This is a genomic window from Pseudomonas sp. CROZ-RG-20F-R04-15 (genome assembly GCF_022662375.1).
In the GTDB taxonomy this organism is placed as follows: domain Bacteria; phylum Pseudomonadota; class Gammaproteobacteria; order Pseudomonadales; family Pseudomonadaceae; genus Aquipseudomonas.
On sequence record NZ_JAKNQL010000007.1, the window covers coordinates 230687 to 274015 of the forward strand.

General features: G+C 59.0%; 45 protein-coding genes and 1 pseudogene (1 of these 46 running past the window's edge). 21 read left to right on the top strand and 25 right to left on the bottom strand.

Going from position 1 to position 43329, the window contains the following annotated elements; all coding sequences use genetic code 11:
• Positions 1-408 carry the 5' portion of a short chain dehydrogenase gene (locus L8H52_RS13380; protein WP_242207441.1) on the bottom strand. Its footprint begins 69 nt before the window's first position, so the window shows 408 of its 477 coding nt (coding positions 1-408); the start codon lies at positions 406-408; its stop codon lies beyond the left edge, outside the window.
• Between the two features lie 105 nt (positions 409-513).
• Positions 514-1863 (bottom strand): PBS lyase, encoded by a 1350-nt coding sequence (locus L8H52_RS13385; RefSeq protein WP_242207442.1) that lies wholly within the window; start codon positions 1861-1863, stop codon positions 514-516.
• Between the two features lie 322 nt (positions 1864-2185).
• Between L8H52_RS13385 and L8H52_RS13390 the strand changes: the two genes are divergently transcribed.
• The 4 genes from L8H52_RS13390 (at position 2186) to L8H52_RS13405 (ending at position 6111) form a co-directional block, all read left to right on the top strand.
• Positions 2186-2668 carry an HIT family protein gene (locus tag L8H52_RS13390; RefSeq protein ID WP_242207443.1) on the top strand — a complete coding sequence of 161 codons (483 nt, stop codon included), beginning with the start codon at positions 2186-2188 and terminating at the stop codon, positions 2666-2668.
• Positions 2669-2983: 315 nt separating this feature from the next.
• Positions 2984-4384, top strand: a complete 1401-nt coding sequence (gene gabP / locus L8H52_RS13395; protein WP_242207444.1) for a GABA permease — start codon at positions 2984-2986, stop codon at positions 4382-4384.
• Positions 4385-4472: 88 nt separating this feature from the next.
• The gene (locus L8H52_RS13400) at positions 4473-5573 is read left to right on the top strand and encodes a GlxA family transcriptional regulator (RefSeq protein WP_242207445.1); all 1101 of its coding nucleotides are present in this window, start codon (positions 4473-4475) and stop codon (positions 5571-5573) included.
• A gap of 124 nt (positions 5574-5697) precedes the next feature.
• A complete protein-coding gene (locus L8H52_RS13405; protein ID WP_242207446.1) occupies positions 5698-6111 on the top strand; it encodes a PaaI family thioesterase in 414 nt (137 codons plus the stop codon).
• Positions 6112-6205: 94 nt separating this feature from the next.
• On the opposite strand, the gene L8H52_RS13410 is transcribed toward L8H52_RS13405, so the two are convergent.
• From L8H52_RS13410 to L8H52_RS13425, 4 genes are all read right to left on the bottom strand, one after another.
• The gene (locus L8H52_RS13410; RefSeq protein ID WP_242207447.1) at positions 6206-6412 is read right to left on the bottom strand and encodes a hypothetical protein; all 207 of its coding nucleotides are present in this window, start codon (positions 6410-6412) and stop codon (positions 6206-6208) included.
• Between the two features lie 179 nt (positions 6413-6591).
• Positions 6592-7278: a tetratricopeptide repeat protein gene (locus L8H52_RS13415; protein ID WP_242207448.1), complete on the bottom strand. Its 687-nt coding sequence runs from the start codon at positions 7276-7278 to the stop codon at positions 6592-6594.
• A 14-nt stretch (positions 7279-7292) separates the two neighbouring features.
• Positions 7293-7964 carry a hypothetical protein gene (locus tag L8H52_RS13420; RefSeq protein WP_242207449.1) on the bottom strand — a complete coding sequence of 224 codons (672 nt, stop codon included), beginning with the start codon at positions 7962-7964 and terminating at the stop codon, positions 7293-7295.
• Positions 7965-8065: 101 nt separating this feature from the next.
• Complete coding sequence (locus tag L8H52_RS13425; protein WP_242207450.1) at positions 8066-9925, bottom strand: ABC transporter ATP-binding protein; 1860 nt, start codon at positions 9923-9925, stop codon at positions 8066-8068.
• A gap of 157 nt (positions 9926-10082) precedes the next feature.
• Here L8H52_RS13425 and L8H52_RS13430 point away from each other — a divergent pair, with 157 nt between their 5' ends.
• From L8H52_RS13430 to L8H52_RS13440, 3 genes are all read left to right on the top strand, one after another.
• A complete protein-coding gene (locus L8H52_RS13430; RefSeq protein ID WP_242207451.1) occupies positions 10083-10277 on the top strand; it encodes a hypothetical protein in 195 nt (64 codons plus the stop codon).
• Positions 10278-10452: 175 nt separating this feature from the next.
• On the top strand, positions 10453-11013 hold the full coding sequence (locus L8H52_RS13435; protein ID WP_242207452.1) for a fasciclin domain-containing protein: 561 nt from the start codon (positions 10453-10455) through the stop codon (positions 11011-11013).
• A gap of 254 nt (positions 11014-11267) precedes the next feature.
• Positions 11268-11525: a DUF2790 domain-containing protein gene (locus L8H52_RS13440; RefSeq protein ID WP_242207453.1), complete on the top strand. Its 258-nt coding sequence runs from the start codon at positions 11268-11270 to the stop codon at positions 11523-11525.
• 44 nt (positions 11526-11569) lie between these two features.
• Here L8H52_RS13440 and L8H52_RS13445 read toward each other — a convergent pair whose 3' ends face one another.
• From L8H52_RS13445 to L8H52_RS13465, 5 genes are all read right to left on the bottom strand, one after another.
• Entirely contained in the window at positions 11570-12505 is a 936-nt protein-coding gene (locus tag L8H52_RS13445) for a LysR family transcriptional regulator (RefSeq protein ID WP_242207454.1), read from the bottom strand.
• Between the two features lie 345 nt (positions 12506-12850).
• A complete protein-coding gene (locus L8H52_RS13450) occupies positions 12851-13804 on the bottom strand; it encodes an aldo/keto reductase (RefSeq protein ID WP_242207455.1) in 954 nt (317 codons plus the stop codon).
• 22 nt (positions 13805-13826) lie between these two features.
• The gene (locus L8H52_RS13455; RefSeq protein WP_242207456.1) at positions 13827-15293 is read right to left on the bottom strand and encodes an efflux transporter outer membrane subunit; all 1467 of its coding nucleotides are present in this window, start codon (positions 15291-15293) and stop codon (positions 13827-13829) included.
• A gap of 19 nt (positions 15294-15312) precedes the next feature.
• A complete protein-coding gene (locus L8H52_RS13460) occupies positions 15313-16776 on the bottom strand; it encodes a DHA2 family efflux MFS transporter permease subunit (RefSeq protein ID WP_242207457.1) in 1464 nt (487 codons plus the stop codon).
• Between the two features lie 6 nt (positions 16777-16782).
• Positions 16783-17913, bottom strand: a complete 1131-nt coding sequence (locus L8H52_RS13465; protein ID WP_242207458.1) for an HlyD family secretion protein — start codon at positions 17911-17913, stop codon at positions 16783-16785.
• 269 nt (positions 17914-18182) lie between these two features.
• On the opposite strand from L8H52_RS13465, the gene L8H52_RS13470 reads away from it, so the two are divergent.
• Positions 18183-18806 (top strand): TetR/AcrR family transcriptional regulator, encoded by a 624-nt coding sequence (locus L8H52_RS13470; RefSeq protein ID WP_242207459.1) that lies wholly within the window; start codon positions 18183-18185, stop codon positions 18804-18806.
• 8 nt (positions 18807-18814) lie between these two features.
• A complete protein-coding gene (gene mug / locus L8H52_RS13475; RefSeq protein WP_242207460.1) occupies positions 18815-19330 on the top strand; it encodes a G/U mismatch-specific DNA glycosylase in 516 nt (171 codons plus the stop codon).
• Here the strand turns inward: mug and L8H52_RS13480 are convergent.
• Both L8H52_RS13480 and L8H52_RS13485 read right to left on the bottom strand, forming a co-directional pair.
• Positions 19318-20295, bottom strand: a complete 978-nt coding sequence (locus L8H52_RS13480) for an alpha/beta hydrolase (protein ID WP_242207461.1) — start codon at positions 20293-20295, stop codon at positions 19318-19320. The genes mug and L8H52_RS13480 overlap by 13 nt on opposite strands.
• The gene (locus L8H52_RS13485) at positions 20295-20735 is read right to left on the bottom strand and encodes a TspO/MBR family protein (protein WP_242207462.1); all 441 of its coding nucleotides are present in this window, start codon (positions 20733-20735) and stop codon (positions 20295-20297) included. Before L8H52_RS13485 ends, L8H52_RS13480 begins: the two co-directional genes overlap by 1 nt.
• A gap of 143 nt (positions 20736-20878) precedes the next feature.
• Here L8H52_RS13485 and L8H52_RS13490 point away from each other — a divergent pair, with 143 nt between their 5' ends.
• Both L8H52_RS13490 and L8H52_RS13495 read left to right on the top strand, forming a co-directional pair.
• Complete coding sequence (locus tag L8H52_RS13490) at positions 20879-21145, top strand: hypothetical protein (RefSeq protein WP_242207463.1); 267 nt, start codon at positions 20879-20881, stop codon at positions 21143-21145.
• A gap of 80 nt (positions 21146-21225) precedes the next feature.
• Positions 21226-21621 carry a hypothetical protein gene (locus tag L8H52_RS13495; protein ID WP_242207464.1) on the top strand — a complete coding sequence of 132 codons (396 nt, stop codon included), beginning with the start codon at positions 21226-21228 and terminating at the stop codon, positions 21619-21621.
• Here L8H52_RS13495 and L8H52_RS13500 read toward each other — a convergent pair whose 3' ends face one another.
• A complete protein-coding gene (locus tag L8H52_RS13500) occupies positions 21622-23130 on the bottom strand; it encodes an EAL domain-containing protein (RefSeq protein ID WP_242207465.1) in 1509 nt (502 codons plus the stop codon).
• A gap of 514 nt (positions 23131-23644) precedes the next feature.
• On the opposite strand from L8H52_RS13500, the gene L8H52_RS13505 reads away from it, so the two are divergent.
• Positions 23645-25564, top strand: coding sequence for a tyrosine-protein phosphatase (locus tag L8H52_RS13505; RefSeq protein WP_242207466.1), 1920 nt, complete (start codon positions 23645-23647; stop codon positions 25562-25564).
• Positions 25565-26068: 504 nt separating this feature from the next.
• Here L8H52_RS13505 and L8H52_RS13510 read toward each other — a convergent pair.
• The gene (locus tag L8H52_RS13510) at positions 26069-27040 is read right to left on the bottom strand and encodes an AraC family transcriptional regulator (protein ID WP_242207467.1); all 972 of its coding nucleotides are present in this window, start codon (positions 27038-27040) and stop codon (positions 26069-26071) included.
• A gap of 266 nt (positions 27041-27306) precedes the next feature.
• Here L8H52_RS13510 and L8H52_RS13515 point away from each other — a divergent pair, with 266 nt between their 5' ends.
• The 4 genes and pseudogenes from L8H52_RS13515 to L8H52_RS13530 all read left to right on the top strand — a co-directional run bounded on the left by L8H52_RS13515 (position 27307) and on the right by L8H52_RS13530 (position 29503).
• On the top strand, positions 27307-28110 hold the full coding sequence (locus tag L8H52_RS13515; protein WP_242207468.1) for a 2OG-Fe(II) oxygenase: 804 nt from the start codon (positions 27307-27309) through the stop codon (positions 28108-28110).
• Between the two features lie 200 nt (positions 28111-28310).
• Complete coding sequence (locus tag L8H52_RS13520; protein ID WP_242207469.1) at positions 28311-28751, top strand: hypothetical protein; 441 nt, start codon at positions 28311-28313, stop codon at positions 28749-28751.
• Between the two features lie 129 nt (positions 28752-28880).
• Positions 28881-29162, top strand: a pseudogene (locus L8H52_RS13525) (hypothetical protein); the annotation flags it as partial.
• Positions 29147-29503, top strand: a complete 357-nt coding sequence (locus tag L8H52_RS13530; protein WP_242207470.1) for a hypothetical protein — start codon at positions 29147-29149, stop codon at positions 29501-29503. The pseudogene L8H52_RS13525 and the gene L8H52_RS13530, both read left to right, overlap by 16 nt.
• Positions 29504-29602: 99 nt before the next feature.
• Here L8H52_RS13530 and L8H52_RS13535 read toward each other — a convergent pair whose 3' ends face one another.
• The 7 genes from L8H52_RS13535 to L8H52_RS13565 all read right to left on the bottom strand — a co-directional run bounded on the left by L8H52_RS13535 (position 29603) and on the right by L8H52_RS13565 (position 37221).
• The gene (locus L8H52_RS13535) at positions 29603-29920 is read right to left on the bottom strand and encodes a hypothetical protein (RefSeq protein ID WP_347340737.1); all 318 of its coding nucleotides are present in this window, start codon (positions 29918-29920) and stop codon (positions 29603-29605) included.
• A gap of 67 nt (positions 29921-29987) precedes the next feature.
• The gene (locus L8H52_RS13540) at positions 29988-30350 is read right to left on the bottom strand and encodes a hypothetical protein (protein ID WP_242207471.1); all 363 of its coding nucleotides are present in this window, start codon (positions 30348-30350) and stop codon (positions 29988-29990) included.
• Positions 30351-30769: 419 nt separating this feature from the next.
• Positions 30770-33274, bottom strand: coding sequence for a fimbria/pilus outer membrane usher protein (locus L8H52_RS13545; protein WP_242207472.1), 2505 nt, complete (start codon positions 33272-33274; stop codon positions 30770-30772).
• 75 nt (positions 33275-33349) lie between these two features.
• Positions 33350-34090, bottom strand: coding sequence for a molecular chaperone (locus tag L8H52_RS13550; protein ID WP_242207473.1), 741 nt, complete (start codon positions 34088-34090; stop codon positions 33350-33352).
• Between the two features lie 91 nt (positions 34091-34181).
• The gene (locus tag L8H52_RS13555) at positions 34182-34730 is read right to left on the bottom strand and encodes a fimbrial protein (RefSeq protein ID WP_093433268.1); all 549 of its coding nucleotides are present in this window, start codon (positions 34728-34730) and stop codon (positions 34182-34184) included.
• A gap of 284 nt (positions 34731-35014) precedes the next feature.
• Positions 35015-36076 carry a fimbrial protein gene (locus tag L8H52_RS13560; RefSeq protein WP_242207474.1) on the bottom strand — a complete coding sequence of 354 codons (1062 nt, stop codon included), beginning with the start codon at positions 36074-36076 and terminating at the stop codon, positions 35015-35017.
• A 335-nt stretch (positions 36077-36411) separates the two neighbouring features.
• Positions 36412-37221, bottom strand: coding sequence for an enhanced serine sensitivity protein SseB C-terminal domain-containing protein (locus L8H52_RS13565; protein WP_242207475.1), 810 nt, complete (start codon positions 37219-37221; stop codon positions 36412-36414).
• Positions 37222-37621: 400 nt separating this feature from the next.
• Between L8H52_RS13565 and L8H52_RS13570 the strand changes: the two genes are divergently transcribed.
• Both L8H52_RS13570 and L8H52_RS13575 read left to right on the top strand, forming a co-directional pair.
• Positions 37622-38011, top strand: coding sequence for a hypothetical protein (locus L8H52_RS13570; RefSeq protein ID WP_242207487.1), 390 nt, complete (start codon positions 37622-37624; stop codon positions 38009-38011).
• A 70-nt stretch (positions 38012-38081) separates the two neighbouring features.
• A complete protein-coding gene (locus L8H52_RS13575; protein ID WP_242207476.1) occupies positions 38082-38339 on the top strand; it encodes a hypothetical protein in 258 nt (85 codons plus the stop codon).
• Here L8H52_RS13575 and L8H52_RS13580 read toward each other — a convergent pair.
• Positions 38336-39079, bottom strand: a complete 744-nt coding sequence (locus L8H52_RS13580) for an anti-sigma factor (RefSeq protein WP_242207477.1) — start codon at positions 39077-39079, stop codon at positions 38336-38338. The genes L8H52_RS13575 and L8H52_RS13580 overlap by 4 nt on opposite strands.
• The gene (locus L8H52_RS13585) at positions 39072-39584 is read right to left on the bottom strand and encodes a sigma-70 family RNA polymerase sigma factor (RefSeq protein ID WP_242207478.1); all 513 of its coding nucleotides are present in this window, start codon (positions 39582-39584) and stop codon (positions 39072-39074) included. Before L8H52_RS13585 ends, L8H52_RS13580 begins: the two co-directional genes overlap by 8 nt.
• Before the next feature lie 153 nt (positions 39585-39737).
• Here L8H52_RS13585 and L8H52_RS13590 point away from each other — a divergent pair, with 153 nt between their 5' ends.
• Together L8H52_RS13590 and L8H52_RS13595 are read left to right on the top strand one after the other, a co-directional pair.
• On the top strand, positions 39738-40706 hold the full coding sequence (locus L8H52_RS13590; RefSeq protein WP_347340739.1) for a metallophosphoesterase: 969 nt from the start codon (positions 39738-39740) through the stop codon (positions 40704-40706).
• Between the two features lie 15 nt (positions 40707-40721).
• Positions 40722-41030 carry a cupredoxin family copper-binding protein gene (locus L8H52_RS13595; RefSeq protein WP_242207480.1) on the top strand — a complete coding sequence of 103 codons (309 nt, stop codon included), beginning with the start codon at positions 40722-40724 and terminating at the stop codon, positions 41028-41030.
• Between the two features lie 61 nt (positions 41031-41091).
• Here L8H52_RS13595 and L8H52_RS13600 read toward each other — a convergent pair whose 3' ends face one another.
• The gene (locus L8H52_RS13600) at positions 41092-41718 is read right to left on the bottom strand and encodes a TetR/AcrR family transcriptional regulator (protein ID WP_242207481.1); all 627 of its coding nucleotides are present in this window, start codon (positions 41716-41718) and stop codon (positions 41092-41094) included.
• Between the two features lie 131 nt (positions 41719-41849).
• On the opposite strand from L8H52_RS13600, the gene L8H52_RS13605 reads away from it, so the two are divergent.
• Complete coding sequence (locus L8H52_RS13605) at positions 41850-43067, top strand: MFS transporter (RefSeq protein ID WP_242207482.1); 1218 nt, start codon at positions 41850-41852, stop codon at positions 43065-43067.
• The last annotated feature ends 262 nt before the right edge of the window (positions 43068-43329 follow it).

Consider the following 43329-nt stretch of genomic DNA (forward strand, 5'->3'; position numbering starts at 1 on the left):
AACCAGGAGCGCCGAAGGTTGCATCGGTTGGCGCAAGCCTGCTGCTGTATGCCGCTGCGATATCGTCAGTGGTCGGGTTTCAATAGCTATATCGTCAAGCGTCTGCAATGGCGTAATGACCTCTGCCTGAAACGGCATTTCCTCGATGCTCAGACGCAGGCCATCTGACAACTCCAGTGTCCGTGCGGTGATAGTGCCGACGATTCTGTCCGGATAAACCGGTTCGCCATTGGGATCGAGTTGGTCATACAGGAATTTCTGCCCTTCGAGCCAGCCCACGGCCGTTTGCAACTCGGGGCCCAGGTAATACTTGCCGTCGAGGAAAAATCCAGGAAATTGCGGCGCGCGCTCGACGCTTTCAATGCGATAACGCTCACCCGGTTTCATACCGGTTTCAGGGGCAATCATGGTCAATCCCTCCGCTGTAGGTTCAGCGGTAGAGAACAAGGAGCGACCGTCGTTCCATGTAAATGAGGAAAGGTAGCCGTTGTATTAATCAACAGCCCGGATCATTCAGGAGAGCAAACGTACGCCTGAGCGAATCAGTCCCTTTGCCGTCAACTCGCGAATTTTTTCCCGCAGTGTTTCGCGCTCTGCCTTCGGTGTTACCGGATCGACAACCAGATATTGCCTGTCGCACCACGATTCGATTTGGCCGATCCAGTAGGTTTGTCCGGCGTGCCCAGTATCGAGGCGGCCTAACAAGTAGCCGATTTGTTGCCATCTCGGGAGCAGTCGAAAAATGGCGCTGCGACGCGTCAGCGGGAGTTCATGCCAGTCTCGATCGAGTCTGGCTGTTAATTCGTTCCTCAACAACGGCCAGGAAACTTTGTCCAGTTGCGCAATCACCACCGCAAAAACTTTATCCGACGGATCATCGAGCACCGCGAACAGCTCAGGCAATTGATCATCGCGAAGCAGGCGCGCGGCGGCTTGTCGCACGGTAACAAAAACCGAGCGTAATGCGCGGGCGTGCCAGTGCTCTGGTAACGTGCCAGCGAGTTCAGTGGTCAGGCCGATCACGCCCAGCCAGTGTTGTTTTACCGTCGGTAATGGCTGACTCAAGCGCTCGGCGAGGACCGCGTGCGCATCAACGTCGTTACGCGGTGCGGCCCACAGTGCCAGATTGCGGACGGCAGGTGACACATCCAACAAGGCTTCGTGCAGTACAGGTTTCGAATCGGCGAGTAGCGGCAGCAGCGCATACAGCACGCGCACACGGATTTTGCCGCCGGGCCGTGACATCGCTTCAAGGAGCAACGGCAGACTTCGCGCCGCCGGCAACATCGCACTCGCCGACACCGCCATCAAGCGTACGGTCAACTCTCGATGAGCTAAAGCGCTGCGGAGCAGGGTTTCGGGGTTCTCAGGATTTTCCAGCAACAGCGTAAACAGGTAGCGCGCCGCTTTGCCTTGGCGATTCAGGAAATCGGCGTACACCTCGTCCCGGCATTTCGCCGATTGCAGCATTGCGCGAACCGTCGATAGCGTCTGGCTGTGGTCGACCCGGCGTTGTGCTGCCAATCCCATCAAGGGTTCGAGAGCGGACAACCAAGCCTGGGTATGAACAGGGGAGAGGTAGTGTTGCAGGCCCGCCGCCGCCAGGTCGCGAACCTGTGGGACCCAATCGTTCAGGCGTTCGATCAACACCGCTAATGCTTCGGCAGAAGGCTGCCTGCACAGCTCCCGCACAGCGACTTCGCGAACGAAACCGTTGTAGTCGTTGCTAACGTCTGCCCAGGTGCCGGTATTGCCGAGGCGAGCGAGAATCTCCAGCGCCTCGTTGCGCCGATAATCTTCATAGGTGGAAGGCTGTCCTTGCTTTTGTGCCAACCGGTCCAGCCAGTCTTGTGTCGTGTTCATGGGGCGGTCCTGTGCATCCTTGCGGGGGCAGATTGTTTGCGCAAAAGCGCCAGCCTACGCGACTTGCGCCGGAGGACAAAAGATCCTTATTTTCTGAAGACCTCATCTCAGTCAGGAGCGACTTGATCTTTTCAAGCTCTTTCAAACGTCACCTCATGAGTGACGACTATTGTTGCCCATGGCGGACGCTTGTGGGCCGAGGCGAACATGCCTTGCGGGGCGCGGGTTATGTTTGCGTTGCCGGGGTGGGCGGGATCTGCGCAGGCATCGTGACGAGTCCTTTGTTACTCTGAGGCGTCAATTGCTTCAGGACTTCTGGCACATGGAAATTGCCCCGGATTTCATCATTCATGAAACCGAACACTGGATCATCAATCACCATCTGGCGAACACGCTTCCCGGCTATCTGATGCTGGGAACGAAGGTCGAAACCACGTCGTTGGCTGACCTGTCAGTCGATGGCTTGGCCGAATTGGGCGGTTTAATGGCCAAAACCCAGCAGATCATCGAATGTCGACTCAAGCCCAAACGCCTCTATATCGGTCGATATGGGCATCAGCCAGGTTTACCGATCCACTTCCATTTCATTCCGGTTTATCACTGGGTCGAAGATCTGTTCTGGCAGGACCCTCGATACCGGCTCTTTGAGACGCTCGCTTACGCTGAAGGCGCTGTTCCGTCGACTGACGGTGCAGAGCTGACGCTATTCGTGTGGCGAGAGTTTGGAGAAAATCCCGTACCACCGAAGACGCAAGGACGCTCCATTGAAGAGGTGATCAAGGACCTGCGTATTGCGTTTGGATGATTATTAAAAAAACCGTTCAGCCAACCGGAAAGATGATTTTGGTCCGCCGGCTGACCGTCGGGTTCTCATCGAGACCGTTAGGTTCTCGAATGTCGATATCAGACACGATCATGGCGCAATCAGGCTACTGACTCACCGGGCAGGCCGGGTAAGGTGAGGTGTCTTTAAGTCAAGATAACCCCATACAGATCATGGGGTTGATAAGAACTGCGGCGGTTGAGGAAGGCTTCTTTCGGGGAGTTCTACAGGCAACGATGATGATCGTTTGCTCACATCAACTCGCTTAATGTCGATCAGCAGAGAATAAAAAAACCAATGATCAGCCCTAACTCCATGGATTCGAGTAGCCAATTGGCGCAGGGCTTCAAGCCTCGTCACGTCACCATGCTGTCCATCGCCGGGATTATCGGCGCCGGTTTGTTCGTAGGCTCAGGGCATGCCATTGCCGCAGCGGGGCCGGCGGTTCTGCTGGCTTATCTGTTCTCGGGTCTGCTCGTCGTGCTGGTCATGCGCATGCTCGGCGAAATGGCGGTGGCCAATCCGGACACCGGCTCGTTCTCGACTTACGCCGATCAGGCGATCGGGCGCTGGGCGGGCTTCACCATCGGGTGGCTCTATTGGTGGTTCTGGGTTCTGGTGATTCCTATCGAAGCGTTGGCGGCCGGGCATGTTTTGAACCAGTGGTTTCCTCAGGTCGATGCCTGGTTGTTTGCTTTGGGCTCGATCATTGCGCTGGTGGTGACCAACCTGTTCAGCGTGTCCAAGTACGGTGAATTCGAGTTCTGGTTTGCCATGGCCAAGGTCGTGGCGATCATTGGTTTTATCGGTGTCGGTTTTGCCGTGCTGATGGGGTGGATTCCCGACAGGGAAGTCAGCGGCTTGAGCGGGTTGATGGCCGACCACGGCGGGTTCGCGCCCAACGGTCTGTCGGCAGTAGTCGGCGCGTTCATCACCATCATGTTCAGTTTCATCGGTACCGAAGCAGTGACCATCGCCGCTGCCGAATCCAACGACCCGTCGCGAAACATTGCCAAGGCCACGCGCTCGGTGATCTGGCGTATCGGCGTGTTTTACCTGCTGTCGATCTTCGTGGTGATCTCCGTGGTGCCCTGGAATGATCCGTTGCTGGCCTCGGTCGGCTCTTATCAGCGCGCCCTGGAAATCATGAACATTCCCCATGCCAAGTTCATGGTCGACGTGGTCGTGCTGATCGCCGTGGCCAGTTGCATGAACTCTTCGATCTACATTGCCTCGCGCATGCTGTACTCGCTGGGCCGTCGTGGCGATGCGCCGAAAATCCTCAAGGCGACCTCCTCGGCAGGCGTGCCCCGCGCGGCCGTTATCGCCAGTACCGTACTGGGTGCGTTGATCACCGTGTGGAGCTACTTCATGCCCGCCGGGCTGTTTCAATTCCTGCTGGCCAGTTCCGGTGCAATTGCCTTGCTGGTGTACCTGGCGATCGCGGTGTCGCAGTTGCGCATGCGGCGGATATTGCAACAACGCAACGTCGAGCTGACCTTTCGCATGTGGCTGTTTCCGTGGCTGACGTGGCTGGTGATTGTGTTTATCTGCGCCGCGCTGGCGGTGATGATGATCACCCCGCAACACCGCACCGAAGTCACCACCACCATTGGCCTGGCACTGGCGATTTCCTTTATCGGCCTGGTGACGTCGCGTCATCCTGCGCCAGCGGCGAGGGTCACGTCAGCGGGGTAGGCGTTTGCGCCGAACCTGATAAGCCCTTCGCGAATGTCGAGGGGCATGACAGACGCCTGTGTCTCAAACCGACTCTTACGAGGACATGATGTCAGCGACCCCCTCCGTGGCCGACGCAGCAACTCAATGCGTGGGTTTTTTGCTGCTGGACAAGTTCACCCTCATGTCGCTGGCGTCCGCCGTCGAGCCATTGCGCATGGCCAATCAACTGACGGGCCGGACGCTGTATCGCTGGCATACCTACAGCCCCGGTGGCGCCCCGGTCTGGGCCAGCGACGGCGTGCCGATCACCCCGGATGGCGTGTGGAGCAATCCCTCCGTGGCGGATACGGTCATCGTCTGCGGAGGCGTCGGCATCCAGAGCGTGATAACCCGCGAACACACAACCTGGCTGCAAGCGCTGGCGCGTCGATCGAAACGCTTGGGCGGGGTGTGCACCGGCAGCTGGGCACTGGCCAAAGCCGGGCTGCTCGATGGCTACGAATGCAGCGTGCACTGGGAATTTCTCGCGGCCATGCAGGAAGCTTTCCCGCGCGTCAGCGTCAGCACCAGCCTGTTTACCCTCGATCGCAACCGCTTCACCTGCTCCGGCGGAACCGCGCCGCTGGACATGATGCTGCACCTGATTGCCCGCGATCATGGCCGTGAACTGTCCGCCGCCATTTCCGAGATGTTTGTCTACGAGCGCATCCGCAACGAGCAGGACCATCAGCGCGTGCCGCTCAAGCACGTGGTCGGTACGCACCAGCCGAAGCTGCAGGAAGTGGTCGCGTTGATGGAGGCGAATCTTGAGGAACCGATCGATCTCGATAACCTCGCTGAATACGTCGATCTGTCACGGCGACAGCTGGAACGGCTATTTCAGAAATACCTGCAATGCACGCCGTCGCGCTACTACTTGAAGTTGCGGCTGATTCGCGCGCGGCAACTGCTCAAGCAAACATCGCTGTCGATCGTTGAGCTGGCGTATGTCTGCGGTTTCGTTTCCACGCCGCATTTTTCCAAATGCTATCGCGAGCACTTTGGCGTGCCGCCGAGTGACGAGCGATCTGGTTCTGAAATGAGCCATAAACTGGTAACGCAGCCGTCAACAATCGATCCGCTGACGACGCTTGATCAGGCAAGAAACGAATCGACGTTTGCCAGTGTCCGGATGATGGAGCGTCGCGATCTGGCGTCGACCGGCTGATCGCTCGGGACGGGTTATCACTGCAGATTCCGCATCCGTATAGTTCTTGCTCCATCAGGCGATTGCCCAAATCCTCCCTGTTCTGGTCAATGAAACCGGTGAGTCACCGGCACGAGGAGGGATCATGGACGCCACCGCAATTCCCGAAGGATTCGCCCCGTTCAGCCGCAGCAGCCCGTTGCTCGATTTGCTTGGCCCGATCTACGCGAGGGGCAGCGGGTTGCAACTGGAACTGGGTTTATTGACTGACTCACGCCATGCCAATGGCCGTGGCACCCTGCATGGCGGTGTCTTGGCGACGTTGGCCGATGTCGGCATGGGTTACGCCATGGCCTTTTCCAGCGATCCTCCGCAGCCATTGATCACCGCGAGCATGACTCTGGATTATCTTGGCTCGGTGAAAATGAATGAGTGGCTGGAAGTGCGTCTTGAGTACTCGAAAAAAGGCCGGCAACTGGCGTTTGCTGCCGTTAGCCTGCATGTCGGCGAGCGCACGGTTGCGCGGGCCAGTGCGGTGTTTGCGGTGCCAGCGAGTTGAAAGTGCACGGCCATCAAGGCGTCGGGAGGGAGTGCAACGTTCGTACCCTGCTCAAGGGTTGCCGTCGCACTCCGCTTAGTGAAAGTCTCGGCTATTAACTGCCATCCTCGCAAATCGCTTTTAGTCCAAGGATGGTGGTTGGAGTGCTTCCAATCTGTGTTTGCGTGGCGATAACCATATTCGCGTTTGAGTCACCTACCAGATGGTAAGGCTTGTTATTACAAGCCTTTGCGGCTTTCTGGTTTATGTTCTCCAGCATGCCTTCTCTTGAATTGAATATGCTGCCATGGCTGGTGATCATATATTCACCCGGCCCGAGCTTATCGACGGCCGTAAAGGTGCAGCCACTCACGAGCAAGATTACGCATCCGGCTGACATTATTTTTTTCAAAAGTACTACCTCAGATAAAACGAACAACGATCACGGGTGATGTGCCGCACGGCGTTCGTGCGGCATTCAGCAATAGCGCAGCACTCAAATCACGGCATGGAGATCTTGTAGTCCGCGAGCTTGGCCTTGTGCTCTTCCATCACATACTTCTTGTCGACGATCTGCGAGAACTTCGTGAAATCGGCCTTGGCGTCGGCCCTGTCTCCCAAGTGGTCGTACGCAATCCCGCGCGCGTAATAGCCCCAGGCATAGTCCGGCTGGCGCTGAAGGCCGGTGCTGAATGCCTCAGCGGCCTCTCGATACTGACCCAGATCCGTCAGTGCGAGGCCCAGATGATAGTAGGTCGGCATATGGAAGCCGGAACCCTTTCCGGCTTCTCCCAACTCGTTATCAAGGTTGTACTGCACCAGTTCAAGGGCTTTCTTCGGGTTGCCAGCGTCGCGATACATGGCGCTCAAATCGAGGTTGGCGCGCGGATCAGGCTTGCCTGCCAGTTGCATGGATTTCTCCTTGGCGGCCACGGCTTCTGGAAAGCGCTTGAGGTTGCTGTAGGTCTCGGCCTGAACCGCATAAACCAAACTTTGAAACGAGACAGTAAGTGTATTTTCCTTCAGGCACAGGTCACCTTCCTGCAGTGCCAGAGGGTAGCTTTGGGCTTTGTACGCCTTGAACTGATTACCACAGTGGGCAAGGTTGGCTCTTTGCGGATTCTGCATTCCGGCACAGCCGGTGAGAATGACGGAACAGGCGATCAGTGCAGGCCAGCGAAAATTCATGATAAGCATCCCGGTCAGTCGAGCAGATGAGCATTGAGGTCAGGGCGATAGACCTGCAAAAGCGGCGCGGTCACGGTGCCTTGCAGCGAGCAGAACACAGTGGTGTGCCCTGCGAGTGGCGGTGCCTTGTCGCCTGTGTCGACCATCAATACGCGGTCCACGAAACCAAACGGCGTGGCGACTCCAGGTCCGGTCAGCCCCTCGGTGCGCCACTGGCCGATCGGGTCACCGACGCGGCGGATTTCGGCACGGGCAATGGCGTTGCCCTGACTGACAAAGCGTGCGTTGTCGACGATAAGCGGCTTGAGTTTTGTGGCCACTTCTTGTGGAGATCCATCGGCTACGAAACCCCAGAACAGGAAATTGCCGACGCTCTTGATAGTTTCGGCCTGGTTGTAATAGCCGACCATACGGACACCGTTGACGATCAGCGGATGTTCGAATTCCTGGTATGTGCCACCTTCCTGCAATGGACTCATGATCGTCGGTGCCTTGACCGAGCCATAATCACTCAGGCGCAAGGTCCCGGCTGGCAGGTGTGCATCGCGCAGGCTTTCAAAAAATTGCGCATCGCAACGAGAAAACTCAGTCAGCAGTTGTTCGGGCGTATTGACGGTCTGGGCCTGGGCAGCGCTGGTAGCCGTGACGGCGAGCAGGGCAACGCCGAAAAAAACTGAGCGAAACATTGAAGTCTTCCATGAGATAGGAACGAAAGCTTTCGGCAGATGGGTCGCTAACTTTAGCGCTCCTGGCCGACAGCAGTCGCTCACCCTTCAGCCCCGCACCCTCAAGCCTGATCCATCGCAGCCGCCACGCCCTGTTCCTCCCCCAGAAACCCACCACTCTGATGCTGCCAGAGCCGCGCATAAATGCCGTTTCTGTTGAGCAACTCAGTGTGCGTCCCCTGTTCGATAATCCGCCCCTCATCCATGACAATCAGTCGATCCATCGCCGCAATCGTCGACAGCCGATGGGCGATGGCGATCACGGTTTTGCCCTGCATCATTTCATCGAGGCTTTCCTGAATCGCCACTTCAACTTCCGAGTCCAGCGCACTGGTGGCTTCGTCGAGCAGCAGGATTGGCGCGTTCTTCAGCATCACTCGGGCAATGGCGATGCGTTGGCGCTGGCCGCCGGAGAGCTTGATGCCGCGCTCGCCGACCAGAGTGTCATAGCCGCTGTGACCTTGCTTGTCGCTCAGTTGGCTGATGAAACCGTCGGCCTGCGCATTGGCGGCGGCGCGGCGGATGTCTTCGTCGGTGGCGTCCGGGCGGCCATAGGCGATATTGTCGCGTATCGAGCGGTGCAGCAGCGACGTGTCCTGGGTGACCATGCCGATCGCGCTGCGCAGGCTGTCTTGGGTCACATGCGCGATGTTTTGCCCGTCTATGCGGATCTCACCGCTGTCGACATCATAAAAACGCAGCAGCAGATTGATCAGCGTCGATTTGCCCGCGCCGGAGCGGCCGACCAGGCCGATTTTTTCACCGGGGCGGATGTGCAGGCTCAAGTTGTCGAGGACCTGGCGTTCGCCGTTGTAGTTGAAGTTCACCTTGTCAAAAGACACCGCGCCGCCAGCCGGCACCAGCACGCCTGCGTTCGGCGCATCTTGCACTTTGGGGCCACGGGTGAGGGTGGCCATGCCGTCCTGCACGGTGCCGATGTTTTCGAACAGCGAGGTCATCTGCCACATGATCCAGTGCGACATGCCGTTGATGCGCAACGCCATGGCGGTGATCGCCGCGACCGCGCCGGTGCCGACCTGACCCAGATGCCACAGCCACAGGGCATAGCCGCCGGCACCGATAATCAGCCCGACCACGAGCGCCTGATTGACGATCTCGAACTGACTGACCAGACGCATCTGGCGAAAACCGGTGAGTTTGAAATCCTCCATCGCCGCCCGTGCAAAGTGCGCTTCGCGTTTGGAGTGCGAGAACAGTTTCACCGTGGTGATGTTGGTGTAGGCGTCGGCAATACGCCCGGTCATCGACGATCGCGCATCAGCCTGTTCCTGGCCGACTTTCCCCAAACGCGGCACAAAATAAACCATGGCCAGCCCGAACAATGCGAGCCAGGCAATAAACGGCAGCATGAGTTTCAGGGCGAAGCCGCCAGCCAGGGCGATGATCGCGATGAAGTACACGCCGATGCCCGGTGCGATTTCGATCAGCGTGAACAACACTTCGCGCACGGCCAATGCGGTCTGCATGACCTTGGTCGTGACCCGTCCGGAGAACTCGTCGGAGAAAAAAGAGAGGCTTTGCCGCAGCATCAGCCGATGGAAATCCCAGCGCAGCCGCAGCGGCAGATTGATCGCCAGGATCTGGTGCTGAACCATGGTGCGCAGCGCCACCAGCCCGATGCTGATAAACAACACAATGCCGATGCCCCACAACACGCGGCTTTCTTGCGCGTTGACACCGCCGCCGGCCTGCCACGTCGAGAGCAGATCGACGACCTGACCAAGGAAGGAAAACAGCCAGGCTTCATAGATCGACACACCGGCACTGAGCAGCGCCAGCGCGAGGATATAACCGCGTGCGCCGCGCGTGCAGGCCCACAGGAACCGCATCAGGCCAACGGGCGGGGGTGGCGCTTCGTCGGGAGGAAATGGGTCGAGTCGTTGTTCAAACACGCGCAGCATTGTGGTCTCCGAAATCATCAGGGTCAGGGGATTCTGCCATTTAATCGCGGCGTTGAGGGTTTGCTCTATCAGCTACGCTATCTGATCAAGTGACTTGAGCAGAGCAAGATGCCGCGAACAACCTCGGTTACAGGCTGGGAGTCGATGAGCAAAGGAAATGTTTAATTTCTTTTTGACGTTTCTGTTCGTGCTCATCCCCACAGCGTCTCTTTCACTCGACAGTTACCTTCGCTACCGAGTGGCAAAAAACCAACCGGTGAGCCAGGCGTGGAAGGGCTGCAATCATGTGCTTTCTATCCTGCTGATCATGCAGTTGCTGGGCCTGGCCCTGTATTTCTTTTACATTGCGTGAGCGCTGGAGTGGAAAATTCCGATAAGCCCTGCACCTGTCGTTGTGCAAGAACTTCATGCCAAGGGCCGAGCGGGCGCTGGTATAAAAAATTTTCACCATGCTGCATCCATTTCAACCCCTGCTCCGTAAATTCAATACCCTCACTCGAAGGGTCGAAGAATTCAGGAGACGCATCATGCATACTTTTTTCAAACGCATCGTCCTCACCTGCCTGACAGTGCTGAGCCTTGGCGCTGGACTCGGTTTCGCTGCCGGTAACGTCATGGTCGGCGGCGCGGCCATGTATCCGACGAAAACCATTGTCGAAAACGCTGCCAACTCAAAAGACCACACGACACTCGTCGCAGCGGTCAAGGCTGCCGAACTGGTTGATACCCTTAACAGTAAAGGGCCGTTTACCGTCTTCGCCCCCACCAATGAGGCCTTCGCCAAATTGCCTGCCGGGACGGTCGATATGCTGGTCAAACCAGAACACAAAACAGACCTGACGAAGATTCTGACTTACCACGTCGTGCCCGGCACTCACACCGCGAAACAGTTGATGGATGAAGCCAAAATGCACGACGGCAAAGTGATGCTGAAAACCGTCCAGGGCGAATCACTGACCGTCATGCTAAGCAATGGCAAGCTGTGGTTGGTGGATGCCAAAGGAGGCAAAGCCGCCATTACTATTGCTGACGTCATGCAGTCCAACGGCGTGATTCATGTAATCGATACGGTGCTGATGCCGAATTGACTCTTGGCAAATTCGGCGGACTCTCTTCAGAGAGTCCGCCGTGGGGTCTGAAGTGGTTTACCGATTGCGGCGCGTCCACCGAGTTGCATCCGGGCTTTCCGGGCCGTTTTTTTCAGGTCCAGACATTCATCGCCGATTTGGCAACAGTGTTTGTCCACCCGGCCAATTTTTCCCTCTGCCGTCATTCCCTAGCATCGTCTCCAGGCCAGCAGCAATCACGCTGAAGCGGCCCACTCAACGAGACGGTGAACATCATGAACTCAATGAAAATCGCAATGGCGCTGTTGCTTGGCAGTCTGGGCGCACAGGCCTATGCGGATTCGGCGCCGACGCAAAACCTGCCGGTCGAAACCTATGGCTACTCGAGCAAACTCGACATCGAGCATGTGATCTCGATTACCGAGCCGGCCAATGAATGCGCGCCGGTGCCGGTACAGATGACTTACGAGGATTCCCATGGCGAGCGCCATGTTCTGCAATATCAGGTCATGGGCACTGGCTGCTCCAGTTGATTCAGTGCAGAGAAGGGAGGGTCGACACTCCTTGTCTGCTGCGCTCAGTGCTTTCTTGCTCCCGCAATATCTTCGTCCGATGCCAGTAATTCCGGGATCGACTGCTTGAGAAAATCCACCCAGGTTCTGGTCTTCGCATCAACGAACTTGCGCGACGGATAGATCGCGAACAGGTTCAACTCCTCCAGCCGGTACTCCGGCAGCACCCGCACTAACGTCCCCGCCCGCAGGCCATCCACGGCCGATGCTATCGGCTGAATGCCGATGCCCATGCCTTTCCTGATCGCGATGGTCATGCCGTCGGCGGTGTTGATGTGAAAGGGCGACACGGGAATGGTGATGGTCTCCATGCCTTGCGGCCCCTCAAACGCCCAGTGCTCCACTGGCATCACCGTGTTGACGATGCGCAGGCACTGATGTTCGGCCAGGGCGTCGGGCGAGTGGGGCATGCCGCGTTTTTCCAGATAAGCCGGCGACGCGCAGAGGATGCTGTAGGTGATACCCAGCCGTTGCGCGACGAAGCCGGAATCCGGCAGTTCGCGGGCCAGTACGATGGACATGTCGTAGCCTTCTTCGAGCAGGTCCGGTACACGGTTGGTCAGGGTCAGGTCGAACATCACCGTGGGGTGAATCTCGCGATAGCGCGCGATGGCGTCGATCACATAGTGGTTGCCGATGGCCGACATGGCGTGGATTTTCAAGCGACCCACGGGCAGGGTTTGTGCGGTGCCGGCCTCTTCGTCGGCCTCGCGGACGTCGTCGAGTATGCGTTCGCAGCGTTGCAGGTAGCGCAGGCCGGCTTCGGTCAGGGCGAGGCGGCGGGTGGTGCGGTTGATCAGGCGCGTGTGCAGGCGGGCTTCAAGGGCGGACACGGCTTTGGACACGTTGGTTGTTGTGGTGTCGAGCAGCTCGGCGGCCGCCGTAAAGCTGCCGCTTTGCGCGACGGCGACGAAGAAACGCATGCTCTGGAAAACGTCCATCGTTGTTCCGCCTTATGGTGGGTTGTGTGGTGTTGGTGAGTCGGTGTTCACTTCTAATGGCAGCCCCTCACCCTAACCCTCTCCCGGAGGGAGAGGGGACTGACCGAGTTGTCTCGCGCTGTCCGCCGACCTGAAAGGCCTTGGCGATTATGGATTCGGCGCATGAGCGTCCCTCACCCCCCGCCCTCTCCCGGAGGGAGAGGGGACTGACCGAGTTGTCTTGCGCTGTCCGCCGATCTGAAATATCAAGTCGAACTCAGGATTTGAATAGCACGCGATCAGGCTCCCTCTCCCTCCGGGAGAGGGCGGGGGGTGAGGGCTGCACTCTGCGTCACGCCACAAACTTCAAGACTTACGCCCGGGAATAAACCCCGGCACCCCGGTTTCCACCACCGAATTGAAGCGGATCCGCGTGCTGATGTCTTCCTTGATCTCACGCATCGCCCGTTGCGGCAATGTCGCAACATCAAAATTCTCCTGGATATGCGCTGGCGTCGCCGAGGTCGTCAGAAACGCCGTGCCACGCTGCACCGCCCACGCCAGCGCCACTTGCGCCGGAGTCTTTTGCACATGCCGGGCAATCCCGCTCAGCACCCCATCTTCCAGCACGTTCGGCGTCATCCCGTGACCCAGCGGCGCGAACGCCAGAAGAATGATGCCGTGCTGTTGGCAGAACTCGAGCATTTCCCATTCCGGCAGGTACGGGTGCGACTCGATTTGCACCACGGCCGGTTTGATCCGTGCGTGCGCGACGATTTCTTTCAGCGCTTCCAAAGTAATGTCCGACAAACCGATGGATTTGCAGCGACCCTCATCCACCAGACTTTCCAGCGCCCGCCAGGTGTCGAGCAACGTGATCTCGCCATCGTAGATGACGTGGCCGAATACATCGCGCGGATCCTGATCGTCACCCGGCTGAAAAGCGAACGGCGTGTGGATCAGGTAGCAATCGATGTAGTCGGCTTGCAAGCGTTGGCAACTCGCCTCAAAGGCCGGTTTGACCCGCTCGGGACGGTGGTTGGTGTTCCACAGTTTGGTGGTAATGAACACGTCTTCGCGGCGAATCTGCCCGGCTGCGAACACCTGCTGGAATGCCACGCCGATCTCCGCCTCATTGCGATAGCGCTCAGCGCAGTCGAAGTGGCGGAAACCCACCTCCAACGCGCATTTGACCGCTTCAGTGGTGGTGTTCAAATCACGGAACAAGGTGCCAAAGCCAACGGCCGGCATCGAGCCTGCACCATTGTTCAGCGGCCAGCGGGTGTCGCGAAGCGCATCGTGAAAGGCCTCGTAAGTCATGGTTTTTCTCCAGTGTCGGTGGTTACAGCGGTGTCTGTTCTTTGCCTGCACGGGCGGCGAGTTTTTGCTCGAAGACGCCGACAGAATTGCCGCCCAGCGCCACGAACAGCTGCACGGTGTCTAGATAGCGCGTGGTCTTCGCCTGAATCTGCCCAAGCAGGGCTTGCTCGTACGCGCGCTCGGCTTCGAGCACTTGCAGGACGCTGTTTTCGCCTTGGGCATAAGCTTGTTGGTTGAGACGCAAACTGCTGTCGGCGGCGCGCAACGCGTCCTCCTGCGCCAGATTTTGTTCGGCGCCGTGATGGATCGCCTGCAAGCTGTCCGCGACCTGGCCGAACGACTCAATCACCGTCTGCTGATAGCGTGCGAGCGAGGCGTTGTAGCCATCGACGGCAGCCTGACGCTCGGCTTTCAGCGTGCCGCCATTGAAGATCGGCGCGGTCAGCCCGGCGGCAAACCCCCACAGCGCAGCGCCGCCATTGCCGGACGCGGCTTGTGCCAGTGAGGCCGACAACTCGATGCGCGGATAGAGATTGGCTGTCGCCACCCCCACGGCCGCGCTGGCCATGTGCAGTTCGGCTTCGGCCTGCAAGATATCCGGGCGATTGCGGGCGGTTTCCGACGGCAGGCTGACCGGCAGCGTCGACGGCAAGACAAAGTCGCTGAGGGTGAAATCCGGCGCTATCCAGTCGGCCGGGCCTTTGCCGGCGAGGATCGACAATGCATGCCGCGCCGCATCACGCTGCTGGGCGAGGGGTGGCAGCAGGGTGCGATCCTGCGCAAGCCGCGTTTCGGCCAGCGACACATCGATGCGCGTGGTACTGCCGCTTTGCTGAGCACGCCGCACCAGATCAAGGTTTTTTGAGTCATTGGCCAGCAGCGTTTGCACTGCCTCGATCTGCGCATTGGCCGAGGCGATCAGCAGTGCTTGCCGGGCCACTTCGCCGGTCAATGTGAGGTAGGCCGCTTCGTAGCGATGTTTGTGCAAATCGGCCAATGCCTGCTGGCCTTCGACTTCACGCTTGATACCACCAAAGGCATCCAGATCGAATGCCACACGCGGGCCGATGGCGTAGACGTTGGCAACGCTCGGCTGCGGCCCATTGTGGGTGCGTTGCCGTCCTCCGGCCGCCGCGAAATCCACTTGCGGATACAGCGCGCCTTCCGCTGCTACAACCGAGGCAGCGGCCTGACGCAGGGTCGCATCGGCGGCGACCAGTTCGAGGTTGCCGTCGATGGCGCGGCGCATCAGTTGGTCGAGCTTCGGCGAGCGCAACGCGGTCCACCAATCGCCGTGAAGGCGTTTGCCCATAGCGAAGCGTTGAGCGCCGGAGGATTGCTCGGCTTGCTCATCGTAGTGCTCTGATGAGCCGGCGGCGGGGCGCTGAAAATCAGGGCCGACGGTGCAGGCCGAAAGCATCACCATCAGGGCCAATGCGCTGAAGGTTCCGGGGATTGCTGAACGAGTGAAGCGCGTAGACGTTTTCATTTTTCAGACTCCACAAAGATCAGTTGGCCGCAGCCGGTTTGCGTAGCAACAGCACCAGCGGGCTCACCACGAGCATCACCAGCATCAGAATCTTGAACTGGCCCATCACCGCGACGAACGCGGCCTGATGGGTCACCAGGTGGTTCAAATGTTCCAGCGCCGGTAGCGACGTCGGCAGCGTCAGCCGATAGGGCGTCAACTGGCTGACCAGCGCCATGTGCATCGCCTGGGTGTTGTTGAAGAAAAAAATCTGCACCACCGCCACACCGAGGGTGCTGCCGTAGACGCGCATCAGGTTGAACAGTCCGGCGGCTTCCGGGCGCAATGCCGGATTGAGCGTGCTGAACGCGACCTTGCTCAGCGCTGGCATCAACACGCCGAGGCCGACACCTTGAACGAATCCGCTCCACGCCACGGGTGTCCAGTCCATCAACGGTGAGTAGCCGAGCATCAGCCAATTGGCGTAGACCACTAGCGCGATACCGGTGGCGATAAACACCCGCGTGTCGATCCAGCCCGGCGCACGCCCCATCAGCAGGAACGCGCCGACCAGGCCGATGCCGCGCGGGATGGTCAGGAAGCCAGTGGTGTCCGGCGGGTAGCCCAAGATTTCGTCGAGCATCGGCGAGGTCAGCGCCATGGTCGACAGCAGCACGAAACCGAGGGCGAAAAACATCACCGTCGACAGCACGAAATTGCGGTCGCTGAGCAACGCCTTGCTGACGAAGTGCACTGTGGCAGTCCACCGATGCACGACGAACAGGTACAACCCAAGCACGCAGACCAGCGCTTCGATGCAGATTTCCAGCGAGTCGAACCAGTCCAGGCGCTCGCCACGATCGAGGAGCATTTGCAGGCTGATCATGCCGACCGTGAACGTGCCGAAGCCGAAGAAATCATAGGGCGGACGCTGCTCGGCTTTCTTCTCGGCCAGCAGCAACGCAACCACCATGAGGATGTACGCGATCAGTGGCAGGCTGAGGTAAAACATCGGCCGCCAGTCGAGGTACTCGCAGATCAGGCCGCCGATGCTCGGGCCGCTGACGATGCCGAACAGCACCAGCGCGGTCCATTTTGCGCCAAACGCTGGACGCTTTTCTGCCGGCAGCGTTTCCAGTGCAATTGCCATCGACAGCGGCGCCAATACGCCACTGGCCAAGCCTTGCAGAATGCGCGCGGCGATAAACTCCAGCGGCGTGCTCGCCAACGTCCCAAGCCACAAACCGAGGGCAAACAACAGCAACGCTATCTGATAAACCCGCTTCAAGCCGAAGGACGCGGCGAGCCACTGAGCGATCGGCAAAGTGATCGCGCTGGCGGCCAGATACGCCGTGAAAATCCACCCGGCCTGATCGTCAGTCATCGACAGGCTGCCCTGTATCAAGCGCAGAGCGGCATTGGGCAATGGCAGGTTCATCGATTGCAGATAAGTCGTCAGTAAGGCGACAAAGCGCAATGCGCGCAGATCAGCCGTGTTGTTCATCACCCATTACCCCGCGCTGAGCAACGATTTCAGTGGGTACCACCACGGCGTGCGGTGGCCGGTGTCGACTTCGACTGTGGCGCTGGTGCCCGAGAACAGCGGCATGGCCGGGTCGGCATTGTCGAGTTCGAGGCGCACCGGCACCCGCTGCACCACCTTCACCCAGTTGCCGGTCGCGTTCTCCGGCGGCAGCAAGGCGAAGTCCGCGCCGGCGCCGGGGCTCATGCTGATCACGTGGGCCTTGAAGGGGCGGTCAGGGTAGGTGTCGAGGGTGATCGTCGCGGTCTGGCCGGGGCGCATATGCGTGACTTGGGTTTCGCGAAAGTTGGCTTCGACCCAGGTCTCGTGGTCGGAAATCAACGCGAACGCCGCGCTGCCGTTGCTGACGTAATTGCCCACTTGTAAGTCGTCGACCTTGGCCACGATGCCGTCGGCCGGTGCGGTCACTGTGGCGTAGGACAGATAGAGCTGCGCTTCGTCGAGCTGCGCCTTGGCTTCGCGCACGGTTGGATGTCGGTCGATGGCGATGTCGGGATCACCACTGAGGGCGACCACGGTGCTGGCGATCTGTTGCTCGATCGAGGCGATGCGTTGGCGTGAGACTTTCAGGTCAGTGTCGGCGCGCTCATAGGCTGCCCGCGAGACGAATTCGCTGGCGATCAGCGCTTTCTTGCGAGCGAACTCTTTCTGATCGTAGTCCGCCGACGCCCGCGCCGATTGCAGCTCGGCCTGCTGCTGGCGATAGCTGGCCTTGAGGCCGTCGATGCGCAGGCGAGCGTTGCCCAACTGAGCTTCGGCGCGGTCGACCGCGATCTGTAACGGTTGCGGGTCGAGGCGAAACAACACCTGACCTTTGCGCACGGGCTGGTTATCGTCCACCGCGATCTCGACCACTTGCCCGGACACCCGCGCATTGATCGATGCCTTGGCCACGCGGGCATAGGCGTTGTCGGTGGAAACGAAAGGCTCGTTCGTCCGGTATTGGCTATAGCCGATGACGGCGAACAGCGCGGGCAGGCCGGCCATCAACAGTGGCCGCACTCTCTGTTTGAGCGGTTTTTTCGGCGGTGTGTCCGTCAGATCCCGGATCGGCTGGGCGCTGGCGTGTGCTGCGGTGAGATCAATTGGCTGGGTCATGATCGGCTCTGTCCAGGGTGCTGAAGCCAAAACGGGGCATCGGGCCGACGTGGGCAAAGCCTGTGGCCGCGACGTGATTAATTGCTGCGAGACATCAAATCCGTGCGCGGTGGGGGAGGATCGCTCCGTACCGCTGTTTCGTCGTTGCCACACCCACTTCGAGCTGCGCCACAACAAAGCCGTTGACCAAGGAATTTCTGGTTCCTTAATTTTGTGCGATGGTGTAAGAATATGAGCGACTTCTTATCCTTGCAAGGAATTTGTACGACATGGCACAAAATAAATCGACGGAAGGAAAAGGCCGCGGCCGTCCTCGCGCCTATGACCCGCAAACTGCGCTGCAACAGGCACTCGGCGTGTTCTGGAATACCGGCTATTCGGGGGCTTCGCTGGACAGCATCGCCACCGCAGCGGGCATGAACCGGCCGAGCCTATACGCCGCGTTTGGCGATAAACACGCGCTGTACATCAAGGCGCTCGATCAATATTGGGACACCGCGCACGCCGCCATGCAGGCCGCGCTGAGCGACAGCGAGCTGACTCTGGCGCAGGCGCTGACTGGCTTTTATGAGGGACAACTGGCGATTTATTTCTCCGGCGATGGCCAGCCACGCGGCTGTTTTGCCATTGGTACGGCGACCACCGAAGCCGTCGAAGACCCGGAAATTCGCCAAGTGCTGTCGGCCAGGCTCAGTCAGCTGGACGCTGATCTGCAAGCGCGTCTGCAAAAGGCAATCGAAGCGGGCGAGCTGAAACCTGATAGCGATCTCGCCGCGCTGGCGGTGATCGCGTCTTCATTGCTGCACAGCATTTCGATCCGCGCCCGTGCAGGTAAATCCCGTGAAGAATTGAGCGCAATTGTGCGCAACGCCGTCAGCGTGATCTGCGGCTGAGCGCGCTCATGAACGGCCTCGACGACATTCTCGCGCAAGACCTGTCAGTGGTCTTTTGCGGGATCAATCCCGGTTTGCTCGCGGCGGGGCAGGGACATCATTTCGCCGGGCGCAGCAATCGCTTCTGGCGTACGTTGCATCTGGCCGGATTCACTGCCGAAGAAATACGCCCGGAAGACGACCGCTCGATTCTGCAGTATCAGTGCGGATTGACCGCCGTGGTCGCACGGCCCACCGCGCGGGCGGATCAAGTGTCGGCGCAGGAGTTTGTCGCCGCTGCGGCTGATTTCGAACAGAAGATTGCCCGCTACAAACCACGGCATGTGGCGTTTCTCGGCAAAGCGGCTTACGCGGGGCTCTCCGGGAAAAAAGCCATTGCCTGGGGGCTTCAGCCGGAAACTTTCGGCGGTGCGGCGGTCTGGGTGCTGCCCAATCCCAGCGGGCGCAATCTGGCATTTTCTCTAGAACAACTGGTCATGGCCTATCGGCAGTTGTACCAAGCCACGGCGCTTCAAAGTGCTTGAATGTCGGCCTCGATGCGCGCCGAAATCCATTGTCGACTGTAGGCCAGAACGCCCTGAGCGATGGCCGTGGGGAAGTGGATGAAACCGTGAGGCGAGAAGGGCAGCAAGTACATCTCGACCCGCGCCGATTGCGCCCAGCGCCTGGCGATGTCGAGGGTGTCGTCGCGCAGCGGATCGAGCTCACCGGCAAACAGCAGCGCAGGCGGGAAACCGCTGAAGTCGCCGTACAGCGGTGATAACGGTGGCTGGCGGCGCTGTTCGTCAGTCAGTTCCGGGGTCAGCAAGCGCAGTGCCTCGACCATGCCCGGGCCGTCCAGCACCAGCGTATCCGCCGGCGCACTGCGTACGCTTGGGGTTCCGGTCAGGTCGTAGACGCCGTAATACAGCAGCGCGCCGCTGATGCGTTGCAGCAACTCCGGCCATTGCTTGAGCGCCAGCAAGGTCGCCGCCGCCAGATGACCACCCGCCGATTCACCGACCACCACGACGGGCAGACCGGCAAATTCAGCATCACTCAAGACCCCGCGAGTCGCGTTGAGGCAGTCCTCCAGCAGACCTTCAAGCGGCGTCGAAACCGCTAATCGATAATCGACCGAGACCACCGTCACCTGGCAGGTGTTGACGATGGCGATGTTGAAATTGTCGTCCATCTGCGCATTGCCGATCACCCAGCCACCACCGTGGAAGTCCAGCACCACGCCTTTCGCCGGGCCTTTGGGACGGATGATCCGCACCGGCACGTTACCGAGCATCTTCTGCTCAGCCGTCAGACCATGCTCGCGCAACTTCCTCGCACCGCCGACCTGACTGACGCGCAATAGCGCCTGAATCAAACGCGGCGTCAGGCGATTGCGGATCTTGAAACGCGGCAGCCAAGCGAGTTTGCGGTTGAAGGCACGCACCTGCGCCAACTCGCGCTCGCCTTGCGCCCACGGTGTTTTGGTACCGCAATTGGCATTGGTCATCAGCGGTTCTTGATCAGGATGGAGAAATTCAACGCGGCGGCCACACACAGCCACGCCAGATACGGAAACAGGATCAAGCCAGTGATCAGGTCCAGTTGTATCGCCAGCACCACCATCGCCGCAACCACCAGCCACAGCACCGTGAGAATCACCATCGCCGCCAACACCTGATGCGCGCCGAAGAACACCGGCGTCCACAGTGTGTTCAAGGCAATCTGCGCCGCCCACAGCGCCAGCACAGTCTGGCTGCCGGGGATCAGGCTCAAACGGTAACCGGCCCAGGCCAGCAGCAGGTAGATAAGCGTCCAGGCCACGGGGAACGCCCAGTTGGGCGGGGTGAAACCGGGTTTGTTCAGCGTTTCGTACCACGGCCCCGGTTTGAACATCACGCCGGTGGTTGCCGCTGCTGCGCAGGCCAGAAGAAAAATGAAGAAGGTCATCGCCGATCCTTGGCTGAAATCAGCCGCTAAGGGGTTTAAGAAAAGGACGCCCCGGCGCGCGAAAAGTTTGCTGTGAAATCCAGATTGACCGGAGAGGCGATTCAATTTGAACTAAAAACTGACCACTGCGTCAGGATAATCAGTTGCCTTTTCCTACTGACGCGGATGACATCATGTACACCTATCACATCGATTACCGATTCTACGGCGAGCCTCGTACCTTTCTGCTTGAACTTAAAGAACAGCAGTTGGCCGAGCACGAGGCCGCGATGCATCTGCTGGAGTTGCACCTGGGCGACGCGGAAAACGGCCTGATCATGCCCACTGCGGATTCGACGGCCGAGGAGATTCTCGAGCAGGCCAAGCGGGTAGGGATTACAGACATCAAGGTTGTCAGCAAAACCAATTGAAGTGTGCAGCAGACGTTGGCATTGGCGGCGATCCATTGCATGCTGCGCGCACACTTCACTGTACGCCCGGAGGGCACGCCTTGACCTTGAGCCGCGCTGATCTTGCTTACGTTCTGCAAGTCCTGGAGCAAGACACGATTCACGACTTGAGTCTTATTTGTCAGGCTGTGCAGATGAATCCTCGCGACCTGTTGAATCAAGTCGCGATTGCCATGGCCGATCAGTTCCTTAGCGGTGCTCGCGACTTTCACGCATGCGACGTGGTGATGAATCTGTTGTTCGGCGATATCGTTAACGTCGGCATGGATGCCGAAATGCCCGAGCCGGCTTTCTCCATCTACCTCGCGTTTGATTCCGGAGAGCATAGGCACACCGGTGATGACGAGGAGGTCGTACCGTGGGAAAAATGGACGCGACCTGAGCTCGTGCAGATTCTTGATCGGCTGACGGGTGGCTTGTCCGGGGCTCGTCGATAGTTACACGCTCTCTAACGCTGGGTGGTCGACAAGCAGGTTCGCCCGCTCTTTATAGAACCGCAAAAACTCCTCCGCCGGCATCGCTTTGCCGAACAGCCAGCCCTGACCAAAATGCACGCCGTGATTACGCAAGTATTCGCGCTGCGCTTCAGTTTCGATGCCTTCAGCAACGATCTGCAGACGCAGACTCTTGGCCATTTCGATGATGTGGCCGGTCACTGATCCGGTGGCTGCGTCTTGCTCGATGTTGTCGACGAACGACTTGTCGATCTTCAGCACATCCAGCGGCAGTTGCTGCAAATGTTGAAGACTGGAAAAACCGGTGCCGAAATCGTCGATGGCCGCCAGATAGCCCAGTTCGCGGGCGCGATTGACTGTCGTGCGTGCGGTGTCGATCTCGACGAAACCGCGCTCGGTGGCTTCCAGCCAGATCTGTTGTTGCTGCACATCGGCGCGGCGTAATGCGGCTTCCAGCTTCGGCAGAAAGCGGCCGCTGCTGACGTCCTTCGCCGCCAGGTTGATTGCTACGTGCAGGCTGCGTTCCTTGACCAGCAACGGGCCGAGGTCGCGCATCACATTGTCGATGACCTGATCGGTGATCGGCAGAATCAAACCGCTGTGCTCGGCCAGTGGGATAAATGCATCGGGGCACACCCGCGAGCCATCCGGATGCTGCCAGCGCACCAGTGCCTCCGCACCGACGCAGGCACCGTCGCTGAGGCGGATGATCGGTTGATAGTGAACAACGAACTCGCGATTGCGCACCGCCAGTTGCAGTTCCGCCAGCGGCGACAGACGTTGCCGGGTGCGGCGCACGATCAGCAACACCAGCACCCCCGCGAGCAAGCCACCGATGGGCAACAGCAGTAATTCCCGGCGGATCAAGCCTTGCATCAGCTCATGGCGCGACAGCGCGGCGATGGCGACCCAGTCGCCGCTGTGCACGAGGGTGTAGAGATAGCCGTCGGCAAGGCCCGAATGCGGGCCGGAATGCACGCGAGCCAGGAAGTGTTCCGCGCCCGGGCGTGAGGCGCTGATCAATTGCCCGGACGCGGTGCCGACCGCCAGGTGCAAATCCTCATCAAGCATCACATGCAGAAACTGCTCGGGATCGACCAGCACGTTGAACGCCGCGTACTGCAGCGCCATCATCGGTTTCGCCGCAACGATGCGCGACTGCACGCCGAGTGAAACGCGCACGCCGTCCGAGGTGGTGAAATCCTCGCGCCATGGCGTTGCGTGCTGCCCGACCGGCCCCCAGGAACCGCAGGCGTAAATCTCTTCTTCGACGTAGCCGATCGACTTCACCGAGAGGGTGTTGATGGTCAGCAGACGCATCTCGTCGATGCTTTCCGGCGTGCACGGCGCGAGCCGCGACCCAGCGATGGATTTCAGTGCACCGGCCGCTTCACTGAAAGTCCCGTGGGCGCGACTGGAGGCGACGGAAGCGAGGGTTTCCAGGCGCTGCTGCGCCGCCGCCAGATTCAACATCCAGGCGACATAACCCATCAAAAGGAGCGGAAGCAAGACACACGGAAGGCCCAGGAGAACGCTCCCCCAGACAATGCGTTTTTTGTTCATGGCGCCACCTTGGCCACAAGGCCTGTGACGTGCGCACAGCACGGCTGTTTTCAGCCACTGCAGAATAACGCCGCTGTGTGGGGCAAATATTGCTGTAGATCAACCCGGCTGACAGTCACACAAACATCTCCTGTGGGAGCGAGCCTGCTCGCGAAGAGGAACTGCCAGCCAACATCGCTTCAGCAGACCCACCGCATTCGCGAGCAGGCTCGCTCCCACAGGTTTTGTGTGAAAACCGAGGTTTCCAGCAACGTCGGTTACCGCTCGAGTCTCAATATCCATTTGGATGACTTCACGAGCCCCGACCTTCCAACGGATGGACCAATCACGCACCCCGCGGCCCGATCGCGCAGCCATTTCCGTTCAAAGCAAAACTGTCATATTCAGTATCACTTGCCTACCCATAGTGACCAGCCCAACGCTTAAACAATGAGGCTGCACCGTGTTTCAACGTCTTTTGTGTTCGCTGTCCGTACTGAGCCTGTCCATCGCCGCCGCCCATGCTGCCGAGGCTGTACCGCTCGACACGCCGCGCCTGCAAGGCATCGACAACTTCCGCGACGTCGCCGGCATCACCACCGCGTACACCACGGCCCACGACGGCACGATGCGCGCCGGGGTGTTCTACCGTTCCAATGCGCTGACGCCGACCGCCGCCGATCTGGCGATTCTCAACGGCCTCGGTATCAAAGCCGTTTACGACTTGCGTACCCCCAGCGAAATCGCCGCCACTCCCGACACCATGATCAGCGGCGCAACCTGGCAGAACATCGACATCATCGGCAGCACCACCTCTGGCTCGAACATCACCAACATCTCCTTCAAAAGCGCCGCCGACGCCATCGCCATGATGGAGCAGACCAACCGCGCTTTCGTCAGTGACGCCGGCATGCGCGGCCAGTTCGGCAAGCTGTTCAATGAACTCGCCAGCGTCGACGCCGCGCAACTGTTCCACTGCACCGCCGGCAAGGACCGCACCGGCTGGACCGCCGCCGTGTTGCAGAGCATCGCCGGGGTCGACAACGCGACCATCATGGCCAACTACCTCGCCACCAACGACTACACCGCCGCCCGCGTCGCCGCCACGCTGAAAGCGCTGCCGCCGAGCATGGCCGCCATTTACGAACCGCTGCTCGGCGTGCAGGCCAGCTACCTGCAGGCCGGCCTCGACGAAGTCACCGCGCAATACGGCAGCATGGACAACTACCTCAAACAAGGCCTCGGTCTGTCGCAGGAAACCATCTATGTGCTGCGCGGCAAACTGGTCGAATACAACAGCCTACCGGGTCAGGCCGGGCTGATCGGCAACGCCGCTGCCGGCGCCGAACTGCTCCGCCAATTGCAGAACACCAGCCTGTCCGGCATCTACAGCGCCTACAACTACTACCTGCAATCGGCCATCGACGCCAGCACCCTCGGCGGTGTCGAATCCCAGGTCGGCGGCCAGGTTCACGCCGACGCCGCCAGCTACCTGCTGCGCCAAAACGCAATGATCGAACAAGCCGCTGCACCATTCGCCAGCGGCACTGATCTCAAGGTCGGCCAATATCGCCTCTGGACCACCGCGCTCGCCGGCTACCTCGGCACCGACGGCTCGGCACACGCCGAGAGCAGCAACGAACACAGCCAAGGCCTGATGGTCGGCATCACCCAGCGCTTCAGCGAACAGCTCAGCGCACGCGGCGGCTTCGGCTACAGCAAAGGCACTGTTGGCGGCGCGGGTGGCGAAGCCGACACCGACTTCACCTTCCTCAACGTCGGCGCCCGCTACGGCTTCACCAGCCTCGAACAAGGCCTGTTTCTCGACGCCAATGCCAGCGCCGGCTACGTCGACTACGACAGCAAACGCGACCTCGGCGGTGGCCTCGGCACCGCGAAAGGCAACAGCCACGGCAACCTCACCGGCGCCACCGTCGCCCTCGGCTACCGCGCCCCGGCCAACGGCATGACCTTCGAGCCAAGCCTGGGTTTGCGCGTCAGCCACCTCGACCTCAACGGCTTCAAAGAAAAGGGCAGCGAACTGTCACTCGACGTCGACGACAACAGCGCCACCCGCCGCAGCGCCGTCGCCAACCTCAACGTCGGCTTCGCCCCGGTGGCGATGGGCGCATGGCAACTGGTGCCGGGCGTACAAGTGGGCTACGAACGCACACTGGGCGACAACCAGGTCGACAGCCAAAGCCACCTGCTGGGCCTCGACATCGAACAACGCGCGGCGTTTGATAATCTCGATCAGTTCAGCGGCGGTGTGAATGTGATGGCCAGCCTCGGCGCCCTGAGCCTCGGCGCAGAAGTCGGCGCCAATGGCGGCGGCGACAGCCACGGCTTCAACGGCGGCCTCAAGGCCAGCTACTCCTTCTAAAAACCACACGGGCTCAAGGATGACTCCCAATCCAACAAACACCCCAAAAACCAATGTGGGAGCGAGCTTGCTCGCGAAAGCGCCAGACCAGTCAACATCAAATCGACTGACCCAGCGCGTTCGCGAGCAAGCCCGCTCCCACAAAAGCCCCTCACCCTAACCCTCTCCCTCGGGAGAGGGGAATTACCGAGGCGTCTTGCGTCATGCATCGACCTGAAAGATCGAGGCGATTATGGATTCAAAGCAAGACTCTCAGGTCGGTGTAGATCTTCAATATCCCCGGCTCGGTTCCCTCTCCTTGGGGAGAGGGATAGGCGGGCGGCGTTCCGATGAGGGGAACGCAGTCACCGCAACATCAACTGGCCAACTCGGTCAAACGCCTCCGCGCCCACTCCTCGATCAACCGCGCCGGCGTGCCATCCCCATGCTTAGCGACCCATCGGCGCAGTGCGACGTTTAGCTAAATCTTCTCACCACAAGGTACCTTGCAAACCTGTTACCCAATCACCCCCGAGCCCGAAACTCTGCCGGACTCACCCCAAAAGCCCCCTGAAAATACTGACAAAACCGCCCCACATTGCTAAACCCGAACCGCAACGCCACCTCCGTCACCGACCCCGAACCACGCTGTTTCAACACCTCATAAGCCCGCTCCAGCCGCACCTGCCGCTGATACGCCACAATCGACATCCCGACAAACCGCCGAAACCCTTCCTGCAACGCGCGCTGACTGACATGGCTCAACCGCGCCAGATCCACACCACTCACCAACTGCTCCGGATGCGCCTGAATAAACTCCACCGCCAGCTTCACATGCCGTGGTGCAACCATCGGCGCCGGCCGCTGCAACGCCTCGGAAAAATTATGCGGCCACGCCTCCAGCACCGCATCAATCAACATCTCGCGCAACCGCGACGGCATCAACGTCCCGCTGCTGAGCAGCAGATCAAACTCCGCCCCCGTCGCCAGATCAATCAACGCCCGAATCCCCTGAAACGCTGCAGTGTTCAGGTCCACGCTGGGTGCAAAAACGATCTTCTGCAGAATCGGCTTATCCAACAGCATCGACAACCGCTCGGTGAGTTGATGACGATTGATCGACATGCCGTGATGCGCATGATCATCAACAAAGCGCATCGAACGAATATCGGCCTTATCAACCGCCAGGCCCACATGCGTCACACCGATGGACTCGGTCGCGTGATTGAAAACAATCTTGCCCGCCGTGGGGATCACAAACGTGATCTCATCCTGCGGATCGGGAAACGAAACGCTGAAATCGCCGTGGTAATGCATGCGCCGGAAACTGACGCCATCGTGCCGCCCATAAACGCCGCCGATAATGATGTTCGACGGCAGCGGCGGAGAGTCGGAATATCGGTTGCCGAAGAATCGGGAGAACAACGCGCCGAAGTCATCGGAACGGAGATTGTCGGAGCGCAGGATGATTTGCTGGCGAACGGGAGTCGGAAACACCTTGGCGGCACCTTCGGTTGGGGGCTCTAGGACTGGGGTGTAGGGCAGGGCGCCGAGGAGATTAGCAGAGGCAATATGACGCGTTTGTGACAGCCAGAAACATGCCGTTACAGCGCCGCGCCACGTTTACGCAACGGACACTCGGCAGGCCATGGTCGACATGGCAACCTGCTCGCATCCGTACTCAGCAAAAAACCAAGGCATCGCGCCGAGCGCCCAGCCTTGTTTACCGAGACCTGAAAGCATTCAAGTAAATTGGAGCGGCAATGCAAGCCAACACACAAACACTCCCCATCACCCTGACCCCGGAACTCGACTTCGACCAAACCGCCGCCAGCGCTTTCGGCGAATCGCTGACCCACGAATACACCCAAGCCACGCCATTCCCGCACATCGTCATCGACAACTTCCTGCAAGCCGACGTCATCGCCAGCATCCGCGAACACTTCCCGGTCGAACCGACCCAAAACGAACAGACCTACGAGCGCGGCTACAAAGGCCAACTCAAACGCCAGATCAGCCCCAACGCCTGCAGCCCCTACCTGAAGAACGTCTTCAACACCTTCAACTCCGCACCCATGCTGGAGTTCCTCGAAAAACTCACCGGCATTCAAGGGCTGATTCCTGATCCTTATTTCGCCGGCGGCGGATTACACGAAACCAAAACCGGCGGCTTCCTCGGCGTGCACTCTGATTTTCGGCTGAACAAGAAGCTCAACGTTGAGCGGCGGTTGAACGTGATTATTTACCTCACCGAGGATTGGCAAGAGGCGTATGGCGGCAACCTGGAGCTTTGGGATGTGGGGATGAAAAAGTGCCTGAAGAAGGTGCTGCCGGTTTATAACCGGTGTGTGATTTTCAATACGGATAAGGACAGCAATCACGGGCATCCGGAGCCGTTGACTACGCCGGAACACATCACTCGGCGGTCGATTGCGCTTTATTACTACACGGCGAGTGGGGTGGGTGGGGAGCCGGGGCAGAGGAATAAAACGCACTATAAGCCGCGGCCGAAGGATCGGTGGAGTTTGATGTACTACGTGAATAAATTGTTTAAGAAGAAAGGTTGAAGGCGGAATGTTCAGGGACGCGCCATATTTTTTTGTTGAGTGATGAGTAGCTCTTGCGAAGTCTGCTTTCGGCGCAACCAACCGACCACAAGCGATTGTTTTCGATTCCAAGTAGCCGTTCGACCTATGTAAGAGTGAACTGGTAAAGTTGAATCTGCCCAGTGATGGTAATAGGTCGACTGGATTGTTTTTGGAGCTTGATGATGGGTTTCTCCTCAACGTTGTGGGAATGGTACGGCCAAGATGAATACAAACGTGTTCTTGCAGTGTGCGAGGCAATCCCGGCTCTTGAGTTCCTCGCACTGACATCGGATATGCAGCAGAAAACCATCCCGGATTGCCCTGCATGTGAAACCTGGTCACAGATGATCCTTCCGTTGAACGAGGTTCTTACAGTCTGTGGCAGCGCGTTACCAGCGCAGATCAATACACGGCTGCGAGACCTTTGGGAGCGATGCAATAGCCTTACTGAGGCTGCATTCTACTGTCATGATCGACTGATATTTGATCATGACGAGTGGCGGCCAATAAGGACTGCGTCCGCAGATGTGCTCGATCTAATGGAGCTAATGGACATCAATCCATTCCTGGATGATTTGCTACTGGATTGTGAAAACCTTGCTCGCGGAATAAAACGTTGAGCATTTTTGCAATCAAGTGGCGATATGGCGTGCATATCGATGCGCCCTGGCAACTGCCTGCTTCTGGCCGATTGCTGCCCTTGAATGCAATCAGAGGCAGCCTTTCCCATCTGAGTTGTGACGTCTCGCAAGCTCGGTGTTGTTGTGACGGCTGCTCTGGCGACATATCAGATATTGAATGCTGAAAACAAACCTATGGAAGCTGCGCGCCAAGGAATCATTGTCGGTGCTGGGGCATTTGGTGGGATTCTTGCGGAGTTGGGCGTCAGCGCATTTTGTGGACCTGGTGCTCCCATTTGTGCAATCGCAGTGGTCTTGGTTGGAACAATCGCAGGCGGTGTTGCGGGCGAAGCTGTTGCGAGTTCATTGGATGAAGAGCTTGAGGAGTTCACGCATTGGAACATCTTCTGACTGAGCCACAACTGACCAAGGTCAGAGCGGCACTCTCCGAGCCATTCAACGACTTTCCTGTCGAATATGACTATCTGGTGAGGAAGTTCAGAGGCGTCGACCCTGACGTTCTTTACGAAATCCTCTATTCAGAGGTCGCTCCGGTGTGTTTCACCAATCTTGTGGCCGCTGTACCTCCTGTGTGGACAGGCTTCGACCCCGAAACTCTCAGAGAGTCGATTGAGGAAAGGTTGGCTGCGAGAGAGCGTAATTGGTTTCGTCGGCAGTTCGACAAGGTGCTGGTGCGTTGGTTGAAATACAACTACGCCTACATCTGGAAGGAGATCGCCAGTAGGCTGTAGCTTGCAGAACAAGGTGGGTTCACAAAGGCAATAACTCGATGCCAAACATAGTTAAGAAATGGTCCTGTTCAGTATTTCATCTGTGTCTATTTTTTGGTGTTATCGCTTTGCGCACATTTCGATATCGGCTTGGTTGGTTATCTCTGAGTCGATACCTAATCTGTATTTACAATAATCGATGATGTCTTGTCGCTGCTCGCTCGTGAGTTTTTCTATACGTCGATAATTTCCGTCATTCGCATGAATGTTGAAAAACTGCATTCGAAAGGTCGGATGCTTTTTGATGAAATATATTCGAGTGATTTCGCTGTCTGAAACTTCGTTATAGAAGCCTGTATTCAGAATAAGCAAAAGTGAAATTAGAGAAGCGAACATCAAATATCTCATACCGGCCTTGGCTTGAGTGGTGGTAATCATTCTGTCTTCGTGCGTATGTTTGATCAACCTCCATGACGGCATCCCAACCGTCATGGAGGGATTTTCGTTACTCCACCGGCACCACGTTATCCAACGCCCGATTCACCGCCAACTCCCAAAGCATTACCACCTGCGCAATGCCTTGCAGTGTCTTGCGTGCCGGTCCCTGCACCAGCCCGATCACATCCCCAAGCATCACCGATGCCGAGCCGAGTGATTCACTGGCATTTACCAGCAATTCCTCAGTCTTGGTGTTCGGGTTGGCGATGAACATCTTGTTGGTTTGGTACGGGGTGAGCATGATTTCCGGGGCAGGGCCGAGATAGTGGGAGAGGGCGCGGTCGACGGCTTCGTTGAATTTCTTGGCGTCTGGGGATTCGTCGCCCGATATTGGATCGGCTTCTGGCGGATTCGGTGTGATTTTGAACATGATGTAACTCCCTTGTGTCGCTTAAAAGGAGCCATCACCCACTCGCTACCAAACGATGGGTGGCGGCCATGCACAGGTTGGTAGACCGGGACACAAGGAAAACCGGCGCGCTCGAAAGCGCCCTGCGCATGACCACCATAAAAGCCAGGCGAAGACTTTCGCCAATAGTGAAATTGCGCACCTTGTATACACGGGCTACCAAACCCGATCACTGCTATTCAGTGACCGACCCACGATAGAACCCGCCCACCCGGCGCACAAGCCGGCGGATTCTGGCGTAGTCGTAGGCAACGGCGCAAGGCGTTGTAGCCTGTCGGACGTATCTCGGAACGTTTTTAAACCGGTCGTTGAAATGCCAGGCGTGTGAGGCCTGGCATCCTTAAACAGCGTCGATCATCAACGCGCGTCAACCCTCGGTTTTACTTACACACGGCATCCGCCACGCGATAACCATCCACCAGCGGTGCTTTGCTCACGTCCAGTTCGATGCGGCAGCTTTGTTCGGCCTTTTCGCCCCATTTCATTTGGTAGACCTTGCCTTCACCCACCGACAGCAACACTTGACCGGCCTGGCCGACGACGCCGGCGCTGGCGCCTTTTTCGTTGGTGATGGGGGTGCCGAACGGCGGTTGTTTGCCGTTCTTGAGGCGTACGTTGAGCAGGGCTTTTTCCGAGCGGCTGGCGGCGAAGCTGGCTTTGACCACGGCGCCGCGACGGGGCACGACGTTGGTCACGCCTTCTTCGATGTCGATGTTGTTGTCCAGCTCGCCGGTGTCGAGTGCCACGCGGTTTTTGCGGTACGGCGTGACGTACGGCACGAGGGCGTAACCCTTGGCGTTGGTCAGGGTGCCGGGGGCGTTGAGGACGCCGACATCCGGGGTGTCTTTGACTTCGACCAGGGCCACGGTTTCGCCGAGGGTCTGGCCGAATTCGAGGCCGTCGCTGTGACCGAGCACTGAGCCGGCGGCGCTCACCGAGGTCTGGCGGTAGCCGCTGCCGACGCTTACGCCCGCGCCGAGTTGGGCGAACGGTGCGCGGTAGCCGATCAGGGCGGAGCCGTTGTTGCCGCCATTGTCGGAGCGGTTGGCGTTGACGTTGTAGTTGAGGTTGCCGTCGCGCCCGCTCAGGCCAGCACGCTGGTCGAGGCTGCCGTCGTTGTTGCGCGTGACGGTGTAGGTGCCGGTGCTGCGCGTCTGGCCGATGGGCATCGAAACGGTGAACACCACTTGATTGTTCTGGCCGAAGTTGTCGGTCAGGGTCTTGCTCGCGTAGATGCCGTAGGTCACGCCCTTGTGTTGGGTGTTGAAGCCCAATTGCATCTGTTTGTCTTCGCGCGAGCTGCCCCAATAGTTCTGCTTGCTCATGTTCAGGTAGAACGAGCCGTAGCTGTCGAGCGCCTGGTTGATGCTGGCTTCGACTTTGCTGCGCTTGGAGAAGGTGTTGAATTCGTTCGGTTCCTGCAGGCTCACCGCTTCATCAAAGTCGCGATAGCCTTCGGTGGAATAGCGATAGCCGGCGAAGCGTACCGAGGTGCCAGTCTCGAAGGCCTTGCCGTAACGCACGCCAAAGCTCTGGCCTTTCTGTTTGCCGGCCGCGACGCCGGAGCCGCTTGGAACGTCGGTCTGGGCCTGGGTCACGTCCAGCGACACGGCGCCCAGACTGCCGAGGCTTTTGCCCACGCCGATGACGCCGGCGCGATAGAAGTCAGCGCCCAACAGGCCGCCATACAACGTCAGGTCGAACGGCAAACCGTACGCCAGCGACGCTTGGGCGAAGGCCGGACGCTGGCCGCCGTCGACGGCGTTGTACTCACCGGCGGTGGCGCTGTAACGCCAGGTGTTTTCCCGCAGCATGTTGGCCAGCGTGGCGTACGGCTGGGTGAAGCGCCGTTCGCGGCCGTCGGCTTCGGTGATGATGACTTCCAGGTCGCCGCTGCCCGACGCGGCGTTGAGGTCGTCGATTTCGAACGCTCCCGGCGCCACGTACGTGGTGTACAGCGAGTAGCCGTTCTGGCGCACTTCGACTTTGGCCTGGGTTTCGGCGATGCCGCGAATGATCGGCGCATAACCCTGCATCGAGTCCGGCAGCATGCCCATGTCGGACGCCACTTGGGCGCCGCGAAACGGAATGCTGTCGAACACATCGCCCGGGGTGAAGCTTTCGCCGAGGGTCAGGGTGCCTTTGATTGCAGTCAAATCGCGCTGCGCGTAGGTGTTGCTGCGCTGCCAGTCCTGCTGGCCGTCTTCATCCTGACGGAACGAGGAGCTGGAGCGAAAACGCCAGTCGCCGAGGTTGAATCCGCCGTTGGCGTAGAGGTTGTATTGCGTGCCGTTGCCACGGGCGTCGGACTGGGTGTTGGCCGCCGAGAACTGATAGTTGAGCATCGCCGCGTTGATCCCGCGATCCCATTCTTCGGGGGCAACATAACCGGCGGCATCGCGGCGCAGAGCGATCTGCGGCACGCTGATGTCGAGGGCCAGACGCCCGGCGTCGAAGCTCACCGAAGCGCCTTCGATCAGTTCGGCAAGGTCGATGCACGCGGGGAATGTTTCGCCCGGGGGCAGGAATGCATCGACCTTGACCCCCAGTTCCTTGAGAAATGCTTCGGACAGACAGGCGCGTACCTCAGCGCTTTTCGCGTCCTTGGCGAAGGTCATGTCGCGGCGGTCGAAGAAGCTCTGATTCAGACGGATTACCACCGGATAGGTGCCGGGGCCGATGCTGCCGCTGTTGGCGATGGCGTCCAGATCGAGGTTGGGCCCGGCGCTGGCGCCACCGAAGGGCTGCATGAAGCTGGCATCAAATTTCGCCGGTTCATCTGCGCTCGCCGAGCTGCCCATCAGCGCCGCGAGGATGGCGACCGACAGATGCAATGGAACAAAAGGCGCAGACTGACGATGACGGTTCAGGGCTTCGATTCGCATGACAATACTCAACACTCGGCCGCCACGCGGCATCGGCAGCGTGCAGGCAGGTTCGCAAGGAAAGGGGTGACGGTGTTACGGGGCGCTGCTCAGCTCGACTTTTTTCGGCTCGCTGTAACCGCCGTAGTCGTTGATCGCGGAGAACACCACCGCCCCGCTGCGGCCGCTGAAACCTGGCAGTGCGTAACGCTGGCTGCTCATCGGCGCGACCATTTTCGGTTCGTTGACTTCAACGATTTGCGCACCGGCCTCGACTTTCACGCCGATAAAGGACACGTGAAACGCTGTCGGGTTGTTGACCACCAGCACCGGTTTGCCTTGTTCCTGTTGCAGGCTCCAGCGCAGTTGAGGTGGCGCATCCATCGCGCTGCCCTTCAGGGTGGGCGGGCGATAGAAGACTTTGATCCGCGTGCGCATGGCGATTTTCAGGGTGTTGGCGTCAGCCTTGCCGGCCAGCGGAATTTCCTGGGCGTTGAAGTAGAAGACCGATTCGCGGTCTTGCGGCAGATCGCCGGGGACTTTCTGGATGCGCACCATTTGCTCTTTGCGCGGATCGAGGCGAAACAGCGGCGGGGTGGCCACGAACGGGGTCGCAGAGGTGTTGTCGTCGGCCTCGGTGTTGATCCAGGCTTGCACCGCGTAGGGCTCGGCCGTGGTATTGCTGACCGTGATCGAGGCATCGCGTTTGTTGCCGTCGTACACGATGCGCGTGCCGCCGAGCATCACACCGGCCTGGCTGAAACTGCTGAGCAACGTTGCACTCAGCAACACGGCCAACACCGATGCGGTTTTGAAGGGGGTTTTTGCTGGTTTCATTGCGTTCATCCTCTTGTCGGCACGGCCACAAAAACCGTGGCAAAGGGAAGGGCCTCCGGCGGCGCCAATCGCCGCCGGAGGCTGACCGGACTTACTGGTAGTCGACGGTAAACGCGGCTTTGGCGTTGGCCGGACCGGAAGTGGCTGCGCCGGTGGCGACGTAGTTGGCGGTGAAGCGCAGCGGCTGGGTCAGGTCCAGATACGGCGAGGATTCCAGGCCCAGTTGCACGTCTTTGCCGGACGCATCCTTGATCTGCACGGCGACGTTGGTGGCCACGCCGGCTTCTGGCAGCAGGCCGATCCACTGGCCGCTGGAACCGGCGTTGCCGCTCAGCGAAAGGAACTTGACCACGGCTTTCTTGCCGGTGACGTTGCAGCCCGGTGCGGTGGTGTCGATGGTCAGGGTGAACGCGCCGCCACCCGCTACTGCGCCGGCCGTGGCCAGGGAGGTCGCCGGCACGCTGCCGAGGCCAACGTCGCCGGCACCGGCCGAACCGTTGAGGTCGGAAACCACGACCGGGCAGGTGTTGTCGGTCACGCTGCCGACAAAGTTGATTTCACCGTCAGCGGCCATTGCGGCTTGCGAAGCAGCTGCCAGAACCAGGGCCAGGGACAAACCTTTGAGCGCAAAATTTTTCATGATCACTTCCAGATATTGAGTAAATGTCCTTAAGCCCGAAGGCCCTGAGACGGATCGACGTCGCCATCCCGTCGGGGGCAGAGCGTGGCGTCTGAGGCTCATTATCGGGATGCGAATCGGGGCGCTATGTAGGGAAAATCCCTTTGCGTGTAGGAAAATTCCTAGCGCTGCTGTGCGATCAATAAGTCGTTGGCCAAAAAAACGCCCCGCCTCTGGCACCGCACGAAATGGGCGATGGCAAAGGGGAGCGTCGGGAAAAACAGGTGGATTGTTGTGGGGGGATTTCAGCGGTAAGTCACGGTGAAACTCGCATGGCCATTAGCGGTGCCGGGCTGCGGCGTCGGCCCATCGCCGGTCTGGATATAACGGGCGCGGAGCGGCACTGACGTCACGCCGTTGACGATCCGATTGAGGCGCACGGGCTGGCCCAGATTCATCGGCGTGCCGTTGTCCTGCAACACCTGAATGGCCACGCCTTGCGCCGTCGAATCGCTCGACAGGCTCAGGACACCGTTGGCCGCGTCGAGGATGGTTGAGGTCTTGTCGGCATCGATCTGAATGTTGGCGAAGTTGCCGTTGAAGTAGCCGTTGGTGTTCGAAGGGTAGTTGTTGCCGGCGATGCAGGCGTTGAGGGTAATGGCGAACGGCTGGTCCTGGGTGGTGGAGTTTTTGCCGTTGAACACGCGTTTTTCCCAGGTGCCCATTGGCACGTTGATCTGGTTGCCCGGTGCGGCGGGCAGGGAGCAGCCGGCCAGGGTCACGGTGGCGGTGAAGGTCAGGTCGAACATTGGACCCATGTCCGAAGTGCCAGTGGCGACCAGTTGGTTGATGGTGTGGGTGCCAGGCGCGATGTCACCGGTCTTGATCAGCGCATAACGCATCATCGCCTGGTTCATGTTCGCCTGGCTTGGAGCGGTGCGATTCATGTTGAAGGGAATGAATCGGTTGGGATTACCCGGCGGCGTAATCCAGGCGGCAGCGAAACCGGTCATGTAGATGGCCAGGCCAATGCCGGGCACGTTGGTCTGCAGCAAGGCATTGGCCGGCACATCCAGCACATCCACCGGAATGTTTACCACCACCGGACCGATCAGTGTTGTGTTGTAGGTGGCCGTGCCATAACACAGCAAGGTGTCACCGAAATTCAGCTGGCGCATGGTGCCGTTGGTGTTCAGCGTGGTGCCGATCGGCACGTCTCGCGGCGCGAACACCGCGCCGCCGGTGAGCGTCAACTGCTTGACCGTATTGTTGCCCGTCGCCCACGTGCAAGCCGCCATCGCCGGCGCCGCCATCAGCATCAACGCCGATGCGCCAAGCCCGCCCAGCATTCGTAACCCGATCTTCATGGTGTATGCCCTCCTGAGAAGAAAACGGCCATTCAATGCAGGCTGACTGCATCTGGACGTTGTTGGCGTCGGCCAACGAAGGGCTGAATTATCAGGATCACAAGGGGCGCATCGAATAGTCGGCTTCCCGCTGGCTTGTAGGAAATTTCCCAGAGGTTTCGGCACCAACGAGATCAAGGTCAATCCGAGTCGTGATACCCGGAAGCAGGCAGCGATCCTTGATACTACGTTGATGCAACCCTGATGGGCACCGAGTCTTGAGCAAATTGATCGACTGAGTCTGAAAGGCAGCGGCGAATAATTCACCGCTTAACCCAAGCGTTTGCGCACCGCTTTCAACACCGCTTCGATGTACCACCAAAGCCAAACAATGAACGCAGTTTGCTGCCCAGCGTCCGCTCATAGAATGGAGTGGTTTGTGTAAAGAAGTAATCGCTCAGGTCCTGTTCACCTTCCTGAATGCGATACAGGCCAACGTCCTCGCCATCGGGTGCGGTGTCCCTGGCAACTTGACTGGCTTCGCGCAAGATCAATTCAATATCGCCGTCCGCTTCGATGCCAACCACCAGGTGAGGCTTTTCATCCGTCGTTACGTTGTACATCAGCGCCAGAAACCCACGCTTGATGTTGCGATGTCTGGCGAATAACGGCGTGAGCGCGTTCACCATCCTTGTCGGATATTGCGCTGGCTGCCCGAGTTGCACGTGGGCGTCTTTTTCCAATGTGCGTTGTGTGGTCCGGCCCATCTCGGGGGACAGCAGGTTTTGCACTTCTTCCGGGAGAAACTCTTTGCCATAGGGCGACTTCGGTTCCAGGAACAGCGGGGTGCCCAGTGTCATTTCAAACAGGGATCTGGCCGGAATTTCCAGATAGGACTCGCCACGAGCTATGGACTGTTCCAGGGTTTGCAACGAGGTAAAAAACGGGATGACTGCCGTGCCGTCCTGCTTTTCCCAATGTGCGATGCTGATTTGGCTGCCAGCCTCAAGGTCAATGTGCCCCTTGCCTGCGCCGGTGGAGCCTGGGACATAAACCATGGAGTTCAGCAGCGTCTTGAAAAAATCAGGTCGGCGGGCCGGTTCCTTCGCAGCCAACTCCAGCGATTGTTCTAGGGTGTTTTCTTCCTGGGTATTGCTGATGTCCATCGGTCGTTCCATAAAAACAGACAAAAAATGAATGGCAAAGAGTAGATCAGTCGCTGCTGCACCCTAGCAGGATCCAGCGTTTCCCTTGAGCGTGTACGTCGTAGGCAAACTCCCAGAAAACCGGATAACCCGGACGCCCCTTTACGTATCTGAAGGCGCTTATCTGGTCAGCCTCATCGACATGTGCAAGTCGCATCATTTCGCTGGCAAGTTGCGTGATTTCTTCGCGTTTAAAACTTTCATACGCCTCCATTGTTGTAACGGCTTGCCCGGCAGAATCGTGAGCAGGTTTTTACGCGCCTGTGAAAAGGTGAAGAAAAGCCTTCTGATAAATCTGAAATTTGATGGGGTAGGATGCTCACACACTGGAATAGCCTTCTTCATCAAGGACGCGACATTTATGGAAAACCTCTTTTCTCAAGTCAGCGAACGTTTGCATGATCGCCGATTCGCGGTAGCGGATAACACGCAGGGGTTGTCGGGTAGCGGGACGGTGTTTCATTACCGTGTTGAGGGTTCGGGCATTTCCGGCACTTACCAGGGCGGGCGGATTCGTATGGGGCATCAGGTTGGCCGCGTGACCGGCCCTGACACCATTGAGTTACTGTTTCATTGCCTGACAACCGAGAATGAAATGCTGTCCGGTTGGTCACGTGGCATTGTTGGCGTTAATGACGCAGGACGAACTACGTTGAGTTTTGTGTGGGGGTGGTTGTCCGGCGCAAGCGGCGGCGGGGAATCGAGTTATGTTGAGGTTGTGACCTGGCGCGAGCCCAACGATGTCGATTGACTACGTCATCCAAAGTTACCGGTGGGAGCATCGGGCCGACGGTCTACACGCAATAGATGAGGGGCATTTGATGAGCAAACTGTCAGCAATGATCGCGCAAGCGAGTGCGGGGCTTTCCGTGCAGCAGCGTATTTCGGAAGAGCAGTGGACGGCAATTGCGCGGCAATGTGGGGACGAAGAGGTTGCTGAAATACGCGATCGAATTGACGCGCTGAGGGCTGAGTTGGCGACGGTTGAGGATTGGGATGGCGATACTCAGGATGAAATCCATTTGGCGATCTCACGCTTTTCCCGGATGTTGAGGAGCGCTACAGGGGATGGTGGTTAAGGGGTGTTTTGCAGGAGCTGACCGAGGGTCTGCAGTTCACCTTTTTCGACGTCGGAGACGAGGACGTAGCGCATGTGGTTTGCTTGCCACGAGACGACGTTGAAGCCGCGGATTGATTGGGCTTGCTGAGGCTTGTCGGCGTCGGGGGTGGGCAGGATGAACACGTTGATGATGTGTTTGGCGTGGCCGTAGCTGAGGGCGGCGGCGGTTTGATGTTGCAGGTAATCGAGGCGGCCGCCCAGCAGCGGGAAGCCTTGCGCGGTGTAGTCGAACACCGGTGGCGAGAAGTCGAGTTTGCCGGTGAACCACGGTTTGACGGTGTGGCGATCAGAGGAGACGACGTCGTTGAGGTGTTCGCCCATCAGCGAGCGCACGTGGCTGGAGACGGCTTCGTCCATCAATGGTTGTTCGCTGCCGGGCGTGGCGACGTAAAGCATCACCGCCAGCGCTAACGCCGTTGCGGAAAACGCTGGGGCGAACCACTTGCGCCAGCGCTCCATAAAACCAATCGCGGGTGCTTCAGGCGTAAAGAGACTGGCGGCCAACGATGCAGGCGCCGGGTAATACGCAGCATGGCGCTTTACGCTGACTTTCAGCGCTCTCACTTCCTCACACACCCGTGCACATTCCGCACACGCAGCCAAATGCGCCGCCACCTCCGCAGCCAAAGCCGAATCAAGTTCCTGATCCACATAACCCTGCAACCGCACCCGGCACACCGGGCAATCAAGTTCATTCATGATCGTGCAACTTCAGTAATTCAACTTTGAGCATCGCGCGGGCCCGGGCCAGTCGCGACATGACGGTGCCGATCGGAATGTCGGCGACCAGAGCGATGTCTTTGTAGGGCAGGTCTTCGAGTTCTTTGAGCACGATCACCTCGCGATACGCTGGCGGCAGGGCGCTGAGGGCTTGCTGGAGCAACGCGGCGTTTTCCATGTGGATGGCCAGCAGTTCCGGGGTCTGGCTGTGGCTGAGCGCGCCTTGGTGTTCGCCGATGTCGTCGTCAATCGGCACCCAATGCCGCCCGGCCGAAGCTTTGAGCCAGGTATAGCTTTCGTTGCGCACGATGGTCAGGAACCACGCCTTGGCGTTGCCATCGGCGAAACGCTGCAAAAACCTGAAGGCGCGCAAGGCGCTTTCCTGCACGACGTCGCGCGCGGCGCTGTCGTTGCCGGTCAGCCAGCGCGCGAGGTTGTAGGCGGCGTCCAGATGGGGCGCTATCAGTTCCTCGAATTGCTTCATGGTCGGTTCCGCACCGTCACACCTCTATAACCGTGCTGCGTGGGCGTTTATTCCCGCAAAATTATTTATTTTTTTGCGCGGAATAAACCGCCGCCGCGCCGGGTTTCCCTCGTGTCAGCTACCTCACTGTAGTTCGCCCGCGAGGACACACCGATGGACATGCAAACAAAATCTCAACGCCGCACCGACGGCTTGCTCAACCCTGACCGGCGCTCGCTGCTCAAGTGCTCGGCGTGGGCCGGGGCCGGCGTCATTTGGGCCTTGCATGGCGGCATTCCGAAAGCCTTTGCGCTGGATGCAGCGGGCAACGTCAGCGACCCCAAAGCGTTGGCCAGCACCTTTCATTTCGTGCAGATCAGCGACTCGCACATCGGTTTCAACAAGGAAGCCAATCCTGAACCGGTGAAGACTTTGCAGGTGGCGATCGACAAAGTGATCGCACTGCCGAAACGGCCATCGCTGATCCTCCACACCGGCGACATCACCCACCTGTCCAAAGCCGAAGAGTTCGATACTGCCGCGCAGTTGCTCAAGGCGCTGCCGGCGACCGTGCATTACGTGCCCGGCGAGCACGACACGCTCGATGCGGGCGGCGGTGCGCTGTATCTCGAACGCTATGGCAAGGGCACCAAAGGCAATGGCTGGTACAGCTTCGACGACCACGGCGTGCATTTCATTGCGCTGGTGAATGTCTTCAATTTTCAGGCCGGACGGGAAGCCAACCTCGGTGCCGAGCAACTGGCGTGGCTGGCCGATGACTTGCGCGCGGTGTCGAGCAGCACGCCCATTGTCGTGTTCACGCACATTCCGTTGTGGACGATCTATCAGCCATGGGGCTGGGGCACCGAAGACGGCGATCAGGCGATCGCGATGCTGCGCAAGTACGGTTCGGTGACGGTGCTGAACGGGCACATTCATCAGGTCATTCAGAAAGTCGAAGGCAACATCACTTTCCACACCGCCCGTGGTACGGCGTATCCGCAACCGGCACCGGGCGCGGCACCGTCACCGGGGCCGATGACGGTGGCGGCGGATCAGTTGCGCAATTATCTGGGGCTCACCGATGTGCGCGCGATACAGGGCGAGCATCCGTTGGCGCTGATCGATTCGACATTGGTTTAAGGGGAGGGCGCAACGATGAAAACGCGATTGGCGGGGCTGCTGTGTTTGCTGTTATCGATGCCAGTGTGGGCACAGGACGTGAAGATCGACATCAAGGAATTCATGTTCGGCCCCAAGGATCTGACCGTAAGCGTGGGCACCAAAGTGACGTGGGTGAATGACGATCAGATCCCGCATACGGTGGCCGAAACCCACAAGGTATTTCGCTCGGGAGCGCTGGACACCGACGACAGTTTTTCCTGGGTGTTCGATACGCCGGGGGAGTTTGAGTACTTCTGTGCGCTGCATCCGCAGATGATCGGGAAGATTATCGTGACTCAATAATCTTCCCGGAAAACGTCCGTACTTTTGTGCTGCCAGGGTATCGTGCCGATTTTCATTACTGTCAGGACGCAGGTGCGGTGGCACGGGCCAAATCCCACGTGCGCATCACCTGCGTAATCGCTGCGTCAATGCTCTCAATCGGTGTGTCATCCCGAGCGAGGATGGAAATCCCTTGGAGGAAACTGTCAAACACCGTCGCCATCGCGGCTGCGTTCGTGTCCTCCGCTAACAGACCTTCTCGCACACCACGTTCGACACACGCTCGAATCCCGGCGCGTGTGCGGGCGCGGGAGTGGGTGAGGGCTTCGACGACACCGGCGTTTTCCGGGCTGGGCGCGCTCATGACGCCGAGGGTGACCATGCAGCCCTTGGGGTGGCCGTCATCGCATTGCATGCGTGCCGACTGGCGCAGCGCGGTCTCGATGGCTTGGCGTGGCGGCAGGGTTTCGTCCCACAGGCATTCGGTGACCTGGGCGAAGGTGGTGAGGTAACGCTGCACACACTCATCGAACAAGGCTTCTTTTGAGCCGAATGCGGCGTAGAAGCTTGGCGCGGAGATGCCACCGCCCAACTGCGCCTTCAACAGGGCGAGGGAGGTCGAGTCGTAGCCGTGTTGCCAGAACAATTGCATCGCCTGGTCAACGGCGTCGTCGCGATCGAATGTGCGGGGGCGACCGGTTCTGGCCATAGCAGAAACTCCTCGGAAAGTGATTTGGATACTAGTCGATACATAAGTCGTTGACAACGTGCCTCGGCTGCCGCCAGTATTTTATATCGATCGGTACGCAAGTCTGAATTTCCAAACTCAAGGAGTTTCCCGTGACACCTTCAATGACTCTATCGGCAGCGCCCAAGCGCCTGCCCATCGGCGCCTTGCTGGCGCTGGCCATGACCGGCTTTATCTGCATCGTTACCGAAACCTTGCCCGCCGGGCTGTTGCCGCTGATCAGCGATGGTCTGGCGATTTCGCCTTCCATGGCTGGGCAAATGGTCACCGCGTACGCGCTGGGCTCGGTGCTGGCGGTGATTCCGATGACCATCGCCACGCGCGGTTGGCGTCGGCGCAATGTGTTGTTGCTGACGATTGTTGGTTTTCTGTTGTTCAACTCGATTACCGCGTTGTCGTCGCATTATGGTGTGACGCTGGTGGCGCGGTTTTTCGCCGGGGTTGCGGCGGGTCTGGCGTGGAGTCTGTTGGCCGGCTATGCGCGACGCATGGTCGAGCCGGATCAACAGGGCAAGGCGTTGGCGCTGGCCATGGTCGGTACGCCGATTGCCTTGTCACTGGGCGTGCCGCTCGGCACATGGCTGGGAGGCCTCGTCGGTTGGCGCACGACGTTCGGGCTGATGTCGGCCCTGACCTTGATCCTGATCGTCTGGGTGTTGGTGAAGGTGCCGGATTATCCTCCGCAACCTGCGCATCAACGCCTGTCGCTGCGCCGCGTGCTGATCACGCCGGGTGTCCGACCGGTGCTGGCAGTGGTGATCAGCTGGATGCTCGCGCACAACATTCTCTACACCTACATCGCGCCGTTCGTAGCCCCGGCAGGGCTGGCCGATCGTGTGGATCTGGTTTTGCTGGTGTTCGGCATCGCCGCGCTGGCGGGGATCTGGCTGACGGCGAAACTGGTTGAGCCGCTGTTGCGCAAGACCGTGCTGGTAAGCCTGGCGACGTTTGCACTGGTTTGCGTGGTGTTTGGCTTTTTCGGGCGTATGCCGCAGGTGATTTACTTCGGCGTAGCGGTGTGGGGGTTGAGTTTTGGCGGTGCGGCGACCTTGTTGCAGACAGCGCTGGCAGATGCCGCCGGTGATGGCGCCGATGTCGCGCTGTCGTTGAATGTGGTGGCGTGGAACAGCGCGATTGCCGGTAGCGGGGTGGTCGGCGGGGTGTTGCTGGATCGATGGGGCGTCGCCTCGTTTCCCTGGGCGATGGTGGTGCTGGTGAGTGTGGGGTTTGTGATTGCCCGGAGTGCTCGGGCGTATGGGTTCAGAGCGGGGCCGCGTGGGGCGGGAGCGGCGGTCGTGGTTGGGCACTGAGGGTTTTTCAACGCAGCTCATTTTTTGAAGTGCGCAAGAAGTTGCGCAGTGACTTTCTTTTTTTCCTCGGGTGAATGCCCTGTAGCCCACGTCGTTATTGGCCTCTAGCCAAGTGCGCAACTTCTTGCACACCACTGCGCAAGAAGTTGCGCACTTTTCTATGTTTTGTTCGGATTAAACATCAGAGCAATTGAAATGGCGCGTTTAAAGCCTTGATCTGTATGGGTTGCATGAAAGCTGGCATGAATTTTGATGGCTCATG

Bases quoted from the DNA above. Each gene is read 5' to 3' on its own strand.
- L8H52_RS13385 (WP_242207442.1), bottom strand. From the start codon at position 1,863: ATGAACACGACACAAGACTGGCTGGACCGGTTGGCACAAAAGCAAGGA.
- L8H52_RS13390 (WP_242207443.1), top strand. From the start codon at position 2,186: ATGGAAATTGCCCCGGATTTCATCATTCATGAAACCGAACACTGGATC.
- gabP (WP_242207444.1), top strand. From the start codon at position 2,984: ATGATCAGCCCTAACTCCATGGATTCGAGTAGCCAATTGGCGCAGGGC.
- L8H52_RS13400 (WP_242207445.1), top strand. From the start codon at position 4,473: ATGTCAGCGACCCCCTCCGTGGCCGACGCAGCAACTCAATGCGTGGGT.
- L8H52_RS13405 (WP_242207446.1), top strand. From the start codon at position 5,698: ATGGACGCCACCGCAATTCCCGAAGGATTCGCCCCGTTCAGCCGCAGC.
- L8H52_RS13410 (WP_242207447.1), bottom strand. From the start codon at position 6,412: ATGATCACCAGCCATGGCAGCATATTCAATTCAAGAGAAGGCATGCTG.
- L8H52_RS13415 (WP_242207448.1), bottom strand. From the start codon at position 7,278: ATGAATTTTCGCTGGCCTGCACTGATCGCCTGTTCCGTCATTCTCACC.
- L8H52_RS13420 (WP_242207449.1), bottom strand. From the start codon at position 7,964: ATGTTTCGCTCAGTTTTTTTCGGCGTTGCCCTGCTCGCCGTCACGGCT.
- L8H52_RS13425 (WP_242207450.1), bottom strand. From the start codon at position 9,925: ATGCTGCGCGTGTTTGAACAACGACTCGACCCATTTCCTCCCGACGAA.
- L8H52_RS13430 (WP_242207451.1), top strand. From the start codon at position 10,083: ATGTTTAATTTCTTTTTGACGTTTCTGTTCGTGCTCATCCCCACAGCG.
- L8H52_RS13435 (WP_242207452.1), top strand. From the start codon at position 10,453: ATGCATACTTTTTTCAAACGCATCGTCCTCACCTGCCTGACAGTGCTG.
- L8H52_RS13440 (WP_242207453.1), top strand. From the start codon at position 11,268: ATGAACTCAATGAAAATCGCAATGGCGCTGTTGCTTGGCAGTCTGGGC.
- L8H52_RS13445 (WP_242207454.1), bottom strand. From the start codon at position 12,505: ATGGACGTTTTCCAGAGCATGCGTTTCTTCGTCGCCGTCGCGCAAAGC.
- L8H52_RS13450 (WP_242207455.1), bottom strand. From the start codon at position 13,804: ATGACTTACGAGGCCTTTCACGATGCGCTTCGCGACACCCGCTGGCCG.
- L8H52_RS13455 (WP_242207456.1), bottom strand. From the start codon at position 15,293: ATGAAAACGTCTACGCGCTTCACTCGTTCAGCAATCCCCGGAACCTTC.
- L8H52_RS13460 (WP_242207457.1), bottom strand. From the start codon at position 16,776: ATGAACAACACGGCTGATCTGCGCGCATTGCGCTTTGTCGCCTTACTG.
- L8H52_RS13465 (WP_242207458.1), bottom strand. From the start codon at position 17,913: ATGACCCAGCCAATTGATCTCACCGCAGCACACGCCAGCGCCCAGCCG.
- L8H52_RS13470 (WP_242207459.1), top strand. From the start codon at position 18,183: ATGGCACAAAATAAATCGACGGAAGGAAAAGGCCGCGGCCGTCCTCGC.
- mug (WP_242207460.1), top strand. From the start codon at position 18,815: ATGAACGGCCTCGACGACATTCTCGCGCAAGACCTGTCAGTGGTCTTT.
- L8H52_RS13480 (WP_242207461.1), bottom strand. From the start codon at position 20,295: ATGACCAATGCCAATTGCGGTACCAAAACACCGTGGGCGCAAGGCGAG.
- L8H52_RS13485 (WP_242207462.1), bottom strand. From the start codon at position 20,735: ATGACCTTCTTCATTTTTCTTCTGGCCTGCGCAGCAGCGGCAACCACC.
- L8H52_RS13500 (WP_242207465.1), bottom strand. From the start codon at position 23,130: ATGGGTTATGTCGCCTGGATGTTGAATCTGGCGGCGGCGCAGCAGCGC.
- L8H52_RS13515 (WP_242207468.1), top strand. From the start codon at position 27,307: ATGCAAGCCAACACACAAACACTCCCCATCACCCTGACCCCGGAACTC.
- L8H52_RS13520 (WP_242207469.1), top strand. From the start codon at position 28,311: ATGATGGGTTTCTCCTCAACGTTGTGGGAATGGTACGGCCAAGATGAA.
- L8H52_RS13535 (WP_347340737.1), bottom strand. From the start codon at position 29,920: ATGATTACCACCACTCAAGCCAAGGCCGGTATGAGATATTTGATGTTC.
- L8H52_RS13540 (WP_242207471.1), bottom strand. From the start codon at position 30,350: ATGTTCAAAATCACACCGAATCCGCCAGAAGCCGATCCAATATCGGGC.
- L8H52_RS13545 (WP_242207472.1), bottom strand. From the start codon at position 33,274: ATGCGAATCGAAGCCCTGAACCGTCATCGTCAGTCTGCGCCTTTTGTT.
- L8H52_RS13550 (WP_242207473.1), bottom strand. From the start codon at position 34,090: ATGAAACCAGCAAAAACCCCCTTCAAAACCGCATCGGTGTTGGCCGTG.
- L8H52_RS13555 (WP_093433268.1), bottom strand. From the start codon at position 34,730: ATGAAAAATTTTGCGCTCAAAGGTTTGTCCCTGGCCCTGGTTCTGGCA.
- L8H52_RS13560 (WP_242207474.1), bottom strand. From the start codon at position 36,076: ATGAAGATCGGGTTACGAATGCTGGGCGGGCTTGGCGCATCGGCGTTG.
- L8H52_RS13565 (WP_242207475.1), bottom strand. From the start codon at position 37,221: ATGGACATCAGCAATACCCAGGAAGAAAACACCCTAGAACAATCGCTG.
- L8H52_RS13570 (WP_242207487.1), top strand. From the start codon at position 37,622: ATGGAAAACCTCTTTTCTCAAGTCAGCGAACGTTTGCATGATCGCCGA.
- L8H52_RS13575 (WP_242207476.1), top strand. From the start codon at position 38,082: ATGAGCAAACTGTCAGCAATGATCGCGCAAGCGAGTGCGGGGCTTTCC.
- L8H52_RS13580 (WP_242207477.1), bottom strand. From the start codon at position 39,079: ATGAATGAACTTGATTGCCCGGTGTGCCGGGTGCGGTTGCAGGGTTAT.
- L8H52_RS13585 (WP_242207478.1), bottom strand. From the start codon at position 39,584: ATGAAGCAATTCGAGGAACTGATAGCGCCCCATCTGGACGCCGCCTAC.
- L8H52_RS13590 (WP_347340739.1), top strand. From the start codon at position 39,738: ATGGACATGCAAACAAAATCTCAACGCCGCACCGACGGCTTGCTCAAC.
- L8H52_RS13595 (WP_242207480.1), top strand. From the start codon at position 40,722: ATGAAAACGCGATTGGCGGGGCTGCTGTGTTTGCTGTTATCGATGCCA.
- L8H52_RS13600 (WP_242207481.1), bottom strand. From the start codon at position 41,718: ATGGCCAGAACCGGTCGCCCCCGCACATTCGATCGCGACGACGCCGTT.